The organism is Bacteroides sp. NGMCC 1.200775 (assembly GCF_040798045.1).
Taxonomy (GTDB): Bacteria; Bacteroidota; Bacteroidia; order Bacteroidales; family Bacteroidaceae; genus Bacteroides; species Bacteroides hominis.
Window position 1 is genome coordinate 519,041 of the sequence record NZ_JASCQK010000002.1, and the last position, 57,671, is coordinate 576,711.

At 43.2% G+C, this 57,671-nt stretch carries 59 protein-coding genes and 4 tRNA genes (2 of these 63 running past the window's edge); 35 read left to right on the forward strand and 28 right to left on the reverse strand.

What is annotated here, in order from left to right; all coding sequences use genetic code 11:
- Positions 1 to 616, forward strand: partial view of a malate dehydrogenase gene (locus QK890_RS08480; protein WP_005778865.1) — the 3' portion only. The gene continues 386 nt to the left of window position 1, outside the view; the window shows 616 of its 1,002 coding nt (coding positions 387–1,002); its start codon lies beyond the left edge, outside the window; the stop codon is at positions 614 to 616.
- A 16-nt stretch (positions 617 to 632) separates the two neighbouring features.
- Here QK890_RS08480 and QK890_RS08485 read toward each other — a convergent pair whose 3' ends face one another.
- Entirely contained in the window at positions 633 to 827 is a 195-nt protein-coding gene (locus tag QK890_RS08485) for a hypothetical protein (protein ID WP_122141463.1), read from the reverse strand.
- Between the two features lie 169 nt (positions 828 to 996).
- Positions 997 to 1,734: a potassium channel family protein gene (locus QK890_RS08490; RefSeq protein WP_122141462.1), complete on the reverse strand. Its 738-nt coding sequence runs from the start codon at positions 1,732 to 1,734 to the stop codon at positions 997 to 999.
- Between the two features lie 218 nt (positions 1,735 to 1,952).
- On the opposite strand from QK890_RS08490, the gene gadC reads away from it, so the two are divergent.
- The 13 genes from gadC to QK890_RS08555 all read left to right on the forward strand — a co-directional run bounded on the left by gadC (position 1,953) and on the right by QK890_RS08555 (position 13,656).
- Positions 1,953 to 3,539, forward strand: a complete 1,587-nt coding sequence (gene gadC, locus QK890_RS08495) for a putative glutamine/gamma-aminobutyrate antiporter GadC (protein WP_022011454.1) — start codon at positions 1,953 to 1,955, stop codon at positions 3,537 to 3,539.
- 393 nt (positions 3,540 to 3,932) lie between these two features.
- A tRNA-Phe gene (locus QK890_RS08500) sits at positions 3,933 to 4,005 on the forward strand.
- 12 nt (positions 4,006 to 4,017) lie between these two features.
- Positions 4,018 to 4,090: transfer RNA gene (locus QK890_RS08505), tRNA-Pro, on the forward strand.
- A 364-nt stretch (positions 4,091 to 4,454) separates the two neighbouring features.
- Complete coding sequence (locus tag QK890_RS08510) at positions 4,455 to 4,928, forward strand: arginine repressor (RefSeq protein ID WP_005778877.1); 474 nt, start codon at positions 4,455 to 4,457, stop codon at positions 4,926 to 4,928.
- A 33-nt stretch (positions 4,929 to 4,961) separates the two neighbouring features.
- Positions 4,962 to 5,540, forward strand: coding sequence for a GNAT family N-acetyltransferase (locus QK890_RS08515; protein WP_005778879.1), 579 nt, complete (start codon positions 4,962 to 4,964; stop codon positions 5,538 to 5,540).
- Positions 5,541 to 5,553: 13 nt separating this feature from the next.
- Positions 5,554 to 6,759 carry an argininosuccinate synthase gene (locus QK890_RS08520; protein ID WP_005778881.1) on the forward strand — a complete coding sequence of 402 codons (1,206 nt, stop codon included), beginning with the start codon at positions 5,554 to 5,556 and terminating at the stop codon, positions 6,757 to 6,759.
- Positions 6,756 to 7,724: an N-acetyl-gamma-glutamyl-phosphate reductase gene (argC, locus tag QK890_RS08525; protein ID WP_005778883.1), complete on the forward strand. Its 969-nt coding sequence runs from the start codon at positions 6,756 to 6,758 to the stop codon at positions 7,722 to 7,724. The genes QK890_RS08520 and argC overlap by 4 nt, the downstream gene beginning before the upstream one ends.
- A gap of 6 nt (positions 7,725 to 7,730) precedes the next feature.
- Entirely contained in the window at positions 7,731 to 8,855 is a 1,125-nt protein-coding gene (locus tag QK890_RS08530; protein ID WP_005778885.1) for an aspartate aminotransferase family protein, read from the forward strand.
- A gap of 112 nt (positions 8,856 to 8,967) precedes the next feature.
- Positions 8,968 to 9,741 carry a pyrroline-5-carboxylate reductase gene (gene proC, locus QK890_RS08535; protein ID WP_005810731.1) on the forward strand — a complete coding sequence of 258 codons (774 nt, stop codon included), beginning with the start codon at positions 8,968 to 8,970 and terminating at the stop codon, positions 9,739 to 9,741.
- A gap of 59 nt (positions 9,742 to 9,800) precedes the next feature.
- Positions 9,801 to 10,355, forward strand: a complete 555-nt coding sequence (locus tag QK890_RS08540) for a helix-turn-helix domain-containing protein (RefSeq protein ID WP_005778890.1) — start codon at positions 9,801 to 9,803, stop codon at positions 10,353 to 10,355.
- Positions 10,356 to 10,372: 17 nt separating this feature from the next.
- A complete protein-coding gene (locus QK890_RS08545; RefSeq protein WP_367627305.1) occupies positions 10,373 to 12,028 on the forward strand; it encodes an AMP-binding protein in 1,656 nt (551 codons plus the stop codon).
- A gap of 155 nt (positions 12,029 to 12,183) precedes the next feature.
- Positions 12,184 to 12,384 carry a DUF2007-related protein gene (locus tag QK890_RS08550; protein ID WP_005778894.1) on the forward strand — a complete coding sequence of 67 codons (201 nt, stop codon included), beginning with the start codon at positions 12,184 to 12,186 and terminating at the stop codon, positions 12,382 to 12,384.
- Positions 12,385 to 12,510: 126 nt separating this feature from the next.
- Positions 12,511 to 13,656: a glycerate kinase gene (locus QK890_RS08555; RefSeq protein WP_032540307.1), complete on the forward strand. Its 1,146-nt coding sequence runs from the start codon at positions 12,511 to 12,513 to the stop codon at positions 13,654 to 13,656.
- Positions 13,657 to 13,739: 83 nt separating this feature from the next.
- Here QK890_RS08555 and QK890_RS08560 read toward each other — a convergent pair.
- The 7 genes from QK890_RS08560 to prmC form a co-directional block, all read right to left on the reverse strand.
- Positions 13,740 to 13,823: transfer RNA gene (locus QK890_RS08560), tRNA-Leu, on the reverse strand.
- A gap of 14 nt (positions 13,824 to 13,837) precedes the next feature.
- Positions 13,838 to 13,910 (reverse strand) — tRNA-Gly (locus QK890_RS08565).
- Positions 13,911 to 14,054: 144 nt separating this feature from the next.
- On the reverse strand, positions 14,055 to 15,398 hold the full coding sequence (argH, locus tag QK890_RS08570) for an argininosuccinate lyase (protein ID WP_032540308.1): 1,344 nt from the start codon (positions 15,396 to 15,398) through the stop codon (positions 14,055 to 14,057).
- 5 nt (positions 15,399 to 15,403) lie between these two features.
- Entirely contained in the window at positions 15,404 to 15,814 is a 411-nt protein-coding gene (locus QK890_RS08575) for an SRPBCC family protein (protein WP_005778931.1), read from the reverse strand.
- A 100-nt stretch (positions 15,815 to 15,914) separates the two neighbouring features.
- Entirely contained in the window at positions 15,915 to 16,553 is a 639-nt protein-coding gene (pyrE, locus tag QK890_RS08580; protein WP_005810767.1) for an orotate phosphoribosyltransferase, read from the reverse strand.
- Positions 16,554 to 16,648: 95 nt separating this feature from the next.
- On the reverse strand, positions 16,649 to 17,113 hold the full coding sequence (locus tag QK890_RS08585) for a regulatory protein RecX (RefSeq protein ID WP_005778936.1): 465 nt from the start codon (positions 17,111 to 17,113) through the stop codon (positions 16,649 to 16,651).
- Entirely contained in the window at positions 17,110 to 17,946 is an 837-nt protein-coding gene (prmC, locus tag QK890_RS08590; RefSeq protein WP_022011450.1) for a peptide chain release factor N(5)-glutamine methyltransferase, read from the reverse strand. Before prmC ends, QK890_RS08585 begins: the two co-directional genes overlap by 4 nt.
- Before the next feature lie 53 nt (positions 17,947 to 17,999).
- On the opposite strand from prmC, the gene ribD reads away from it, so the two are divergent.
- The 13 genes from ribD to QK890_RS08655 all read left to right on the forward strand — a co-directional run bounded on the left by ribD (position 18,000) and on the right by QK890_RS08655 (position 32,119).
- Positions 18,000 to 19,040 carry a bifunctional diaminohydroxyphosphoribosylaminopyrimidine deaminase/5-amino-6-(5-phosphoribosylamino)uracil reductase RibD gene (gene ribD, locus QK890_RS08595; protein WP_032531762.1) on the forward strand — a complete coding sequence of 347 codons (1,041 nt, stop codon included), beginning with the start codon at positions 18,000 to 18,002 and terminating at the stop codon, positions 19,038 to 19,040.
- Positions 19,041 to 19,178: 138 nt separating this feature from the next.
- Positions 19,179 to 20,531: a DUF6242 domain-containing protein gene (locus QK890_RS08600; RefSeq protein WP_005810773.1), complete on the forward strand. Its 1,353-nt coding sequence runs from the start codon at positions 19,179 to 19,181 to the stop codon at positions 20,529 to 20,531.
- A gap of 8 nt (positions 20,532 to 20,539) precedes the next feature.
- Positions 20,540 to 21,274 (forward strand): isoprenyl transferase, encoded by a 735-nt coding sequence (locus QK890_RS08605; RefSeq protein WP_005778944.1) that lies wholly within the window; start codon positions 20,540 to 20,542, stop codon positions 21,272 to 21,274.
- A 23-nt stretch (positions 21,275 to 21,297) separates the two neighbouring features.
- Positions 21,298 to 23,934, forward strand: a complete 2,637-nt coding sequence (gene bamA, locus QK890_RS08610) for an outer membrane protein assembly factor BamA (RefSeq protein WP_005778946.1) — start codon at positions 21,298 to 21,300, stop codon at positions 23,932 to 23,934.
- 24 nt (positions 23,935 to 23,958) lie between these two features.
- The gene (locus QK890_RS08615) at positions 23,959 to 24,474 is read left to right on the forward strand and encodes an OmpH family outer membrane protein (protein WP_005778948.1); all 516 of its coding nucleotides are present in this window, start codon (positions 23,959 to 23,961) and stop codon (positions 24,472 to 24,474) included.
- Between the two features lie 57 nt (positions 24,475 to 24,531).
- Complete coding sequence (locus QK890_RS08620) at positions 24,532 to 25,041, forward strand: OmpH family outer membrane protein (RefSeq protein ID WP_005810775.1); 510 nt, start codon at positions 24,532 to 24,534, stop codon at positions 25,039 to 25,041.
- 104 nt (positions 25,042 to 25,145) lie between these two features.
- Positions 25,146 to 25,988, forward strand: a complete 843-nt coding sequence (murI, locus tag QK890_RS08625) for a glutamate racemase (protein WP_005778951.1) — start codon at positions 25,146 to 25,148, stop codon at positions 25,986 to 25,988.
- Between the two features lie 76 nt (positions 25,989 to 26,064).
- Positions 26,065 to 26,301, forward strand: a complete 237-nt coding sequence (locus QK890_RS08630; protein ID WP_005778954.1) for a DUF2007-related protein — start codon at positions 26,065 to 26,067, stop codon at positions 26,299 to 26,301.
- Between the two features lie 189 nt (positions 26,302 to 26,490).
- Complete coding sequence (gene proB, locus QK890_RS08635; RefSeq protein WP_005778957.1) at positions 26,491 to 27,573, forward strand: glutamate 5-kinase; 1,083 nt, start codon at positions 26,491 to 26,493, stop codon at positions 27,571 to 27,573.
- Between the two features lie 11 nt (positions 27,574 to 27,584).
- Positions 27,585 to 28,832, forward strand: a complete 1,248-nt coding sequence (locus tag QK890_RS08640; protein ID WP_044299764.1) for a glutamate-5-semialdehyde dehydrogenase — start codon at positions 27,585 to 27,587, stop codon at positions 28,830 to 28,832.
- Positions 28,833 to 29,322: 490 nt separating this feature from the next.
- On the forward strand, positions 29,323 to 30,345 hold the full coding sequence (locus QK890_RS08645) for a L,D-transpeptidase (protein ID WP_022011448.1): 1,023 nt from the start codon (positions 29,323 to 29,325) through the stop codon (positions 30,343 to 30,345).
- A gap of 39 nt (positions 30,346 to 30,384) precedes the next feature.
- Positions 30,385 to 31,113, forward strand: a complete 729-nt coding sequence (locus QK890_RS08650; RefSeq protein ID WP_032542932.1) for a murein L,D-transpeptidase catalytic domain family protein — start codon at positions 30,385 to 30,387, stop codon at positions 31,111 to 31,113.
- A gap of 52 nt (positions 31,114 to 31,165) precedes the next feature.
- Entirely contained in the window at positions 31,166 to 32,119 is a 954-nt protein-coding gene (locus tag QK890_RS08655; protein WP_032540311.1) for an acetylornithine carbamoyltransferase, read from the forward strand.
- 59 nt (positions 32,120 to 32,178) lie between these two features.
- Here the strand turns inward: QK890_RS08655 and QK890_RS08660 are convergent, their stop codons facing one another.
- On the reverse strand, positions 32,179 to 32,574 hold the full coding sequence (locus QK890_RS08660; RefSeq protein ID WP_032531766.1) for a rhodanese-like domain-containing protein: 396 nt from the start codon (positions 32,572 to 32,574) through the stop codon (positions 32,179 to 32,181).
- A 500-nt stretch (positions 32,575 to 33,074) separates the two neighbouring features.
- Here QK890_RS08660 and QK890_RS08665 point away from each other — a divergent pair, with 500 nt between their 5' ends.
- Positions 33,075 to 33,290, forward strand: coding sequence for a transposase (locus QK890_RS08665; RefSeq protein WP_080594398.1), 216 nt, complete (start codon positions 33,075 to 33,077; stop codon positions 33,288 to 33,290).
- 126 nt (positions 33,291 to 33,416) lie between these two features.
- On the opposite strand, the gene QK890_RS08670 is transcribed toward QK890_RS08665, so the two are convergent.
- From QK890_RS08670 to rpmH, 8 genes are all read right to left on the reverse strand, one after another.
- A complete protein-coding gene (locus QK890_RS08670) occupies positions 33,417 to 33,971 on the reverse strand; it encodes a hypothetical protein (protein ID WP_022011445.1) in 555 nt (184 codons plus the stop codon).
- The gene (locus QK890_RS08675) at positions 33,968 to 35,107 is read right to left on the reverse strand and encodes a 6-bladed beta-propeller (protein WP_005810790.1); all 1,140 of its coding nucleotides are present in this window, start codon (positions 35,105 to 35,107) and stop codon (positions 33,968 to 33,970) included. The genes QK890_RS08670 and QK890_RS08675 overlap by 4 nt, the downstream gene beginning before the upstream one ends.
- 751 nt (positions 35,108 to 35,858) lie before the next feature.
- Positions 35,859 to 36,539 carry a NigD-like protein gene (locus tag QK890_RS08680; protein WP_005810794.1) on the reverse strand — a complete coding sequence of 227 codons (681 nt, stop codon included), beginning with the start codon at positions 36,537 to 36,539 and terminating at the stop codon, positions 35,859 to 35,861.
- Positions 36,536 to 37,684, reverse strand: a complete 1,149-nt coding sequence (locus QK890_RS08685; RefSeq protein ID WP_005778973.1) for a 1-acyl-sn-glycerol-3-phosphate acyltransferase — start codon at positions 37,682 to 37,684, stop codon at positions 36,536 to 36,538. The genes QK890_RS08680 and QK890_RS08685 overlap by 4 nt, the downstream gene beginning before the upstream one ends.
- A 99-nt stretch (positions 37,685 to 37,783) precedes the next feature.
- The gene (locus QK890_RS08690) at positions 37,784 to 38,758 is read right to left on the reverse strand and encodes a D-alanine--D-alanine ligase (protein WP_005778975.1); all 975 of its coding nucleotides are present in this window, start codon (positions 38,756 to 38,758) and stop codon (positions 37,784 to 37,786) included.
- Complete coding sequence (locus QK890_RS08695) at positions 38,755 to 39,828, reverse strand: RluA family pseudouridine synthase (protein ID WP_005810796.1); 1,074 nt, start codon at positions 39,826 to 39,828, stop codon at positions 38,755 to 38,757. Before QK890_RS08695 ends, QK890_RS08690 begins: the two co-directional genes overlap by 4 nt.
- Positions 39,829 to 39,857: 29 nt before the next feature.
- Entirely contained in the window at positions 39,858 to 40,499 is a 642-nt protein-coding gene (locus QK890_RS08700) for a PASTA domain-containing protein (RefSeq protein ID WP_022011442.1), read from the reverse strand.
- Positions 40,500 to 40,648: 149 nt separating this feature from the next.
- On the reverse strand, positions 40,649 to 40,810 hold the full coding sequence (gene rpmH, locus QK890_RS08705) for a 50S ribosomal protein L34 (protein WP_004292199.1): 162 nt from the start codon (positions 40,808 to 40,810) through the stop codon (positions 40,649 to 40,651).
- A 192-nt stretch (positions 40,811 to 41,002) separates the two neighbouring features.
- On the opposite strand from rpmH, the gene efp reads away from it, so the two are divergent.
- From efp to radC, 3 genes are all read left to right on the forward strand, one after another.
- Positions 41,003 to 41,569, forward strand: a complete 567-nt coding sequence (efp, locus tag QK890_RS08710; protein ID WP_005778982.1) for an elongation factor P — start codon at positions 41,003 to 41,005, stop codon at positions 41,567 to 41,569.
- A 138-nt stretch (positions 41,570 to 41,707) separates the two neighbouring features.
- Positions 41,708 to 42,697, forward strand: coding sequence for a glycosyltransferase family 2 protein (locus tag QK890_RS08715; RefSeq protein WP_032542900.1), 990 nt, complete (start codon positions 41,708 to 41,710; stop codon positions 42,695 to 42,697).
- A 58-nt stretch (positions 42,698 to 42,755) separates the two neighbouring features.
- The gene (gene radC / locus QK890_RS08720) at positions 42,756 to 43,451 is read left to right on the forward strand and encodes a DNA repair protein RadC (RefSeq protein ID WP_122142908.1); all 696 of its coding nucleotides are present in this window, start codon (positions 42,756 to 42,758) and stop codon (positions 43,449 to 43,451) included.
- 28 nt (positions 43,452 to 43,479) lie between these two features.
- Here the strand turns inward: radC and QK890_RS08725 are convergent, their stop codons facing one another.
- The 8 genes from QK890_RS08725 to QK890_RS08760 all read right to left on the reverse strand — a co-directional run bounded on the left by QK890_RS08725 (position 43,480) and on the right by QK890_RS08760 (position 51,888).
- On the reverse strand, positions 43,480 to 44,244 hold the full coding sequence (locus tag QK890_RS08725) for a UDP-2,3-diacylglucosamine diphosphatase (RefSeq protein WP_032540312.1): 765 nt from the start codon (positions 44,242 to 44,244) through the stop codon (positions 43,480 to 43,482).
- Positions 44,245 to 44,289: 45 nt separating this feature from the next.
- Entirely contained in the window at positions 44,290 to 44,601 is a 312-nt protein-coding gene (locus tag QK890_RS08730; protein ID WP_005778989.1) for a metal-sulfur cluster assembly factor, read from the reverse strand.
- A 191-nt stretch (positions 44,602 to 44,792) separates the two neighbouring features.
- Complete coding sequence (locus QK890_RS08735; RefSeq protein WP_005778990.1) at positions 44,793 to 46,193, reverse strand: alkaline phosphatase; 1,401 nt, start codon at positions 46,191 to 46,193, stop codon at positions 44,793 to 44,795.
- A gap of 222 nt (positions 46,194 to 46,415) precedes the next feature.
- A complete protein-coding gene (locus QK890_RS08740; RefSeq protein ID WP_005810807.1) occupies positions 46,416 to 47,612 on the reverse strand; it encodes an acetate kinase in 1,197 nt (398 codons plus the stop codon).
- Positions 47,613 to 47,630: 18 nt separating this feature from the next.
- Positions 47,631 to 48,650 (reverse strand): phosphate acetyltransferase, encoded by a 1,020-nt coding sequence (pta, locus tag QK890_RS08745; RefSeq protein ID WP_005810809.1) that lies wholly within the window; start codon positions 48,648 to 48,650, stop codon positions 47,631 to 47,633.
- 133 nt (positions 48,651 to 48,783) lie between these two features.
- Positions 48,784 to 50,337, reverse strand: a complete 1,554-nt coding sequence (locus tag QK890_RS08750; protein WP_175413965.1) for a hypothetical protein — start codon at positions 50,335 to 50,337, stop codon at positions 48,784 to 48,786.
- Positions 50,338 to 50,381: 44 nt separating this feature from the next.
- Positions 50,382 to 51,179, reverse strand: a complete 798-nt coding sequence (locus tag QK890_RS08755; protein WP_032540314.1) for a DUF4384 domain-containing protein — start codon at positions 51,177 to 51,179, stop codon at positions 50,382 to 50,384.
- Between the two features lie 25 nt (positions 51,180 to 51,204).
- A complete protein-coding gene (locus tag QK890_RS08760; protein WP_005778995.1) occupies positions 51,205 to 51,888 on the reverse strand; it encodes a hypothetical protein in 684 nt (227 codons plus the stop codon).
- Between the two features lie 208 nt (positions 51,889 to 52,096).
- Here QK890_RS08760 and QK890_RS08765 point away from each other — a divergent pair, with 208 nt between their 5' ends.
- The 4 genes from QK890_RS08765 to QK890_RS08780 are packed head-to-tail and all read left to right on the forward strand — an operon-like array spanning position 52,097 to position 55,124.
- Positions 52,097 to 52,435, forward strand: coding sequence for a CidA/LrgA family protein (locus QK890_RS08765; protein ID WP_005784314.1), 339 nt, complete (start codon positions 52,097 to 52,099; stop codon positions 52,433 to 52,435).
- Entirely contained in the window at positions 52,432 to 53,127 is a 696-nt protein-coding gene (locus QK890_RS08770; protein ID WP_005778997.1) for an LrgB family protein, read from the forward strand. Before QK890_RS08765 ends, QK890_RS08770 begins: the two co-directional genes overlap by 4 nt.
- 55 nt (positions 53,128 to 53,182) lie before the next feature.
- A complete protein-coding gene (locus tag QK890_RS08775; protein ID WP_005778998.1) occupies positions 53,183 to 54,100 on the forward strand; it encodes a DUF2156 domain-containing protein in 918 nt (305 codons plus the stop codon).
- A 7-nt stretch (positions 54,101 to 54,107) separates the two neighbouring features.
- A complete protein-coding gene (locus QK890_RS08780) occupies positions 54,108 to 55,124 on the forward strand; it encodes an enhanced intracellular survival protein Eis (RefSeq protein ID WP_005778999.1) in 1,017 nt (338 codons plus the stop codon).
- Positions 55,125 to 55,211: 87 nt separating this feature from the next.
- Here the strand turns inward: QK890_RS08780 and QK890_RS08785 are convergent, their stop codons facing one another.
- Both QK890_RS08785 and QK890_RS08790 read right to left on the reverse strand, forming a co-directional pair.
- Complete coding sequence (locus QK890_RS08785; protein ID WP_032540315.1) at positions 55,212 to 56,408, reverse strand: BF3164 family lipoprotein; 1,197 nt, start codon at positions 56,406 to 56,408, stop codon at positions 55,212 to 55,214.
- Positions 56,377 to 57,671, reverse strand: partial view of a discoidin domain-containing protein gene (locus QK890_RS08790; protein WP_032540316.1) — the 3' portion only. 619 nt of this gene lie beyond the right edge of the window; 1,295 of the gene's 1,914 nt are visible here — the last part of the coding sequence; its start codon lies off the right edge, out of view — the gene reads right to left on this strand; its stop codon occupies positions 56,377 to 56,379. The genes QK890_RS08785 and QK890_RS08790 overlap by 32 nt, the downstream gene beginning before the upstream one ends.

Consider the following 57,671-nt stretch of genomic DNA (forward strand, 5'->3'; position numbering starts at 1 on the left):
CACCGGACTGATTGTATTGCTCTATGCCGGCTTGAAACCGTCACAGGTATCCACACTGGCCGCTCTGGACAGTACCCGCCTGCAAAACGAACTGGTGAAGTACCTCCATATCCCCGCATCCGAAATTGTAAACTGCCGTACATATGGCGGCCACGGAGAACAGATGGCCGTATTTGCTTCTACCACTAAAGTACAAGGTGAAGCGCTGACCAAGATCATCGATACTCCACGCATGCCTATGCAGGATTGGGAAGATCTGAAAGTACGCGTTATTCAAGGTGGAAAACACATCATTGATCTGCGCGGACGCTCTTCATTCCAAAGCCCGGCTTATCTGTCTATCGAAATGATCGCGGCAGCCATGGGCGGACAACCTTTCCGCTGGCCGGCAGGCACTTATGTATCTGACAAGAAGTTCGACCACATCCTGATGGCAATGGAAACTTCCATCACCAAAGAAGGCGTTAGCTATAAAGAAGTACAAGGTACTCCTGAAGAGCAGAAAGAAATGGAAGAGAGCTACGCTCACTTATGCAAACTGCGTGATGAAGTGATAGCTATGGGTATCCTTCCGGAAATCAATAAATGGCACGAGCTGAACAAGCATATAAATTGATGACATCATACAAAGTTTAATTAGTTGGAATACTGCCTGTCTGCCATATGCGGATGGGCAGTATTTTTAGTTTTATCCGGAAAACATCGACTTGGGCGACCGCCTCAGTAACACTGATAACCAGCAGATTATATTTACCTGAATTTCCACTCTCTATGTAAAACCATTTATCCCGGCATGTAAAAGCATTTACCTCGGTATGTAAAGCCATTTACCCCGGTACGTAAAAGCATTTACCCCGGTATGTAAACGGAACCGGCATTCGACGTGACAGATGCCCTCCCATAGGGTACGCACTCCAATGACGCATTCTTCGGATAGAGCTATTTCCCTTTCTCTATATCAACTCCCGTCCCTGCGGGACAGAGAGCTGAAAAGCCTTACTTTTGTTTACTGTCATCGGCCGTCTCCAACTGCTTGTAATATTCTTCTTTCTCTTTATTCTTCTTCTGAATCAGACTGGTGACATAAACAGTAAAGATCGGGAACATCATCATACCCAGTGCAGCCAGCAGCACCGAGAGTACACGTCCCGTCACGGTGACGGCAATGATGTTGGAACCAACCGTAGTCACATCCATAAATGCCCACCAGAGCGCATCTCCGTAACCGGTCACCAGCGGGTTGACTTTATGCTCAAGCACAAAGAAAGCCAGACTGGAAAAATAGACAGTGGCAAGCAGCATAGTCAAATAAGAGACAAACAGACCGGAAGCCTTATTATAAGTGAGCCAACCTACCACAATGGCCATCGCATACCCACCCCGTACTAAGGGAACGAAACGAATCATATAAGTCACTTCGGGAGAGAAAGTCCATCCCATATACGATATAATATTCTGGTAGGGTATCGCCACCAGCAGGAAAATGAAGTGTGTACTGAGATAGTGCCATTTGTTTTTCGAAAGAAACAATTCGAGAATAAAGTCGAACAGGAACAAGACACAAATCCACAACTGGACTTTCATATATACCGACTGAGTATAAAAAGGGATACCCTTGAATGTATCAATCGAAATACTGATGACCAGAAAAAGAGAAAGCAGCAGGATGATGACATGCAGAATGCCGTAGATCCCTTTCTTCCGTAAAGAAAAATCAGAAAGAGCCATTTTCATAAGCACTGATATTTTATGGGTTATTTTTAATTATGCAAAAGGAACAAGAGTCATACACGATTTGTTTGATATCGAATCAAGATCAGGAGAAAAACCGGTTTTCTCACTCTTGGCCGATGTTAATTAACCAAGTTTGACGTTAGTAAACTGAAACATCTTACGTTAAACGTTGTTATAGACACTGACTTAAAAATATTTTTCACTTAAAACCTTAACTTATGGCAAATATTAAACAAGCAGTGAAACTGGGGGTATTCACCCTGGCGATCATGAACGTAACGGCAGTAGTATCCCTACGTGGACTTCCTGCCGAGGCCGTATATGGAATGAGTTCGGCCTTCTATTATCTTTTCGCAGCTATCGTATTCCTTATTCCGACATCACTCGTTGCGGCGGAATTGGCTGCCATGTTCCAAGACAAACAAGGTGGTGTGTTCCGTTGGGTAGGCGAAGCATACGGAAAAAAATTAGGATTCCTTGCCATCTGGGTACAATGGATTGAAAGTACGATCTGGTATCCGACTGTATTGACATTCGGTGCCGTATCCATCGCTTTCATCGGAACAAATGACGCACATGACATGACACTGGCCAGCAATAAATACTACACACTGGCCGTTGTGCTTATCATCTACTGGCTGGCTACCTTCATCTCACTGAAAGGCATGGGATGGGTAGGTAAAGTAGCTAAAGTAGGTGGTATGGTCGGAACAATTATTCCGGCTGCCCTGCTGATTATTCTGGGTATTGCCTACCTGGCATCCGGAGGTCATTCCAACCTCGACTTCCACAGCAGTTTCTTCCCCGACCTGACCAACTTTGATAACGTGGTGTTAGCAGCCAGTATCTTCCTCTTTTATGCCGGTATGGAAATGGGCGGTATCCATGTAAAGGATATGGAAAACCCGTCAAAAAACTATCCGAAAGCTGTATTTATCGGTGCATTTATCACCGTAATCATTTTCGTATTGGGTACATTCTCACTGGGTATCATTATTCCGGCCAAGGACATCAGCTTGACACAGAGCTTACTTGTAGGTTTCGACAATTACTTCAGATATATCCATGCCTCCTGGTTATCACCAATCATCGCCATCGCCCTTGCATTCGGTGTGTTGGCAGGTGTATTGACATGGGTTGCCGGTCCGTCAAAAGGTATCTTTGCCGTAGGTAAGGCCGGTTATATGCCTCCGTTCTTCCAGAAGACCAACAAACTGGGTGTACAGAAAAACATTCTGTTCGTTCAGGGTGGTGCTGTTACCGTATTGAGCCTTTTGTTTGTGGTTATGCCTTCCGTACAGAGTTTCTATCAGATTTTGTCACAGTTGACAGTTATTCTTTATCTGGTGATGTACTTGCTTATGTTCTCCGGCGCCATCTATCTGCGCTATAACATGAAGAAGGCCAACCGCCCGTTCCGTATCGGTAAGAAGGGTAATGGTTTAATGTGGATTGTAGGCGGCCTGGGCTTCCTTGGCTCATTGCTGGCATTCATCCTCAGCTTCATTCCGCCCAGCCAGATCTCTACCGGCAGCAACACTGTATGGTTCTCAGTATTGATCATCGGCGCACTGGTTGTAGTCATTGCTCCGTTCATCATCTACGCAGCAAAGAAACCATCATGGGCCGACCCCAACAGTACTTTTGAACCCTTCCACTGGGAAGCACAAGCCAAACCACAAGCAGCTCCCGTTACTGCAACAGTATCCGGCCCGGCTGTAAGCGGTGCTAACACTTCCACCAGCACTACTTCTGCACCGTCAGCAGGTTCTGCTCCTTCTGATAAGGACACTCCGCAAAAGTAAAGTTAAAAGGAAATATCTATCTACCTGAATGAAAGAGGTTGTATCCGGAGATTTAATCTAAATTCTACCGGATACAACCTCTTATTTCTTTGGAGAAACCATTCAGGATGTCAAAGGAAGAGTAAACCTTTATTTTACTAAAAATGACTACATTTAAAAAAACCTTTCCTCCTAATAATACAGATGGCAAGTTATGTCCCCAATTAACGCCCTGTCCTATGTATAGAAACGTATCAATTAATGTCATTTTCATCAGAAATGTATATTATATCCATCTTAAAATCCGGAAGAGCAAGATGCTCTTCACCTCGTTTGAGCAAATATTTTATATTTTCTTTGCCAAACTATTGCAGTATTAAAAATTATACCTATCTTTGCACCCGCAATCACAAAGGTGCCATAGCTCAGTTGGTAGAGCAAAGGACTGAAAATCCTTGTGTCCCCGGTTCGATTCCTGGTGGCACCACTTTGCAGATAGCGGAATGTAGCGCAGTTGGTAGCGCACTACGTTCGGGACGTAGGGGTCGGGCGTTCGAGTCGCCTCATTCCGACATTCGCATAGACAAGCCGTTCAAATTGAGCGGCTTGTCTGTTTTTTTTAGAGGAATAATTGAATTATATTAAAAACAACAGTTTTCCTAATCTTCCTTTCCATACAACTATCCACCTCCCAATCAGTTCTGATTCCATAGAAATATATCTTCACCTTATTTATATATCACTTCTAATCAGAATTCAGCAATTCATAAAAACTACATAACCATTCAAGCATAGATATATTCATGCTACTATTTCTGCATATTTCCACAACATATGCTATGTTTATGTATAAAAAGAGTGAAAAAACAGCCTTTTATGCATACTATTTCCAAATTATTGCATACTTTTGCGCCATTCTTAGAATAATTATACAAGATGAAGAAGAAAGCAAACCGGTTAGATGCCATAAAAATGATTATCTCCAGTAAAGAAGTAGGTTCACAAGAAGAACTCTTGCAAGAATTAGGACAGGAAGGATTCGAACTGACACAAGCCACTCTTTCACGTGACCTGAAACAACTGAAAGTAGCCAAAGCTGCCAGCATGAATGGCAAATATGTATATGTATTGCCCAATGACATCATGTACAAACGGGTTGGCGACCAAAGTGCCAGTGAAATGTTAATGAATAACGGATTCATCTCCCTTCAGTTCTCCGGAAATATTGCAGTAATCAAAACCCGCCCCGGATACGCGAGCAGCATGGCTTATGACATTGATAACCGTGAGTCGGATACCATTCTGGGAACGATTGCCGGAGACGATACCATCATGCTGGTGCTGCGCGAAGGAGTGACTCCCACTGCCGTACGAAGTTTCTTGTCTCTCATTATTCCGAATATCAACTAACTAACAACAATTATACTCTACACTAAATCAAAAATGGACACTCAACAAATAGATGTTATGGTAGCCGACGCCTCGCATGAGGTTTACGTTGACACTATTTTGGAGACAATCAGAAACGCAGCAAAAGTACGCGGAACCGGAATAGCAGAACGTACACATGAGTACGTAGCCACCAAAATGAAAGAAGGAAAAGCAATCATAGCCCTCAGTGGAGATGTGTTTGCCGGATTTACTTATATTGAATCATGGGGAAACAAACAATACGTTGCTACATCGGGATTGATTGTACATCCCGACTTCCGGGGATTAGGATTGGCCAAACGTATCAAACAGGCCTCTTTTCAGTTGGCTCGTTTACGATGGCCGAGAGCTAAAATATTCAGTTTGACCAGTGGTGCGGCCGTGATGAAAATGAACACGGAACTGGGATATGTACCGGTCACATTTAATGAACTGACCGATGACGAAGCTTTCTGGAAAGGATGTGAAGGTTGCACTAACCATGAAATCCTGGTGGCAAAGAATCGTAAATTCTGTATTTGCACCGCCATGCTATATGATCCGGCAGATCCGCATAACATTAAAAAGGAACAAGAAAGAAATAACATTTAAAAAATACAGCACTATGGAACAGAAAAAGAAAGTAGTGGTTGCATTCAGCGGAGGTCTCGATACCTCGTTCACTGTAATGTACCTGGCTAAGGAAAAAGGATATGAAGTGTACGCTGCATGCGCCAATACAGGCGGTTTCAGCGAAGAACAACTGAAGCAGAACGAAGAGAATGCCTACAAACTGGGTGCTGTGAAATATGTCACCCTCGATGTCACTCAGGAATACTACGAAAAGAGTTTGAAATACATGATATTCGGCAACGTACTGCGTAATGGCACTTACCCGATTTCTGTTAGCTCCGAACGCATCTTCCAGGCACTGGCCATTGCACGTTATGCCAAGGAGATTGGTGCAGAAGCCATTGCACATGGTTCTACCGGAGCAGGAAACGACCAGATTCGCTTTGACATGACTTTCCTTGTCATGACTCCGGGTGTAGAAATCATTACGCTGACTCGTGATATGGCCCTAAGTCGTCAGGAGGAAATCGATTACCTGAACAAAAATGGTTTCGAAGCCGACTTTACGAAGCTGAAATACTCTTATAACGTCGGATTATGGGGTACTTCCATCTGCGGAGGAGAAATTCTGGACAGCGCACAGGGATTGCCCGAAACAGCTTATCTGAAACAAGTCACCAAAGAAGGTAGCGAACTACTGCGCCTTGAATTTAAAAACGGTGAGCTTCATGCTGTAAACGGTGAAGTCTTTGAAGACAAGATTGCAGCCATCCAGAAGGTGGAAGAAATAGGTGCAGCTTACGGTATTGGTCGTGATATGCACGTAGGAGATACCATCATCGGTATTAAGGGACGTGTTGGATTTGAAGCAGCTGCCCCGATGCTTATCATCGGCGCACACCGGTTCCTCGAAAAATATACGCTGAGCAAATGGCAACAATATTGGAAAGACCAAGTAGCCAACTGGTATGGCATGTTCCTTCACGAAAGCCAGTATCTGGAACCGGTAATGCGTGATATTGAAGCAATGCTACAGGAATCTCAGCGCAATGTAAACGGTACTGCAATCCTTGAACTCCGCCCCTTATCATTCTCCACCGTTGGTGTAGAGTCACAAGACGATCTGGTAAAAACCAAATTTGGTGAATATGGAGAAATGCAAAAGGGTTGGACAGCCGAAGACGCTAAAGGCTTCATCAAAGTAACTTCTACCCCGCTACGTGTTTACTATGCTAACCATAAAGACGAAGAAGTATGATAAAAGCAGGAATAATTGGCGGAGCAGGATACACGGCAGGCGAACTTATCCGCCTGCTTATCAACCATCCCGAAACCGAAATCATATTCGTTAACAGTACCAGTAATGCCGGAAACAAAATTACCGATGTGCACGAAGGACTTTACGGAGAGTGCGATCTGGTCTTTACCGACGAACTCCCGTTAGAAGACATCGATGTGCTTTTCTTCTGTACCGCCCATGGAGATACAAAGAAATTTATAGAAAGTCACAACATTCCGGAGGATCTGAAAATCATTGATTTATCAATGGACTACCGCATTGCTTCACCGGATCATGACTTTATTTATGGCCTGCCGGAATTAAATCGCCGTGCAACCTGCACAGCAAAACATGTAGCCAATCCGGGATGCTTTGCTACTTGTATCCAATTAGGATTACTTCCATTGGCAAAACATCTGATGCTAAACGGAGATGTAATGGTAAACGCTATTACAGGAAGCACAGGAGCAGGAGTAAAACCTGGAGCCACCAGTCATTTCAGTTGGCGAAACAATAATATGAGCGTGTACAAAGCTTTTGAACACCAACACGTTCCCGAAATCAGGCAATCACTGAAACAATTACAGAATAGTTTTGATTCAGAAATTGACTTCATCCCTTACCGGGGTGATTTTCCCCGCGGTATTTTTGCTACTTTAGTCGTAAAAACAAAGGTAGCATTAGAGGAAATTGTACGCATGTATGAGGAATATTATTCCAAAGACTCGTTTGTACACATCGTAGACAAAAACATAGACCTGAAACAGGTAGTAAATACCAATAAATGTCTGATTCACCTGGAAAAACACGGTGATAAACTATTGATCATTTCTTGTATTGACAATCTGTTGAAAGGTGCATCCGGGCAGGCAGTCCATAACATGAACCTGATGTTTAATCTGGAGGAGACGGTAGGCCTGCGCCTTAAACCCTCTGCATTCTAAAAAGCAATGAACCTATTTGACGTATATCCCCTTTTTGATATAAACATAGTAAAAGGAAAAGGTTGTCACGTTTGGGATGAAAACGGCACGGAATATCTGGATCTCTACGGAGGACATGCTGTCATCTCGATCGGACATGCCCACCCGCATTATGTTGACATGATTAGCAAGCAAGTGGCAACACTGGGCTTCTATTCAAATTCTGTAATCAACAAGTTACAGCAACAGGTAGCCGAACGTCTTGGAAAACTATCCGGATATGAAGATTACTCCCTATTCCTGATCAACAGTGGTGCCGAAGCAAATGAAAATGCACTGAAATTGGCCTCGTTCCATAACGGACGGACCAAAGTAATATCTTTCGGCAAAGCTTTTCACGGGCGTACTTCGCTGGCGGTAGAAGCTACAGATAATCCTAAAATTATAGCTCCGATCAATGCCAACGGGCATATAACCTACCTTCCGCTAAACGATACGGAGGCGATGAAAGCCGAACTGGCAAAAGGAGATGTTTGTGCTGTCATTATTGAAGGCATACAAGGAGTAGGCGGTATCAAAATACCAACAACCGAATTCCTGCAGGAACTTCGTAAAGCCTGCACTGACAACGGCACAATCCTGATCTTAGACGAGATACAAAGCGGTTACGGACGTAGTGGCAAATTCTTTGCCCACCAGTATGCCGGAATCAAACCTGACATAATCACTGTTGCCAAAGGTATTGGAAACGGATTTCCCATGGCAGGAGTACTGATCAGCCCGATATTCACACCGGTATATGGCATGCTCGGGACTACTTTTGGTGGCAATCATCTGGCTTGCTCCGCTGCACTGGCGGTGATGGATGTCATTGAACAGGAAAAGTTGGTAGAAAATGCAGCCGACATCGGTACCTATCTGTTAGAAGAATTGAAAAAATTCAGAGAAATCAAAGAAGTTCGCGGATGCGGACTTATGATCGGAATGGAGTTCGACCAACCGGTAAAGGAAATCCGCAACCGCCTGATTCACGAACAAAAAGTATTTACCGGTGCCAGTGGTACGAATGTAATCCGTTTGCTACCTCCTCTCTGCCTCAGCAAGGCAGAAGCCGATGAATTCCTTGTCCGGCTAAGAAAAGTACTCGGTTAATAATCAGCATCCTTATAAGGAAAGTGAAAAAGTGAAAATACCTGCCACGTTTGCTCGTATTTTCACTTTTTACTTATACCTTTGTCAGAAACAGACTAAATAATTATAAAATATGAAAGTAGCTATCATTGGTGCAGGAAATATGGGAGGCTCCATTGCCTGCGGACTGGCAAAAGGCAAGCTGATCTCGGCTTCCGATATTATAGTGTCCAACCCCAGTGCCGGAAAACTGGAAGCGTTGAAAAAAGAATTCCCTTCTATCACTACCACTCGCAATAATGCAGAAGCTGCTATCGGTGCTGATATTGTGATTTTGACCGTGAAACCCTGGCTAATCAGAAGTGTGCTCCGCGAAATGAAACTAAAAAGCAAACAGATTCTGGTTTCCGTTGCAGCCGGAATCAGCTTCGAACAATTGGCGCATGATGTCGTTGAACCAGAGATGCCCATGTTCCGTATTGTCCCCAATACAGCTATCAGCGAACTACAAAGTATGACACTGATAGCTTCACGAAATGCCGGACACGATCTGGAAACACTGATGGTCAACCTCTTCAGTGAGATGGGGATGGCTATGATTTTGCCTGAGGACAAGCTGGAAGCAGCTACTGCTCTAACCTCTTGTGGCATTGCTTATGTACTGAAATATATTCAGGCTGCTATGCAAGCAGGTATTGAAATGGGAATCCGCCCGTCGGATGCCATGGACATGATTGCGCAATCCGTAAAAGGGGCTGCCGAACTGATACTGAACAACGATACCCATCCGAGTGTAGAGATTGACAAAGTGACTACTCCCGGTGGAATTACAATCAAAGGTATCAATGAGTTAGAGCATAATGGATTTACCTCTGCCATTATTAAAGCAATGAAAGCATCAAGATAGTGATTATCTAATTTTAATCACAAAAAACAAAAACATTAATCACTAAACACTAAATTTATATGGACGACCAAATTAAACAAATAGCAGAACGTCTGCGTGGACTACGTGACGTACTTGAACTGACAGCTGAAGACATCGCCCGTGATTGTGAGATTTCAGCGGAAGAATATCGTCTTGCAGAAACCGGAGATTACGACATCTCAGTAAGTATGCTGCAAAAAATCGCACGTAAATACGGCATAGCTCTTGATGCTCTGATGTTCGGAGAAGAGCCTAAGATGAGCAGCTATTTCCTGACACGTGCAGGTAAAGGAACCAGTATAGAACGTACAAAGGCGTATAAATACCAATCATTAGCGGCGGGCTTTATGAACCGAAACGCCGACCCGTTTATCGTAACTGTCGAACCAAAACCGGACAACGAACCGATACACTATAATAGCCATGGCGGCCAGGAGTTCAACTTGGTACTTGAAGGTCGCATGATGATCAGCATAGATGGAAAAGACCTGATACTAAACGAAGGAGACAGCTTGTACTTCAACTCAAAACTGCCCCATGGAATGAAAGCACTGGATGGAAAAACAGTGCGCTTTCTGGCAGTAATCATGTAATTATTTAAATGAAGAAAATGATAGATAGATTTTTATCGCAAACTTCCTTCAGTTCACAGGAAGATTTTGTCAAGAACTTAAAGATAAATGTTCCGGAAAACTTCAACTTCGGATACGATATAGTAGATGCCTGGGCTGCTGAACAGCCAGACAAACCGGCTTTGTTATGGACCAATGATAAAGGTGAACAACGCCAGTTCTCTTTTGCGGATATAAAACAATATACAGATCAGACAGCATCCTACTTTCAAAGTCTGGGCATCGGACATGGTGATATGGTCATGCTGATATTGAAACGACGTTACGAATTTTGGTTCAGCATCATCGCTTTGCATAAGCTGGGAGCCGTTGTTATCCCTGCCACCCACCTGCTAACCAAGAAAGACATCGTATATCGCTGCAATGCAGCCGATATAAAGATGATCGTAGCAGCCGGAGAAGAGGTTATTACTAAACATATCATAGATGCCATGCCGGACTCTCCTACAGTGAAACATTTGGTAAGTGTTGGCCCTGAAATAGCAGAAGGATTCGAAGATTTTCATCAAGGCATTAAAGATGCAGCCCCTTTCGCTAAACCGGAACATCCAAACTCCAACGATGATATCTCTTTGATGTACTTCACCAGCGGAACGACCGGTGAGCCCAAAATGGTTGCACATGATTTCACCTATCCGTTGGGACATATTGTCACCGGTAGTTTCTGGCACAATCTGAAAGAGAACAGCCTTCATCTCACCATCGCCGATACAGGTTGGGGAAAAGCTGTATGGGGAAAGCTGTACGGACAATGGATAGCCGGAGCTAATGTTTTCGTCTACGACCACGAGAAGTTTACTCCAGCCGACATATTGGAGAAAATACAAAACTACCATGTTACTTCACTTTGTGCCCCTCCCACAATCTTCCGTTTTCTGATTCACGAAGATCTGACCAAATACGATCTTTCTTCCTTGGAATATTGCACGATTGCCGGTGAAGCATTAAATCCGGCAGTATTCGATACATTTAAGAAACTGACAGGCATCAAACTGATGGAAGGGTTCGGCCAAACGGAAACAACACTAACGGTTGCCACCTTCCCCTGGATGGAACCGAAACCGGGAAGCATGGGAGTCCCTAACCCCCAATATGATGTTGACCTGATAGACTATGAAGGCCGTTCGGTAGAGGCTGGCGAACAAGGACAGATTGTTATTCGGACTACTAACGGTAAACCGTTGGGACTGTTCAAAGAGTATTATCGCGACGCTGCGCGTACACACGAAGCATGGCATGACGGCATCTATTATACAGGTGATGTGGCCTGGAAAGATGAAGACGGCTATCTTTGGTTTGTAGGGCGTGCCGATGACGTAATAAAAAGCTCCGGTTACCGTATCGGACCGTTTGAAGTAGAAAGTGCGCTGATGACCCACCCTGCTGTAGTGGAGTGTGCCATCACTGGTGTACCCGATGAAATTCGAGGGCAAGTGGTAAAAGCAACTATTGTGCTGGCAAAAGATTATAAAGAACGTGCAGGTGAAGAGTTGATAAAAGAACTCCAGAACCATGTGAAAAAAGTAACGGCTCCTTATAAGTATCCACGTGTCATTGAATTTGTAGATGAATTACCCAAAACTATCAGTGGCAAAATCCGGCGGGTGGAAATCCGTAAGAATTATGAGAAATAGCCCAATTATACAAAATTCGTACATAAAATATTGATCAAACCAACAAATCAGCAAACGTTTGCAACATAAGTGCTATAATATGAACTAAAATTGCTCTTCTGAAAGAAAACAACCTGCTATATTTGCAACATATTCATTTAATAACTAAAAAGCAAATGGTAGTAAGTAGAAAGATTTCTCAGGTTGAAGTATTCGCTGGTAGCCCATGGGAAGTGGCAAGTGTGAGAACCCTTCTAAAGGCTGCATCTATCGAAGTGGTGATGAAGGACAAAGGAATAGATTGCATACTGCTTTCTGTCCCCTGTGAATATTACACTGCAGCAATGCGGGTTATCAGCAACAGAATAGCTTCATAGGTTTGTTAGATTAGGTTTGATTAGGGACAAAAGCCGGAATGATTCGTGTTACATTCCGGCTTTTTATTTTCAACGCTTCTTATGATTATTATCACATCTTCTAAATAAAAACAATTTTCTCCAAGCATGAAAAAGATAATCATTGCATCCGACTCGTTTAAGGGTTCCCTGTCATCCGCAGAGGTAGCTGTATCATGTGAAAAAGGTATTCGAAAAGTATTTCCGAAATGCGAAATCATAAAACTCCCTATAGCGGACGGCGGAGAAGGAACAATTGAAGCACTGGTCAGTGCAACAAATGGACGGATACATTCGTGTCACGTGCACGATCCATTAATGCGGTTAATAGAAGCCCGGTATGGCGTTTTGGGAGATGGAGAAACTGCTGTCATCGAAATGGCAGCCGCGAGTGGACTGACATTGATTGAACCCCATCTGAGAAATCCGATGAAAACAACCACTTATGGTACAGGCGAATTAATACAGGATGCCTTGGAACACGGTTGCAGGAAATTTCTGATAGGAATCGGAGGTAGTGCCACCAATGATGCAGGCACGGGAATGTTGCAGGCATTAGGCATGAAGTTCCGGGATATAGCCGGGAATTTATTAGGGTATGGAGGAGAAATACTTCAAAAGATAGAGATGATTGATAGCAACGATTTCCCGGAAGATAAACTGGCAAAGTGTACATTCACCATCGCATGCGATGTAAACAACCCATTTTCCGGACCACAAGGAGCCGCATTTATTTTTGCTTCCCAAAAAGGAGCCGATGCAAAACAAATACGCATATTAGACACAGGACTGAAGCATTTTGCACAGTTGATTGCCCAAACCCTATATAAGGATATTGATGCTATCCCCGGAGCAGGAGCAGCCGGAGGCATGGGTGGCGGTTTTATGGCCTTCTTCAACGCTCGGTTATCCCGGGGAATTGACACTGTATTGGATGCTCTCCATTTTAATGAGAAACTACAAGGAGCCGATCTTGTGATTACAGGCGAAGGGAAAATGGATGCCCAAACTATAATGGGAAAAGCCCCTATGGGAGTTCTCAAAGCAGCCCAACGAAAAAATATTCCTGTAATTGGTATTGCCGGATGTGTAGATGAAACCGAATTGCTGAATAATGCAGGTTTTCTGGCTGTATATCCTATTGTAGAAGGTCCGGTCTCTCAAGAGCAAGCTATGGAAAAATCAAGGACCTGCAGCAACATAGAGAGAACTGTCCATCAATGCATGCGAATGTTATCCTTATTGCATAACTAACGGCATATAGATAACATCTCCATGAATAAAGTAAAAGCTCCATAAGTAATGAACTTATGGAGCTTTTTAGGATGCAACTATAGTACTCGAAGCGGGACTTGAACCCGCACAGCCGCAATGGCCAAAGGATTTTAAGTCCTTCGTGTCTACCATTCCACCATTCGAGCATCCTTTCAAAGAGAGCGGAAAACGAGACTCGAACTCGCGACCCTAACCTTGGCAAGGTTATGCTCTACCAACTGAGCTATTTCCGCGTTTTTTCAACGGGTGCAAAGATAAGTAGTTTCCTGCTTTCTGCCAAACTTTTTCCAAAGAAAAAATTCTCAAAGAAACGGAAAACTATTTTTATCATAAAAGCTATGTAAAGATAGAAGTTATCTTCACATAGCAATAATCTATCAAACACGCCCTAACAAGGTCTTTTCAGCCTGTTCCATGCTGTAGAAATTAAAGCCTTCCACTACATTTTGCATCAAAGCGGATATCTCATCATTACAAAGATTACCAATACTTCCTTCATGAGTATGATGCACCTTCTTATTATGCAAGAAGTTACCAGCTTCAATATCCAAGCCTACTTTTTTATAAGCATCCCGAAAAGGCATACCTTCACGTGCAAGGCGATTCACTTCTTCTACACTAAAGATAAAAAGATATTTATCATCATCAAGAATATGTTCATTCACCTTAATTTCATTCATGATGTATGTAGTCATCTGCAAGCAATCTTTCAGTTCTTGAAAAGCCGGCAAGAAAACCTCCTTGATAATTTGCAGATCACGAAAATATCCGGAAGGCAGGTTATTGGCAATCATCATAATTTGCTGTGGGAGAGATTGCAACTTATTACATTTAGCTCGTGTTAATTCAAACACATCCGGATTCTTCTTATGCGGCATGATACTGGAACCGGTAGTACATTCATCCGGCAGTTTCACAAAACCAAAATTCTGGCTATTGAACATACAGGCATCGAAAGCCAATTTTGAAATGGTTCCTGCAATTGTTGCCAGTGCAAAAGCGACGTTACGCTCCATCTTGCCACGTCCCATTTGAGCATAAACTACATTATAGTTCAAAGAGTCAAAACCAAGCAACTGGGTAGTCATCGTACGATTCAAAGGAAATGAAGAACCATATCCCGCAGCCGATCCCAAAGGATTACGGTTACACATCCTAAATGCAGCTTGCAAAAAGAGCATATCGTCCACCAAACTTTCGGCATATGCCCCGAACCAAAGGCCAAATGACGAGGGCATCGCAATCTGCAAATGAGTATACCCGGGCATTAATACATCTTTATATTGTTCACTCTGACGAATTAAAACATGAAAGAGTTGCTCCACCGCCTCTGCCACTTCTTTTATCTGTGTGCGGGTAAAAAGCTTTAAGTCAAGTAATACCTGGTCATTACGTGAACGACCACTATGAATTTTCTTACCCACATCTCCCAACCGACGAGTCAACATCAACTCCACCTGAGAGTGAACGTCCTCAACTCCTTCTTCTATTACAAATTCTCCTTTCTCGGCAGAAACATAAATATCTTTCAATTCGGCTAACAATAAAGATAATTCATCTTTTGTCAATAAACCTATGCTCTCAAGCATAGTGATATGTGCCATTGAACCAAGTACATCATGTTTAGCAAGATAAAGATCCATCTCACGGTCACGACCAACGGTAAAGCGTTCTATATCCTTGTTTACCTCAACAGATTTCTCCCAAAGTTTCTGTGCCATATTCTTTAATATTGTATCATGGATAACATATCAGCCATCTTCTCCAGTCCTTCCTGTAAAGGCTTCTGTACCATTGCTTTCATAAATGGATTAATATCCAACCCAATGGTTATTTTAAGTTTACATTCTTCATCGGCTGAAGATACAATCTGAATCCACATATTAAAAGGCAGAGGAGAATTAATCGTCTCAAATTTAATACACTTACAGGGCTCACGTTCAATAATCTTAAGGGTTAGCTGTCCCACCGGATCTACATTGAAACTAAGTGTATCCGTATCAAAACTCATATCTTTCACTTTGTCTTGTGGTAAACGGTCCTTTATGGATTCCAGGTTACTAAGGTCCGCAAGTTTATCGTACACACGTTCCTGGCTATAAGGTATTACCTTGACACTACTCTCAAATTTAGTCATCTTATTCTATCTTACTTATAAAGAAAAAAGAAGAACAATCCGAACAAACTCTGTCCGAATGGCCCTTCTTTCTATATTTTAATCATCAAAAAAATCAGTCTTATTTTCCGGTTTCCCAATGAGCTGGATCCTTGCGCCATTCGTTTAACGTTGCAATATCTTCTTCTTCAATGTAACCGGTACGCAATGCAACATCCAACACTGCTTCATAATTAGTCAACGTTACCAAAGGTACTTTAGCATCTTTAAAAGCCTGTTCGGCAACCGGGAATCCGTAAGTATAGGCAGCTACCATACCAATTACTTCACAACCATCCCGACGGATAGCCTCTACGGCTTTCAAACTACTTCCACCGGTAGAAATTAAATCTTCTACTACAACGACTTTCATACCCGGACGAAGTTCGCCTTCGATAAGATTCTCCAAGCCATGGTCTTTAGGGGTAGAACGGACATACACGAACGGAAGATTCAATGCATCAGCTACCAAAGCACCTTGAGGAATAGCACCTGTTGCAACTCCGGCAATGGCATCTACCTGTCCGAAACGTTCCAGAATCAGACGTGTAATTTCGAACTTAACAAAACTACGAAGAGAAGGATAAGAAAGGGTTTTACGGTTGTCGCAGTAAAACGGTGATTTCCATCCGGAAGCCCATGTAAACGGATTTGCCGGTTGAAGCTTAATAGCTTTAATCTTCAACAACTTCTCGGCGAATAATCTCTCTAAATTTTTCATAACTAAACTAACTATGATAATTACAGGATGCAAAAATACGGAAATGGAACGAGACTAAAAAGAAGAAGCCGTATTATTTTTTTGTTATTTGTCACTTACTCTTCTTCCACTTGCACACAACGGCGGATATCATCCATTTCAAATCCTCTGCTCATAGCAAAACGGATCAACTTCCCATTCAACTCGAATTCATCTTTGGCGTGTATACTTTTACGTTTAGCAGCCATCAAATCTCCCAAAATAGCAAGATACTCTTCCTGATCAATGTCATTCAGGTATTTATAAGACACTTCACGAGATATCTTTTTCATGTAAAGTGCTTGAGCAATCTTCATTTTACCCCATTTGGCAAAACGAAACTTATCATTGACAAATGCCCTACAGTAACGTTCTTCATCTATAAACTTCTCAACCACAAGCCGATCAATAATCCGATTGACCGCTTCATAAGGCAAGCCCCACTTCTGTAGTTTTTCACTCACTTCAGCTTTACAATGCTCGGCTGCAGAGCAATAGCCAGCCATGCGGTTTAACGCATCTTCTTCTGTTATTATATTCATCGTTTAGCAGTTACAATTCGATCATTACCCGATATGTCTTTTATCAAACGAAGGTCTCTATATCCCTTTCCGCCAAGCATTTGCAAAACTTCTTCACCATACGCCCGATTTATCTCAAAATAGAGTTTACCATGCAGACTTAGCATCTCTCTCCCCAAAGAGGCAATACGCCGGTAAAATAATAAAGGATCATTATCCGGAACAAACAGAGCCAGACCGGGCTCCCAATCCAAGACGTTAGGTTCCATTTCATTTTTTTCGCTCTCTGTCACATAAGGAGGGTTACTTACAATAATATCATATCTTCTGTCTCCAGAAAACTCCGTAGAAAAGACATCCACTTTCTCAAAATTCACTTTAGTTTTCAGTTCCTGATTGTTTTGCCTGGCAATGGCAAGTGCATTTTCCGACACATCCCACGCCGTAACCTCCGCTCCAGGAATATGCTTAGACAAACTTATAGCAATACACCCACTTCCGGTTCCTATATCAAGCAGACGGACACCTGTAGCAGACTCTTTTACTATTAAATCCACCAGTTCTTCAGTTTCGGGACGAGGGATCAGGACTCCCGGAGCTACCCGGAACATGGATCCGTAGAAATTTGCCCTTCCCTGAATATACTGAATTGGCTCGTTTTTCTTCAACCGTTCAACAATGCTTTCTAAATCACGCTGTTCGTTTGCAGATAAAATTATATCTTTGCCCAAATAATAGTCAATAGCATCCTGCCCCAGCAGATCACAACAAATCATTTTTGTGAGGCTCCTGAGTTCTCCCGGTGGATAAATATGGTGTAAAGACTGGCGGATATAAGTGGTGACGCAGTTCATTCTCATTATTTTGGGGTGCAAAAATACAAATAATATAGCTATAAGCCTAAAAGATGGAAGAAGAAAAATACATGAGACGTTGCATCCAATTGGCAAGAAACGGTCTTTGCAACGTATCTCCCAACCCAATGGTGGGGGCCGTCATCGTATGTGATGAACAAATCATCGGCGAAGGTTATCATGTCCGTTGTGGAGAAGCCCATGCCGAAGTCAACGCTATCCGTTCTGTTAAAGACCCCTCTTTACTGAAACGCAGTACTATATACGTAAGCCTTGAGCCTTGTTCCCATCATGGAAAGACACCTCCCTGTGCTGACCTAATCATAGAAAAGCAAATTCCCAAAATCGTAATCGGTTGCCAGGACCCATTTTCCAAAGTTGCGGGTAAAGGCATCCAAAAATTACGGAATGCCGGACGTGAGGTCATAGTGGGAGTCCTGGAAAAGGAGTGCCGCGAACTTATACAGAAATTCATCACCTTCCACACCCTTCATCGCCCTTATATTGTTTTAAAATGGGCAGAATCGGATGATGGCTTCATCGACTTAGAGCGTACAGAAGGACATCCTGTGCTATTATCCACTCCCCTCACTTCCATGTTGGTACATAAAAAAAGAGCAGAATCGGATGCTATCATGGTAGGTACCCGAACAGCATTATTAGACGATCCGGCATTAACTGTACGTCACTGGTACGGGCATAACCCGGTACGCATAGCTCTGGACCGTAATCATTCGCTTCCTCAGACTTCACACCTTTTGGATGGTAGCGTGCCTACACTCATTTTTACGGAATGCCACCGCCCCGGTAAAAAGAATCTGGAATATATCCCCTTGGACTATCAAACAGATATTCTGCCACAAATACTGGCAACCCTCTATCAGCGTAATCTACAATCCTTGATGGTCGAAGGAGGCAAGATATTGCTGGAATCATTTATCTGCTCCGGAATATGGGATGAAATTATTATAGAAAGAAGCGACAAACGGCTTTATTCCGGTGTTAAAGCACCTGAAATAAGCGATAAAATTAGTTATTCAGAAGAAAAACATTTCGCTACAACCTTCAGGCATTACTTAAAGAGAAATACTTAAATTCGCAGCATTCAGGGAGTTTTATATCGACAAAATCGAGCAGATTATCTATAATTTTATATAAAACTTCCCTTCAATGTTCAATATAGAGAAAAATGTTCCTATTTTTGCAACTTGTAAATAAACACAATCTTTCAAATGAGAATAAAGTTTTTATCAGTAATTGTAAGTTTCTTCCTTGTATCGTTTGCCGTTACTTCGTGCCTTGACACTGAAGAAATTGAATACAGCCCGGATGCTACCATACATGCATTTGCACTTGATACCGTACATGGGGTAAACTATAAATTTACAATAGATCAATTTGGGCCTGACGGAGTTGGACTTATTTATAACCAGGATTCACTGCCTGTGGGCTCCGATACAATTATTGACCGTATTCTTATAAAACTAACCACAGCGTCTGGAATAGTCACGGCTAAAAACGCAGAGGGTCAGGACACCTTGTTTAATTACTCCGACTCTATAGACCTCAGGGGCACTATGGAAAAGCCCATGAGAATAAAGGTATGGGCCGCGGATATGCAATATACCAAAGAGTACACCATTTCAGTGCGCGTACACCGACAGGATCCGGACTCCATGAACTGGACTAAAATGACAGATAACTTTGCTAACTACAGTGGGTATCAGAAGTCCGTAATTCTGGGTGAAGACATTCTTGTGTATACATCAAACACTACTGCCTACAAATCATCAGGAGACGTAATCAACAAAGGAAGAAGTTGGACACAGGTATCTGTTACCGGTCTTCCGGAAAACATAAAACTCTCTTCCCTCATTGCTTTTGGTGAAAAATTGTATGCCACAAACGGTGAGAAAGTATATGTTTCTTCAGATGGGGCATCATGGAGTCTTGCAACCGATTTGAATAAAAACGGTAAAGTAGAGATGCTGATCGCCCCTTTCCCCAAGAATGAGGGCAATCTGCTGGATATCTCCGGAATTGCCGGTATTATTAATAATGGTAGTCAATCTACATTTGCGATAAGCAATTCTGAAGCAACCACATGGAATATCAGTCCAGAAGAAGTCGGATCTGACTTCCCGCTGGATAATTTGTCAGCAACTTCTTATCTCAATGCTACAGGAATACAGACGATAGCCGTAATGGGCAATAATCGCAATGCAAGCGATACAACTTCGGTGGCCTGGAGTTCACAGGACGGTTTACTTTGGATTCCTTTAAAAACGTCATCGACCACTGCCTATTGTCCGAAGCTCGACAAACCGTCTTTCTTCTATTATGGCAACGCTTTCTGGGCATTCGGAGGAAAGTTCGAAACGATCTACACATCGGAAGCAGGACTTGCCTGGTATAAAGCCGATAAGAAAATCTTCTTACCGACTGAATTCAAAGACAGAGGGAACAACTACTCTACTGTAGTGGACAAAGATAACTTTATCTGGGTAATATGGAGTAACGGCGATGCCAACGAAGTATGGCGTGGACGACTTAATAAATTTGGTTTTGCCAGACAGAACAAATAATTAAAGAAATGTCCTATAAAGAACAAATAGATTTAAACCGGATACCTAAGCATGTAGCCATTATCATGGACGGTAACGGACGATGGGCCAAACAACGCGGACGCGAACGTAGTTTTGGACATCAGGCCGGAGCCGAAACTGTGCATATCATCACTGAAGAGGCAGCCAGGTTAGGAGTCAAATTCCTTACCTTATATACCTTTTCAACCGAAAACTGGAACCGGCCATCGGACGAAGTCGCTGCATTGATGAGCCTCCTATTCGACTCTATCGAAGAGGAAACATTTATGAAAAACAATATAAGTTTCCGTATCATCGGAGACATCAACAAACTACCCGAAAATGTACGGAAGCGCTTGAATGCCTGTGTCGAACGTACTTCCAAAAACACAGGAATGTGTCTGGTACTTGCTCTCAGTTATTCTGCCAGATGGGAAATAACCGAGGCCGCACGGCAGATTGCCACATTGGTTCAGAAAGGAGAAATGACTCCTGAAGAAATTACTTCGGAAAGCATCCAGACGCATCTGACAACCAATTTCATGCCCGATCCGGACCTCTTAATCCGTACAGGCGGAGAGATTCGTTTAAGCAACTATCTACTTTGGCAATGTGCTTATTCGGAGCTTTATTTTTGTGAAACCTTCTGGCCAGACTTTAAGGAAGAAGAATTGCACAAAGCTATCTGTGACTACCAGAGACGCGAACGCAGATTCGGAAAGACCAGCGAACAAATCAGTTAACTCAAAACTTAATTATAACATAAATGCATTATCGTATTTCCTTCATATTCGTAACGTTTATCAGCCTGTTTTGCTTTGCATTGCCGGGCGTAGCACAAGATGCTAACACTGACGAATCAAAACCCGTTATCATGTATTCCGGGACACCGAAAAAATATGAAATAGCCGACATCAAGGTCGAAGGTGTCAAGAACTACGAAGATTATGTTCTTATCGGACTGTCCGGACTTTCTGTAGGACAAACTATTACCGTACCGGGTGATGAGATCACGGGGGCAATCAAACGCTACTGGCGTCACGGTCTGTTCTCCAACGTGTCAATCACAGCCGAAAAGATAGAAGGCAATAAAATCTGGCTGAAGATCAGTCTGACTCAACGTCCGCGCATTTCAGACATACGCTATCACGGTGTGAAAAAGTCGGAGCGTGAAGACCTACAGACCAAACTGGGTATGATAAAAGGCAGTCAGATCACTCCTAATCTGGTGGACCGTGCAAAGGTTTTAAGTAAACGCTATTTCGACGATAAAGGATTTAAGAATGCAGAAATAACCATCACTCAAAGAGATGATCCTGCAAATGAAAATCAAGTATTGGTCGACATAGATATCGATAAGAAAGAAAAGGTAAAAGTCCATGCCATTACTTTTGCCGGTAACCATGCTATCAAAACATCGAAGCTGAAACGTGTGATGAAGAAAACAAACGAAAAGGGAAAACTGCTGAACTTGTTCCGCACCAAGAAGTTTGTTAATGAGAAGTATGAAGAGGACAAGCAACTGATTATTGATAAGTACAACGAACTGGGTTATCGCGATGCACGTATCGTGAAAGACAGCGTATCCAAATTTGACGATAAAACGGTAGATGTATACATTGAATTGGAGGAAGGCGATAAATACTACCTTCGCAACGTAACATGGGTGGGTAACACTCTTTATCCCTCAGAACAACTGAACTTTATGCTCCGCATGAAGAAAGGAGATGTATACAACCAGAAATTGCTGAATGAACGTTTGTCAACCGATGAAGACGCTATCGGTAACCTCTATTACAACAATGGTTATCTGTTCTACACGTTAGATCCGGTAGAAGTGAATATCGACAACGACTCTATCGACTTGGAGATGAGAATCTACGAAGGCCGGCAAGCCAGCATCAATAAGATCAAGATCAATGGTAATGACCGTTTGTACGAAAACGTTGTTCGCCGTGAACTCCGTACCCGCCCGGGCGAGTTGTTCAGCCGTGAGGACCTGATGCGTTCTATGCGTGAGATCCAACAAATGGGACACTTTGACCCGGAAAACATCAAACCGGATATTCAGCCGGACCAAGTGAACGGAACGGTAGATATTGCCTATGATCTGGTATCCAAAGCAAATGACCAGGTAGAGTTCTCTGCCGGTTGGGGACAGACGGGTGTTATCGGTAAATTAAGTTTGAAATTTACGAACTTCTCTTTGGCAAACCTATTGCACCCGGGAGAAAACTATCGTGGTATCCTGCCTCAGGGTGACGGACAGACACTGACCATCAGCGGACAGACCAATGCACAATACTATCAGCAGTATAGCATTTCGTTCTTTGATCCCTGGTTCGGAGGTAAACGTCCGAATTCATTCTCCCTGTCGGCATTCTTCTCAGTTCAGACTGATATCAGCAGCCGTTACTATAACTCAAGCTACTATAACAATTACTACAACAGTTATTACAGCGGCTTAGGCGGTTACGGTATGTACAATTATGGTAACTATAACAACTACGAAAACTATTATGACCCTGACAAGTCAATCAAAATGTGGGGTCTGTCAGCAGGTTGGGGAAAACGCTTGAACTGGCCGGATGACTACTTCCAGCTTTCAGCCGAGCTTTCTTATCAAAGATATATCTTGAAAGACTGGCAGTACTTCCCGGTAACTAACGGTAAATGTAACGACTTAAGCATCGGCTTGACATTGGCACGTGCTTCTTATGATAACCCGATTTATCCGCGTAGTGGTTCAGACTTCTCTCTGTCTGTACAGTTCACACCGCCTTACTCACTGTTCGACGGAGTAGACTACAGTAAATATAACGAGTACAACCAGAACGATATGAACAAAATGCACAAATGGGTAGAATACCATAAGTGGAAGTTCAAAGCAAAAACATATATTCCGTTGCTGAACCCGACAACCGTGAAAAAGACTCCGGTGCTGATGACACGTGTGGAATTCGGTATATTGGGCCACTACAACAAATATAAGAAATCTCCGTTCGGTACATTTGACGTCGGTGGTGACGGTATGACCGGATATTCAAGCTATGCAACCGAGAGTGTCGCCCTTCGTGGTTACGAAAACAGTTCGTTAACTCCGTACCGTGGACAGGAAGGATATGCCTACACTCGTATCGGATTTGAATTAAGATATCCGCTGATGCTGGAAACAAGTACCAATATTTATGCGTTAACATTCCTGGAAGCCGGTAATGCATGGCATGATGTGAAGAACTTCAATCCGTTCGACCTGAAACGTTCGGCCGGTGTAGGTGTCCGCATCTTCCTCCCGATGATCGGTATGATGGGTATCGACTGGGCATACGGTTTCGACAAAGTACTTGGCGACAAGAGCGCAGGCGGAAGCAGATTCCACTTCGTATTGGGTCAGGAATTCTAATTGTTTCATTAAAAACTAAGCGTTATGAAAAAGTCTGTTCTATTTATCATCTTGCTGTTTGCCGTAGGTATGACAGCTCAAGCACAAAAGTTTGCTCTGATCGATATGGAGTATATCCTGAAGAACATTCCGGCTTACGAACGTGCCAACGAACAATTGAACCAAGCCACCAAACAATGGCAGGGTGAAGTCGAAGTATTGGCAAAGGAAGCACAAACCATGTTTAAAGAATATCAAGCTGCATCTGCAAAGCTGACGGCTGCGCAGAAAACTCAAAAAGAAGATGCCATCGTAGAAAAAGAAAAGGCTGCCTCAGAGTTGAAACGGAAGTACTTTGGTCCCGAAGGCGAGCTTTTTAAGAAGAGAGAAGAACTGATGAAGCCCATTCAGGATGAAATATACAATGCAGTAAAAGTAGTAGCCGAAGAAAACGGCTACGCTGTAGTAGTGGACAGAGCCTCAGCTTCGAGCATTATTTTTGCCACTCCGCGCATTGATGTGAGCAATGAAGTGCTGGCGAAATTAGGATATTCAAATTAATTTCATACATTTGCAGCCGATAACTAAAAAGTAATCATTCAAATAAATAATAGAACTATGCTTAAAAAAATTGCACTTTTAATGATGCTGGTACTCCCGATGGGCGTATTCGCACAAAATCTTAAATTCGGTCACATCAATGCAATGGAAATTGTTTCGGCTATGCCGGAATACACCAAAGCACAATCTGAATTGCAGGCATTGAACAAACAACTCGGACAGGACCTTCAGAGAACTCAAGAAGAATTCAACAAAAAATATCAGGAGTTCATGCAGCAGAAAGACTCTCTTCCTACTGTGATTGCAGAAAGAAGACAAAAAGAGCTGGAAGACATGATGCAGAGACAAGAACAATTCCAGGCTAAGGCGCAACAGGATATGGAGAAAGCCAATAACGACCTGATGGCTCCGGTATACAAGAAGCTGGACGATGCTATCAAAGCAGTAGGCGCAGCAGAAGGTGTTATCTACATTTTCGACATGGCACGTACTCCGATACCTTACGTTAACGAAAATCAGAGCATCAACCTGACTCCGAAAGTAAAGACCCAATTGGGCATTAAATAAGAGTCGGAAGCTATAAAGTTACGAGCTACAAGCTACAAGTACTATGCGGAAAATACGCTACGACTTGTCACTTGTAGCTCGTAACATTTTAACCCATCTCCGTTATGAAACAATCCCTTTCCCAGAAACCCGGTCCTATCGGAGTATTCGACTCCGGATATGGCGGACTGACCATCCTGAGTAAAATCCGGGAGGCTCTTCCGGATTATGACTATATCTACCTGGGCGACAACGCCCGTACCCCTTACGGTACCCGTTCTTTTGAAATCGTATATGAATTTACCCTGCAGGCGGTTAACAAACTGTTTGAGATGGGTTGCCACTTAGTGATACTTGCCTGCAATACAGCTTCGGCCAAGGCATTAAGAACCATACAAATGAACAATCTTCCGGATATCGATCCCAGCCGAAGAGTCCTGGGAGTCATTCGTCCAACGGTAGAGTGCATCGGCAGCATAACCCAAACCCGCCATGTCGGAGTACTGGCCACAGCCGGCACCATCAAATCGGAATCGTATCCGCTCGAAATACATAAACTCTTTCCGGACATAAAAGTAAGTGGAGAAGCTTGCCCAATGTGGGTACCTCTGGTCGAAAACAACGAAGCCAATGGTGAGGGAACCGACTTTTTCATCCGTAAATACATCCACAACCTGCTTGCCAAAGACGGACAGATAGACACTATCATTTTGGGATGTACCCACTACCCGCTGCTGCTGCCCAAGATACAACAGTTCGTGCCCCAAAGTATGAAAGTGGTTGCACAGGGAGAATATGTAGCCGCCAGCCTGAAAGATTACCTCTACAGGCACCCCGAAATGGACCGGAAATGCACTCGGGGAGGCAGTTGCAGCTTTTGTACCACAGAAGCCGAAGATAAATTTATTGAATCGGCCTCAACATTCCTCAACCAAGACATTACGGTACAACGGATATCTTTGGAATAATCTATATGTAAAACAACATTATCCAGGTTCTTTTTGTTATATTTGTAGGAGATAACCACATAATATCCCTACCATTATGAAAGAAGATAAAGACACCCGCTTAGTAGAAGTCTTCACCGGTTCGCCTTGGGAAGCAGAGTTTACCAAAGGATTACTTGAAAGCAATGGAATAGAATCCATTCTGAAAGACGGAGGCGGCCTTGCGGCTCTGGCACCTTACTACATCGGACAGGAAATAGCCGTCCTCGTCAATGAAGACGATTACGAGCAGGCTATGGAAATAGTGAGAAACCGGGAAAAGGCGAACGAATAAATCACCCAACATTTTTTCTCCTCCCACGCAGACATGTCCGTCAGGCATACCCACGTGGGAGAGGTATGTACTACCGGCACCTAATCCCTCTCTTTAGGCAGCCGGATGATAAGACCTTTCATTTAATGTACCCCTTAGGTTACATTTCGACAAAAATCCATATATTTGTGCTTTCAAATCGTTAGCATAATGAAAAAGGAGTTTACACGAATAGCTGTAAAGGTGGGAAGTAACGTACTTACCCGGCAAGACGGAACGCTGGACGTCACTCGGATGTCTGCCCTAACCGACCAGATAGCTGCCCTGCATAAAGCCGGAATGGAAATCATTCTTATCTCTTCGGGGGCTGTCGCCTCAGGACGAAGTGAAATACGCACCCTCAGGAAACTCGACAGCGTTGACCAACGCCAGTTATTTTCTGCTGTAGGACAAGCCAAACTCATCAACCGATATTACGAATTGTTCCGTGATCACGGCATCGCCGTAGGCCAGGTACTCACCACCAAAGAGAATTTCGGTACCCGCCGGCATTACCTCAACCAGAAAAATTGCATGACGGTAATGCTCGAGAACGGAGTCATCCCCATTGTCAACGAAAACGATACCATCTCCGTCACCGAACTGATGTTCACGGACAACGACGAATTATCGGGACTCATCGCCTCAATGATGGATGCGCAGGCTCTTATCATCCTAAGCAATATTGACGGCATATACAACGGTTCTCCTGCCGATCCGGCTTCATCCGTGATACGGGAAATTGGGCAAGGGAAAGACCTGACAAACTATATCCAGACCAGCAAATCGAGTTTTGGGAGGGGTGGTATGCTGACTAAAACCAACATTGCCCGCAAAGTGGCAGACGAAGGTATTACCGTAATCATTGCCAACGGCAAACGTGACAATATACTCATCAACCTGACGGAACATCCGGAAGAAACCATTTGCACCCGTTTCATCCCCGCCCCACAGCCGGTGTCGAGTATCAAGAAATGGATAGCCCACAGCGAAGGCTTCGCCAAAGGAGAGATACACATCAATGAACAAGCCTCCGAAGTTTTGAACTCGGACAAGGCAGTCAGCATCCTTCCCATCGGAATCACCCGCATCGAAGGGGAGTTTGAGAAAGATGACATCGTGCGGATCATCGATAACCGGGGCGTTCCCATAGGTGTGGGCAAAGCCAACTGTGACTCGACACAAGCACGGGACGCCATCGGAAAACATGGAAAAAAAGCAGTAGTCCATTATGACTACCTTTATATCGAATAAACGAATTGCGTATGAACCTGAATGATACATTTGCTGCCGTACAAGCAGCCAGCCGTCGTTTAGCATTATTGCCCGACGAACAAATAAACCGGATATTGAACGCCGTAGCGGATGCTGCTTTGGCACAAACGCCGTATATCCTTTCCGAAAACCGGAAAGACCTGGATCGGATGTCACCCGACAATCCGAAATACGACCGGCTGAAACTGACCGAAGAACGGTTGAAAGGAATTTCCTCCGACATACGGAACGTAGCGACACTCCCCTCACCGCTGGGCAGGGTCCTGAAAGAAAGCATCCGGCCCAACGGAATGAAGCTGACAAAAGTAAGTGTGCCCTTCGGAGTTATCGGTATCATCTACGAAGCACGTCCTAACGTCAGTTTCGATGTCTTTTCGCTTTGCCTGAAAAGTGGTAACGCCTGTATTTTAAAAGGCGGTAGCGATGCCGACTTTTCGAATCGCGCCATCGTAGAAGTGATACATAATGTGCTCCGGCTGTTTGATGCAGACACCCACACCGTCGAGTTGCTGCCGGCTGACCGCGAAGCGACCAACGAACTTTTGCATGCCGCCGGATATGTAGATCTGCTTATTCCCCGCGGTAGCAGTAGCCTGATCAACTTCGTGCGACAGAATGCCACCATACCGGTGATAGAAACAGGTGCAGGCATCTGCCATACATATTTTGACGAATACGGAGACACTACTAAGGGAGCAGCCATCATTCACAACGCCAAAACACGCCGTGTCAGCGTCTGCAACGCACTCGATTGTGTGATCATTCATAAGAGCAGATTGTCCGACCTGCCTGCGCTATGCGAGAAGCTCAAAGCAAGCAATGTGACCATCTACGCTGATCCGTTGGCTTATCAGGCACTTGAAGGACATTATCCTGCCAAAGGATTGAAACCGGCTACACCCGAAAGTTTCGGAACAGAGTTCCTGGACTATAAAATGGCGATCAAGACAGTCTGTAGTTTTGAAGACGCACTCGGACATATTCAAGAGTACAGTTCCCGCCACAGCGAGAGCATCGTCACTGAAAATCGGGAACGCGCCGCCCTTTTTACCCGGATGGTAGATGCAGCATGTGTATATACCAATGTATCTACGGCGTTTACCGACGGAGCACAATTTGGGTTGGGAGCAGAGATCGGCATCAGTACACAGAAGTTGCACGCCCGTGGCCCGATGGGACTGGAAGAGATCACTTCCTACAAATGGATCATCGAAGGTGACGGACAAACGCGCCGATGATCTTTATTCAGGCGAAATCCGCAAAATAACCGGTTCAAAACTTGACTTTGCCCCCGGATTATGCTATCTTTGTAAATACAATCATACATTACATTCTATTTAGAATGCGATAAAAGGGAGAGGCCGCTGCCTCCCCCTTTCTTTTTTTCAAAGGCTGCATTTCCGAAAGACAGAGCCGGTGTTTCCCCTCAACAGAGCCGGTATTCCGTGCCGGAAGAGCCGGTGTTCCGGCCCAAAGACGGTTGCTTCCGGAGACGGAGACGGCATCTTCACCTTATTATCGCGGTTACATCCGGCATAACTCCTCCGCGCAAAATCCGAAAAGTATAAATAGTTTAATCCGGCAAGACCTCACGTTAAAGAAGTGTAAACTTGCTCTTGACAAAACAAAGGGCAAATATGCAAATTATTAATAATACGAAAACAAAACGCTTTGCTATTCCTTATAAAAAATATTATATTTGTAAATAAACCCTTAACCCATCCCATTATGAAGCAAACAGCCCATATATACTTGTTCTCCCTCCTCTTCCTTTTCTGCGCATGCAACAGAGAAAACAAAACAAATCCGCTACAGCCCGAAACGGTTACTGTAGCAGATTCACTGGAACAAACACCTCCCGAAGAGAAGCCCAAGGCTATCTCGGCAGAGCAGATAGAGATTGTGAAAGACCTGCTCTACGACAAATATACCCTTGAAGATACTTACCCGTACAAAGATACCACCCGCAGTTTCCAGTGGGATAAGATCAAAGAACGTCTGGCTCTGCTCGAAAATATCCAGCAAGAGCCCTCTCGATGGGGTATCCTGCAAAACTATAAGAATCGGAACGGTGAAGCCCCATTGGTGCGCCACTACAAACGGAATGCTTACAAACGCATTGCCGACACCCTGGGCATAGAGCGTTACCAGTCCGTTCCGCTCTATCTGCTCACCGATACACTGGTACCCGAACGTTATGGAGAAGACGGTTCGCTGGTACGTTTTCTGGCAGACGGAGAAAAGTTCGTCAAGGTATCTCCCATCTACATAGGCGAAGAGTGGTATGTACCCAAGAAATACGTCAAAGTACTCCCGGATACGACCCGTTTCACCAAAGCAATCATGATAGACCGGAGAGACCAGAACATAGCAACACTGGAACAAACCGGTGAGGCCCGATGGGCTGTACGCAGCATGAACCCCGCCACCACCGGACGACACCGCCCGCCGTATGCACAGGAAACCCCGTTAGGCATCTTCGTATTGCAGGAGAAAAAGGCACGTATGATATTCCTCAAAGACGGTTCTACCGCTACCGGAGGCTTTGCACCTTACGCAAGCCGGTTCTCGGACGGAGGATACATTCACGGAGTCCCGGTAAACGAGCCACGCAAAGCACTCATCGAGTACAGTCCGTCACTGGGCACCACCCCCCGTTCGCACATGTGTGTACGGAATGCCACCTCACATTCGAAGTTTATTTTCGACTGGGCACCTGTAAATGAGACAATTATTTTTGTTTTGGAATAGAAATCCGTATCTTTGCGCCGTTATTTTTCTCTGTTTCCTATGCAAAAAGTATTTCTATTTCTCCTGTTGTTTCTTCTTCCTTTGGCAGAAACACCCAGCCGTGTACCGGTCAGTGAACCTGTATCCGTTGCCTCCACTCCCGAAACGGACGAAGTGGATCAACTGTTCGACGATATGCACCTGGATGGTATCGTAAGCTATACAGCCTTCCGTCAGGCAGTCACCGGCTACCGGAAAATTGAGCAGAAAAGCAAGTCTATCATGACGCTGATAGACTTTTCTAAACCATCTACCGAGAAGCGCCTCTATGTGCTCGATATGAAAAACAAGAAATTGCTTTATACCTCTGTCGTATCACATGGCAGAAACAGCGGAGAGAACTATGCAACTTCTTTCTCCAATAAAAACGGTTCATACAAAAGTTCACTTGGCTTTTACCTGACAGAAAATACATATCAGGGGCGCAACGGCTACTCTCTGGTACTGAACGGACTGGAAAAAGGAATTAATGACCAAGCCAAACAACGTGCCATCGTGATGCACGGCGCCGCTTATGCCAACCCTAACATAGCCGCTTCTGCCGGCCGCCTGGGACGAAGCCTGGGTTGTCCTGCCCTGCCGCAGACACTTGCCAAACCGATAATCGACACGATTAAAAAGGGCAGTGTGCTCTTTATCTATGCTAACAATAAGGATTATCTGGCCAACAGCACTTTCCTGTCCCCACGGCAAACGGAGTATCTTTCATGGGCACAGTCTGCCAATTGAAAATTTTATCATACCTTTGCGGAAAGGTATATTCATTCTAACAAAGACAATTATGAAGAAATTTACTTGCGTACAAGACATCGGCGACCTGAAATCAGCCCTGGCCGAATCATTCGAGATCAAGAAAGACCGGTTTAAATATGTAGAACTGGGACGTAATAAAACCCTGTTGATGATCTTCTTTAACTCCAGCCTCCGCACCCGCCTCAGCACTCAGAAAGCTGCGCTTAACCTGGGTATGAACGTAATTGTGCTGGACATCAACCAGGGAGCCTGGAAGCTGGAAACGGAACGTGGCGTCATCATGGACGGCGACAAACCAGAGCATCTGTTGGAAGCCATTCCGGTCATGGGATGTTATTGCGACATTATCGGTGTACGTTCGTTTGCCCGCTTCGAGAACCGCGAGTACGACTATAACGAAGTAATCATCAATCAGTTTATACAACATTCCGGACGCCCGGTATTCTCCATGGAAGCGGCCACCCGCCATCCGTTGCAGAGCTTTGCCGATCTTATCACCATCGAAGAATATAAAAAGACTGCCCGTCCGAAAGTAGTAATGACCTGGGCACCGCATCCGCGTCCATTGCCACAGGCGGTCCCCAACTCGTTTGCCGAATGGATGAATGCCACTGACTATGAATTTGTCATCACCCACCCTGAAGGTTATGAACTCGACCCGGAGTTTGTAGGAAACGCACGGGTAGAATATGACCAGATGAAAGCATTCGAAGGAGCCGACTTTATATATGCCAAGAACTGGGCAGCCTACACAGGTGACAACTACGGACAGATTTTGAGTACAGACCGCAACTGGACCGTAGGCGAACGCCAAATGGCCGTAACCAACAACGCCTACTTCATGCATTGCCTTCCGGTAAGACGGAACATGATTGTGACGGACGATGTTATCGAGAGCCCGCAATCCATTGTGATCCCAGAAGCTGCAAACCGCGAAATATCAGCAACAGTAGTATTGAAAAGACTGTTGGAAAATCTATAATAACAATGAACGATCAACGATGAACAGGGTTGCACATGATTGCTGTTCATCGTTGATCGTTATTTCTCTACTTTCTCTCCCGCTTCCTGCCAGGCATTAAATCCCTTATCCAGTTCGTAAACTTTATAACCTTTCTCACTGAGGATGACAGCCGCTTTCTTGCTGCGCTTACCACTACGGCAATACAAAGCTACCGGCTTATCTTTCTGAAGCGTAGAGTCTGCCATAGCGGCAAACGAATCATCAAGCACATTGATATTGATAGTCCCCGGGATATGGCCTTCAGAGTACTCGGCCATTGTACGGACATCCAACCGCTGTACGCTCTCGTCCTGAATCAGTGAAGCAAACTCCTTTACCGGCACTGTCTTGAAATCCCCTTTCGACTGCTGGCAAGAAAAGAGAGATGACAATAAAAACCATATTCCCATAAGCATTGAATTCATTTTCGACATATAATTTAGTAATTGTTTGATTCTATAACGACGTGAGTTCAACAGGATTTAATCGTTTGATTATTTGATAAATAACAATAATACCCGCAAAGTTATAATGCTTAATTATAACATTTTCAAGTCTCTTATCGCTATGTTTGCTGAAAACAAAGTTATTGAAATATTCTGTTTAACAAATGATTTCTGTTAGTTTTTTGATACCCTGTTGAAAAATATAACATAAATTCTGAAACACTTCTCAAAAGCAGAAATATCACCAAAATCCAAGAATGCCGTAGGTGATTCAATTCTCATTATGTTTCATACCTTAGATTACAGACGTTTGGAACATTATTATCAGCAATATGTATACACACATTTGACTCACCTGTTTCTCCATCTGATTTCCTATGATCATTATCGAAAACAAAGGACATATAATCAAAAACTCCTCAAAAAGTTGTTTATTAACTGAATACAATTGATTACCCTACTCAACAGCAACACACCGGAGAACACCTATGAGCATTCACGACAGAATATTGCTCAAGAAAAAATCTATCACCGAAACTATCAATGATGAACTAAAGAACATCGTCCAAATAGGGCATTCCAAACATAAGCTTTTCAAATCTTGTTGTAAATCTACTGAGCAGCATTGCTGCATATTGTTTCTTTCCCCAAAGTTGATTGTCAACATCGAAAGAGATGTCAATAATTCGATTACCATATTTTAACAATACCCATTGTGTTTACATCAAGTTATCCCATAATAATCAAGAAGTTAGGAAACAATATTTAATTAAAGCCCAATATATTATATTACAATTTTACAACTCAGAAATTATTCCTCAAACAAGTTCCTAGAAATATCGTTTTTTCATTGTTTTCAGATAAATATCTGTATAATTAGGGAATTTTTTTTCAGGTATAAAAAGATGTTGGACCTTTCCATTTATCAGCAAAAAATAACATACATACATGGAGCCTTCTATTTTTAATCCACTTTTTTTCTTACCAAGATTTATTGTCCCTTCCTCACTAAATTTCATTTTAGGATTAAAATCAGAAGTTAAAAACCATACACATTGCCCCATATCAGTAGGCTCAAAGGACTCTTTTATCTTATTTAAAGCATACTCAACACAAATGCCACATGATTGAGCAGAATAATAGCAGACAAATACTGTATCTAAATGAATCCAAGGCAAATCTAACTCTAAACCATTATTCATACTGGCCTCATAAATATTATCCTCAATATACATTCTCTCTATTCCAAAGTCAGGATTATCTTCTTCTTTTGGTTTCTGAGTAATATTTGCGCACATAAATAATATTATAACTGTTATTATTAAAATCGAAAAAGCCATCAAAAGGCCAGAAAACAAAATCACTTTTATTCTCATTTCTGTCATTTAAATGTATATTTAATTATTATTGGATTATCGTCAAAAGTTACAGTTTCAAATTTCAATCGGTCTCTACTATTAAGTACATCTGGATTCAATGCAAAATTTAGTTCCCGAGGGCTTACATAAAAGTAGAGATAATTATTATCCATTAAAAACGGGAAACAGTCACACCCCTCCTTCAAAGAATTAAATGTGAGACAGGTCCCTTCTTTTTTATTTAATATCAAATGGTAATATCTCTTCTTCAGTCTAAAACGAGTTATATAATAATCAGAATTCTCACCATAAGCTAAAAAACATGTTGCATAATGGCTACTTACGTTACGACTATGATTAACATAAAATTCGATCGACTCCTCTTTAAGAGTCGAAATATCAAAATTATATTCCATAAAATTCCATTGAAATCTAGGTTTCAGAGTTCCATCTTCACAAATGGTAAATACATCGCCATTATAAGCTTGCACAAAGCAAACAGTATCATTATGCATATAAAATGGACTATAAGAATGATGATAAGGGGTATTAGTAAAAATAAAACTTGGTACATCATAATTCTCAGAAGTTATTTTTTTCTCTTTTATATCATAAAGCATAATCTTATTACCTTCTTTTGTGTTACTAAAGAAAACATATTTGTCGGGAGATAAATTTGCAAAATAGTTAATAGAATGTACTGTTTTGGGTAAATTTACACGCTGCTTAAAAAATTCCCCAGAATGATCATAAATATTAATATATCCCATAGCAGACATTAATTCCAAATTTTGGTTATAAGGATTAAAACTGAAATCATATAATAAAGTATACTCTTCTGGAGCAGAGCCTAATTTATTAATCTTATCTAAATATTTGCCACAAGAGTCAAATTTAAAGATTGTATTTTGAGTGTAATCTAAAACATAATAATTTCCATCATTCACTAAAATTTTTCTTAGAGGATAGCCTAATGCAGACTCCTCAGTCATCTCTAAAGGAATTATTTCCACCTTAGAAAAAATATCATAGATAGAAACTACATTATTTTTATCTATATTTACTGTCTTTATGCCCTTTACATCTCTTGGAGTGATTGTAGACGAACGCCTACATGCTGCAAGTCCCATTGCTATAATAATAAAAACAAGTATATTTTTCATAATTTAAGCCTCAGAGAAATAAATATTAAAACAATTTGAGTAAAAAGCTATAATACATTAGCACATTGTATATTAACACTTTTTACTCAAATTCATAGTTTCTGCTCTCAAAAGTTATACATAACCCTCAAAATCATTTTATATCGATACGTTTAGATCCCCCCTATTATTGTACAAAAATTCACTAAGTTAACATACCAAGAACTACAATAGTCGCTTTGATATCCAGTAAAAGTACAAAAGAAGTAACAAGTACCATATAATCCCTCTTGATATCCCATTTTGAAACAAGTACCAGAACTACCTCCACTACAAGTTACTTCAACAGGGCCAATAACCTCAGCATAAGATAGCTGTTCCACGCCAACCAAAGAAAACAAATCGGAATTCACATTCTGAGTTCTTGATATAGAGACTCCCAATGTGATAACCATAATAAATAACAAAACACTCCCCAATTAAATGTTCTTTTTCATAAGCTTCTTTTTTAAGATTAATCAAATATCGTTTAATGGTCACAATATACACATAAATAAACTAATAAAATATTATTTTATATAATATTTTATTAGTTTTAATAAATTCTCAAGACATGGTGAAATGAGAACACAAAATAAGAATAATATCTAAAGTCGTTTAATAACAAAAACGCTTTCCAATATCACTTAAATATACTCCACCCAATACAATCATACACATCTCTACAGAATTAAATAATAAATTCAAAACACAACTTTTTAGTAATTAATGATTAGTGACTGGGTACGTACTCAAACTGATAGGTCTTCACCTTCCCGTCATACGTATGCAAGCTGAAATAAATCATTGCCGGTTCGGCAGCACTTGCCGCATACCGGCCCAACGGTACCGAGACATAAGCCCGCTTGGTATAGGCTTCCATATCTCCTCCATTATCATGATAGAGCATCAAACGGACAGTTAACCGCCCTGTTACGGCATCCCTCACAACGGACTCTTCAATGAAATGGAACCTGTGTTTCTCACTTTGTGCTTTGATGGAGAGGGTCATATTCAGAAAATCACGCCCCATCCAGATACTCAGCACATCAACCGGGTCCAGTTTCAAACCATTTCCGAACTCCGCAGCGGGTACCGGGGCAGGAGATACAGTATTGGCCAATGCATAAATCCGCACCTCCTTCTGCCCACCGGCGGACGAGATTACTTCATAATTACTCACCACGCGGCTACTTCCATTCGGGAATAATTCCGTCCGGGTGCGGTCTTCTGCCACCACCAGACGCTCTCCCTTATCCGTTACCAATGTTTGCAAAGTACCGTCTGCTCCCGCCTCAGCGGTCAGAAACTCCAGTTTCACAGGAGGGTAAGAGGCTCCCTCTTCTTCATTACAGGAGATCAGGAAAGCAGAGAGCAATACAAGTCGGGCGATATGCAGCACCCATATTCTCATTGACGTGCAGCTAAGTAATTCACAAGCGGATTAGCATACATCAGCAACAACTTTTCACGCAAGAATGGAATATCCTTATCGGGTATCTCAATCTTTCCAAGCTGTTTCTCCATATAGGCTTCGAAACGTTGTTTGTCGGCCAATGTATAATGGGACTCAAAATCATTTTTGCCGGTCAGCAAGTCATGAGCCACATAATTGCCCGGGTAGAGTCGATAATTGCCATGAATGCGTTCGTCGATCCATGTAGAGATGCGTGTAAACAACTCAGGCTTAGGCAAAGAACGATCCACTGTCGAAAGCAAATCATTGAGGCAGGCCCCGGTCTGGAAGTGTACCTTACCTTTATAACCAAACAGACCGGTCTGCATATTTTTCAGATCGTCTTCCATGGTCTTCTTATACCCCTCTATATCACGTTTCAACTGGAACTCCTGTGCTTTCAGGTAATCGCAAGGATCATATTCGTAAGAAATAGCAAGAGGAGCAATATTCATCTCCATCAGACGATCCACTACATCACCCTCTCCACCCATCGCAAGCATCTTGAGCACACTGTCCTGAGTGCGGTCATTGGAGTCCTTGGCACGTCCTTCACGCTGTGCAATCCAGATGGACTGGTTCTTTTGACCAATCGTATAGTGCATATAACGGGACATACGTGCCGATGATTCAAGCATTTGCCGCATAGTCAGTGCGCGCTGTACGATAAATGATTTATTGACCCGGACAAACTTTTTGATCCACGGATAAATCAGCAGGTTATCACCAATGGCAATTTCCACCGTATCCATCCCCTGGTCGACTAACAGTACCGACAAGAAGCCGGAATCGAGGATTATATCCCGGTGATTCGAAATGTATGTGTATGCCTTACTCTTGTCCGGAATAGCCGTATGATCTAATGAGATACCATCAGTACACTCCCCCGCCAGTTTCCACAGCAGACCGTAACAGAAGGTCTTCTGAAATTCCAGTTTCGTTTTGCAGGCACGCATCTTTTGTGCCAACATCTCAAAGGGAACATCCGGTATCACCCCGGCAACCACTTTCTGAAAAGCCGGATCGGCAATCAGTTCTTCGAAAACTCCGGGGAGCTCTTCGTCGTTGTAAGGACGGATTTCATCAAACTCGGTTGTATTCATAGCTTTCATTCTTTGTATAAGCTACGAGAGCCACGCTATCTTATACCACACCAAACTTGCGGTTTGTGCAGCCTGTAGCCCATTGCTCACAGCTTACAGTTAAAATTTATTCTCAATAATATCAGTCATTACATCTTTTATATCCATTCCGGCAGCACGCACCTGTTGGGGAATGAAGCTGGTAGCGGTCATACCCGGTGTGGTATTCACCTCCAAAAGATTAATCTTTTCACCTTCCGTAATGATATAGTCTACGCGGATAATGCCCGAACATCCCAATATATCATAGATAGCCGAAGTCAATGCCTGTACCCGTTTGGTCAGTTCTTCCGATACACGTGCCGGAGTGATTTCGTCTACTTGTCCGTTGTACTTCGCATCGTAATCGAAAAACTCATTATGCGTCACTACCTCAGTCAACGGGAAAACGACCGATTTTTCTTTCGTCTTATAACAACCGCAAGTCAATTCTGTTCCGGCCATAAAAGCTTCTATCATTACCTCTTCCGCTTCGCCGAAAGCTTTAGCGATGGCCGGCTGAATTTGTTCGCGCGTTTTTACCTTTGTCACTCCAAAACTGGACCCTCCTAAATTGGGTTTGATGAAGCAAGGCAGACCGATCTTCTCTATCACATCCTCATCGGAAACAGTCTGTCCCTGACGCAACAACAATGATTCGGAGATACGTACGCCAAATGCCTTGAGATACTGGTTGCAGACAAACTTATCGTAAGTGATGGCAGCAGCCAATACACCACAACACGAATACGGAATGCGCATCATGTCGAAATACCCCTGCAAACGTCCGTCTTCACCCGGCGTCCCATGAATGGTGATATAGGCAAAGTCGAATACAACCTTCTCCGCCCCATTCATAAAACTAAAGTCGTTTCTGTCTACCGGCGTTTTACTTCCGTCCGGCAACTGCACTTCCCAGCGACGGCCTTCCATTTCTACGATGTACAAATTATACTTCTCCTTATCAATGAAGGAGTAAATGCCCTGTGCACTACGCAGGGAAACTACGATTTCGGAGGTATCGCCTCCTGCCACGATGGCAATGTTGCGTTTCATTCTAAATCTCTGTTGCTAATATAGCCTCGCCACTTCTCTATCAACCGGGTCATATCATCCGGCAACTCCGAAGTGAAATGCATCTCTTCACCAGTGACGGGATGCACAAACCCCAGCGTCATGGCGTGCAAGGCCTGCCGCGGACAAGTGTCGAAGCAATTGTTTACAAATTGTTTGTATTTACTAAAGTGAGTTCCCTTCAGGATTTCGTGACCTCCATACCGTTCGTCATTAAAGAGTACGTGACCGATATGCTTCATGTGTACGCGTATCTGGTGCGTACGCCCTGTTTCAAGAATACATTCCACCAGAGTGACATATCCCAGACGCTCAAGTACCCGGTAATGGGTGACAGCATGTTTTCCTTGAGCCGGGTCGGGCATAACGGCCATTTGCATCCGGTCTTTCGGATTACGGGCGATACTCCCCACGATGGTACCTTCGTCCTGATCGACAATTCCCCATACGAGTGCACGGTATCTGCGTTTGGTAGTCTTGTTGAAAAACTGAATGCCCAAATTGGTTTTGGCATCCGGAGTTTTAGCAATGACCAGTAACCCCGAAGTATCTTTATCGATGCGATGTACCAATCCCACATGAGGGTCGTTAGCATCATAGTCCGGATTATCTTTCAGATGCCAGGCGATGGCATTGACCAATGTACCATGATAGTTTCCGTGTCCGGGGTGCACAACCAGCCCGGCAGGCTTGTTCACCACCATCAGGTATTTGTCTTCGTAGACAATATTCAAGGGAATGTCTTCAGGAATAATCTCATTATCGTAGCGGGGACGATCCATCATCACCGTAATCACATCCAGCGGTTTCACCTTATAGCTACTCTTCACGGGCTTGCCGTTAGCCATGACAAAACCGTCTTCAGCAGCCTTCTGTATGCGATTGCGCGAAGCATTGACGATGCGTTCAAACAAATATTTATCTACCCGGACCATCGCCTGCCCTTTGTCCACTACCACACGGAAATGCTCGTAGAGCTGGTTCTCATCACCTACAGGTTCTATATCATCCAATTCGTCCTGTTCAAGTTCGTCAGGCAATTCTTCTATCATGCGTTTTTTCTACGTATACGTTTCTTACATTAAAACCAGGAATCGTCTTCAGTACCAGAATCATCAGCAGAAATGGCAGCATCTTCTACCATATCGACCGAATCGGCTCCGGCAGATTGCACCCCGTCACCCACCATCAGAGTCAAAGTAGCACCAATAGGAGCTTTATCTCCAATCTGCAACTGGTGTCCCTGATAAATGACACCATATACCCAGTCCTTCTCTCCGCTCACCATCCGGTTCTCGGTCAGCTTAAAACCAGCAGCCATTAACTTTGCCTGTGCCTGACGCACGGAGCTGTTATCGGCCACATCGGGCACTACGCACAAAGGAGTACTGAGTGTATTTATTGTGAGGTAGATCGTTCGTCCTTCTTTCACTTTCTGCCCGACCGACGGATTAAGATCAAGAATGATGCCGGACGGTTTGTTCTTTACATAATTGGAATCGGACACAACATAAGTCAGTCCCTGATCCCGGAACATCTTTTCAGCCTCGCTTACAGACATCCCTTTTACGTCGGGCACCACTACAGCTTGGCCATGGCGTGTGTATATATCCAATCCTTTAAGTGCGCCGAACACAATGAGCACAGCCACCACAACCATGGCTATGATGTTTACCCAGAAGAATCTATTGGCTTTGAAAGAAAAAAATTCTTTTATCGTCATAATTATAAGCTGTTAATCCGGACAAAGATACTATTTTCGCTACACAGTATCACAGAGTTTCACTGAGTTTTTGATAAAAGCTTATTAAAACAAAAAGAAGCAAAGGAATCTTCCTTCACTTCTTCTTATTCGTTTGCTATGGCTAATACTTATGCCTTCACTCCGTTGTATTCGTCAGAAACAGTCAGTTTCTTACGACCTTTAGCGCGACGCGCAGCCAATACTCTACGACCGTTAGCTGTAGCCATTCTCTCACGGAAACCGTGTTTGTTTTTTCTCTTTCTGTTAGAGGGTTGAAATGTTCTTTTCATTACTGTATCTTGTTTTATGTTATTATTTCTACGGATTCGGGCTGCAAAAATAGGCACTTTTTTTAAATAAACCAAGAGTTAAGTCATTTTTAGTCAAAACATTTTGTGTTTTTTGCCGATTTAGATTACTTTTGCACCCGAAAAGGTTCGAAGATAACTCAATAACAATCTATAAAATAAAGAATATCAAGTATGATTAATGCTCAAGACATCAAGAACGGAACTTGTATCCGCATGGATGGCAAACTGTATTTCTGTATCGAATTCCTCCACGTTAAACCTGGAAAAGGTAACACTTTCATGCGTACTAAACTGAAAGATGTGGTAAGCGGATACGTTCTCGAACGTCGCTTCAACATCGGTGAAAAGTTGGAAGATGTACGTGTAGAACGTCGTCCCTACCAGTTCTTATATAAAGAAGGTGAAGACTATATCTTTATGAATCAGGAAACTTTCGACCAACACCCGATTGCCCACGACTTGATCAACGGTGTAGACTTCCTGTTGGAAGGTGCCGTTCTGGAAGTAGTATCTGATGCTTCTACTGAAACCGTACTTTACGCTGATATGCCTATCAAAGTTCAGATGAAGGTTACTTATACAGAACCGGGCATGAAAGGGGATACAGCTACTAACACATTGAAACCGGCTACTGTAGAATCAGGTGCAACCGTTCGTGTTCCGCTATTTATCAACGAAGGCGAAACAATCGAAATCGATACTCGTGACGGCTCTTATGTAGGTCGTGTAAAAGCATAAACAGGTTAACTGCCGAAAAAAAATGTGGTCTCTATCCCTTACGGGAATAGGGGCCGCATTTTTTTATTACCATCCATGACGGTTATCGAAAAATAATGGCATATATTTGCAAGTCAACAACCGATTATCATTAAACCTATGCGATACTCCGTTATTATCCCCGTTTACAATCGTCCCGATGAAGTGGACGAATTATTGCAAAGCCTCACTACCCAACATTTCAAGGATTTCGAAGTCATAGTGGTAGAAGACGGATCATCTGTCCCTTGCGAAGCGATAGTAAATAAATATCAAGGGAAACTGGACATACATTATTACGCCAAACCAAACTCCGGCCCGGGACAGACCCGTAATTACGGGGCCGAACGCAGCGGAGGGGACTACCTTATCATATTAGATTCGGACTGTATCCTTCCCGAAGGATACTTCGATGCAGTGGAACAGGAACTTTCTGCCACCCCGGCCGATGCCTTTGGCGGACCGGACCGGGCACATAGTTCTTTCACTGATATACAGAAAGCGATCAATTATTCGATGACTTCTTTCTTCACTACCGGAGGCATACGCGGGGGTAAAAAGAAAATGGATAAGTTCTATCCGCGAAGTTTCAATATGGGTGTCCGCCGTGAAGTCTATCAGGCATTGGGAGGTTTCTCTAATATGCGCTTCGGCGAAGACATCGATTTCAGCATTCGCATTTTCAAAGGAGGATACCGATGCCGTCTCTTTCCCGGTGCCTGGGTATACCACAAACGGCGCACAGATTTTAAGAAGTTCTTCAAGCAAGTACACAACTCCGGCATTGCGCGTATCAACCTCTATAAAAAATATCCCGAATCGCTGAAAGTCGTCCACCTGCTACCGGCTGCATTCACATTAGGAGTTACACTTCTGCTATTATGTACTCCCTTCTGCCTGTTCAGTCTTGTCCCGATTCTGCTTTATACATTGCTGGTCTGTCTGGATTCTGCGCTGCAAAACAAAAGTTTACGCATCGGCATCTATTCCATCGCTGCCTCTTTCATCCAACTTATCGGATACGGAACGGGATTCTGGCGTGCGTGGTGGGAACGCTGTGTATTGGGAAGAAACGAGTTTGAGGCTTTCCGCAAGAACTTCTATAAATAAAAAAGGCTGTCTTTCAGTTGTTGATATAAAAAGAATACAAACACTCTCTATCCGACTTATGAAAAACAAACAAAAACTAAACATCAACCAGTGGTCCAAAGCCGATAGGCCACGCGAAAAAATGATGGCAAAAGGTGCCGAAGCATTGAGCGACGCCGAGCTATTGGGCATCTTGATAGGTTCGGGCAATACGGAAGAGAGTGCCGTTGAACTGACGAGAAGGGTACTTGCCTCTTGCGACAATAACCTGAATGAACTGGGAAAATGGGAAGTACGGGACTTTTCCTCGTTCAAGGGCATGGGACCCGCCAAAAGTCTTACTATCATGGCAGCTCTTGAACTGGGGAAAAGGCGCAAACTACAGGAAAGCAAAGAGCGTGAACAAGTCAGATGCTCAGAGGACATTTACAGGCTGTTCCACCCATTAATGTGCGACCTGCCACAAGAGGAGTTCTGGATCCTACTTTTGAATCAGGCATGCAAAGTAATCAGCAAATTACGTATCAGTACTGGGGGGATTGACGGAACATACGCCGATGTACGTACCATCTTGCGGGAAGCCCTGATAGGACGTGCCACACAGATAGCTTTGATTCACAATCATCCGTCGGGCAATGCAAAACCAAGCCAGGAAGACAAACGCCTGACGGCAGCTATACAAAAAGCATCGCAAACAATGAACATTACCCTGACGGATCATATCATTGTCTGCGACGGTTGTTTTTATAGTTTTGCTGATGAAGGGCTTATCTGATTCGTCTCCGGCAACTGACTCCGGAAAATTAAAGCTGTGTTTCTCCCTCGATGTAATTCTCAAGAAACAGGTTCTCACCATCAAACACCGCATAGGAGAAATAATTGATCCAGTCGCCCAGAATAAGTATACGTGCGGTAGCACTTAACATCAAGTCAAGTTCAATGTGACGGTGACCGTAGATGAAGAAGTTTATATTGGGATGATTTTTCAGATACTCCTTTGTGTAAAGCACCAAGAACTCCTTGTCTTCACCCATATAATCAGGCTCTTTCCCCCCTTCACGTTTCAATCGGCTATGTTTGGCCCAATTCAGTCCTAAATCCATACTCCAACGGGGATGAATGGCGGAAAATAAAGTCTGCAACGTACGACTATGGAACATCGTGCGCAATAACTTAAATTTTTTGTCCGGATCGCCCAGTCCGTCACCATGCGCCAAATAGAACTCTTTCCCATAGATTTCCGTAGTCACCGGCTCACGGTGAATCGTCACCCCACACTCCCTGGTCAGGTAATCGCCACACCAAAGATCATGGTTGCCCGTAAAGAAATGCACCTCTACTCCCATATCAGTCAGTTCAGAGAGTTTTCCTAAAAAACGGGTATAACCTTTGGGCACCACCAAACGGAACTCATACCAAAAGTCGAACATGTCACCCAGCAGATATACCGCGGCAGCTTTATGTTTTATGCTGTCGAGAAAATTGACCAGGCGCCGCTCCTGTGTACGTCCGTGCTCTATGGCACGTGAACCCAAGTGGGCATCAGAAAGGAAATATACGTTCTTCATACTGTAAGAATGGATCGTTTAAGAATAGAGGTAAAACAGTAACGATTATAAAAAGCCCAGTTCCAGTTTAGCCTCTTCACTCATCATATCTTTGTCCCACTCCGGCTCAAAAACCAGATTGATAGTGGCAGAATTCACTCCTTCAATTGACTCTACTTTCTGCCGTACATCTTCCATAATGAAATCTGCCGCAGGACAATTAGGAGCAGTCAGGGTCATATCGATAGAAACCTCTCCCTCTTCGGCGACGTCTATCTTGTAGATCAGTCCCAGATCGTATACGTTTACCGGTATCTCGGGATCGAATACGGTTTTGAGCATATCTACTATCTTTTCTTCTATTTCAAACTTAGTCATTTCTATATTTCTTTGAAAGTTTACAAGACAAAGCTAAAGAAATTCTTTGAAAGATAGAGAATATTGAGGATAAATTAACGTCAACGAGGCAAGTTCATTACAAAACACACAGAGTACACAGAGTTTATTAATACGTATATCAACAAATCCTCTGTATACTCTGCGGGCTCTATGGTGAACTTACCTGCCGGTTACTTATATCCGCCCGCTTTTGCAATGCGTCTCGGAATCTCTGTATTATCCATTTTACCGATGAACAGATCAGAACCGGCACCGATAGCAAACACCGGCACATATCCTGCAGAATGCCCACCGCTGGTCCAGCCTACCATAGCGATCTGATCCATCACCTCTTTGGCTTTGGCTGCCATCGGTTCGGTCTTGGCATACATACTCTCGGCAAATTCTACTTTATTTTTCACGAATGACTTTTCATATTCGTCACGCAGTTTCTTTTCCTGCTCCCACGAGATAGGAAGTACAGACCAGAAGCCCATCTGTTCGGACAACAGATTTTTAACGTCTTCCCAAGCCACATGGTTGTTCTTAGCTTTGCGCAAATCACTGATCTTCTTAGACAATTCTTCAGCAGATGCCTTCTGGTTTTCAAGTGCTTTAAGATTCAGAGCGTATCTTCCGGTTCCCAATGCCATACCACCTGTCTCATGATCGGCAGTTACTACAATCAGGGTTTCTTTCGGATGTTTTTTGTAAAATTCATAAGCAACTTTGATCGCATTATCCATATCGGCTACTTCGTGGAACACTGTAGCAGCATCATTTCCATGGCATGCCCAGTCTATCTTACCACCTTCTACCATCAGGAAGAAACCTTTATTTTTTCCTTTGGTCAGAAAATCAATCGCGCTTTCCGTTATCTGTGTGAGGGTTAAGTCACCTTCTTTACTGTCGATAGCATAAGGCAAAGAACCCGCATCAGCACCTTCCTCCTGAATCAAAATCATCTTACCGGCTGTGGCAGCTTTAGCCTTATAATCGTTATATCCACGGGCAATGGTGTAACCGGCTTCTTCAAACATCGGGAAAACGCTCGGAGCTTCTTTTTTGTCGTAAGTAGTAGTCGGTTTCAGGAAACCGGCACCGGCATAAAAGTCAAAACCGGCTTTAGGAAGATCGGTAGCTATTTCATAATACATATTACGATCCGGCTGGTGTGCATAGAAAGCAGCAGGAGTAGCATGATCGACGCTTACACTGGTAGTAACCCCAACCTTCTTGCCGGCTTTCTTAGCTTTCTCGGCAACAGTCTGTAAGGGATTCTTCTGATCATCCATGCCAATAGCACCATTATAGGTCTTTTCACCGGTTGAAAGGGCTGTCCCGGCAGCAGAAGAATCTGTCACAGAGTTGGTAGCAGAAAAAGTAGTAGCCATCGTTCCGACGGGAAACCGGGTGAAAAGCAAAGGCTCCACACCAATGCGCCCTTTCTGGATTTCGGCACGGTACATCTCCGTACCATTTACTTGGTTCACACCCATTCCATCACCAATGAAATAGAAAACATATTTTGCCTGAGCATTCGCAATAACTGCCACACAGACAAAAAGAAAGAAATAAAAAAGTCGTTTCATTCTTGTATCATTTAAGTTTATTTGAGTTAGTGATAGCAAAGATAAAACTTTTAAAATGAAGAAAAGGAGAAAGGGGTATGAATATTCTGTTAAATAGCTCGTCCCCGGCTGCTTAGCGCTCAAAAACGGATTGCCTCCCTCCACACCCAAACTATATAAAAAGCCGGAGTACAGAGAATAAATCTCCGCCTCCGGCCTTTCCTCTATATTACTTATCAACCTTTATTTATCCAGGATAGCCATTGTATCAGACGCAATCAGCAATTCTTCGTCTGTAGGGATCACCACTACCTTCACTCTTGAGTCATCAGCTGAGATAATGGCCTCTTCACCACGAACCTTATTCTTTTCAGCGTCGAGTTTCACGCCCAGAAATTCCAGTCCTTCACAAACACCGGCACGGCAAGTTGCCTGATTTTCACCGACACCACCTGTGAACAGGATAACGTCTACGCCTCCTAAAGCAGCAGCATATGCACCAATATATTTCTTAATGCGGTAGAAATACATCTGTTCTGTCAAGATAGCCTGAGGATCACCTTTTGCAACGGCAGCCTCCAAGTCACGCATATCACTTGAACCGTTCATCATACCAGCCACACCGCTTTTCTTATTCAACAGGTTGGAAATGCCTGTAGTTGTCAAACCTTCCTTATCCATAATGAATGTTACAGCTCCGGCATCGATATCACCAGAACGGGTACCCATCATCAAACCTTCCAACGGTGTCAATCCCATAGAGGTATCGATACATTTGCCATCTTTGATAGCGGCGATCGAACCACCATTTCCGATATGGCAAGTAATCAGTTTCAGTCCTTCCGGTTTAATCCCCAGATATTCGCACACGCGCTGTGAAACGTAACGATGGGAAGTTCCGTGGAAACCATAACGACGTACACCGTACTTTTTGTACAATTCATAAGGAATAGCATACAGGTATGCATATTCCGGCATGGTTTGGTGGAATGCAGTGTCGAATACACCGATTTGCGGAACATTCGGCAGAATAGCCGTAATGGCATCAACTCCTTTCAGGTTAGCAGGATTGTGGAGGGGAGCCAGATCGTTGCAGGCAGCGAAAGCTTCAAGCACTTCTTTAGTCAGTAATACTGATTTACTGAAGCGTTCACCCCCGTGTACCATACGATGACCTACGGCATTGATCTCTTCAAGTGATTTGATAGCGCCATATTCCGGGCTTACCAAGGTATTCAGGATGAACTCTACCCCTACAGTATGTTCCGGAATATCCTTCTCAAGGATTTTCTTCTCACCGTTGGGCAAAGTCAGTTTCAGGAATGAATCTTTCAAACCGATTTTTTCGATTCCTCCCTGGGCAATCACTTCTTTGCTGTCCATATCGAACAGCTTGTATTTGATAGATGAACTACCACAGTTCAACACTAAAACTTTCATATCTGATTTTCGATTTAATTATTTACCATTCTTTGCAGCAATCGCCTGATTGGCTGTGATTGCAATCATTCTGTATACGTCTTCAATAGAACATCCGCGTGAAAGATCGTTTACCGGGCGGGCAATACCCTGAAGAATCGGGCCTACAGCATCGGCATGTCCCAAACGCTGCACCAGTTTATAAGAAATATTACCAACTTCCAGACTCGGCACAATCAGCACATTTGCCTCACCGGCAACCGGAGAACCGGGAGCCTTGCTCGCACCTACCGAAGGAACCAGAGCAGCATCCGCCTGCATTTCACCATCGATATTCAAATCGGGTGCCATCTCTTTAGCTAATTTCAATGCCTCTACCACCTTGTCCACATTTTCATGCTTTGCCGAACCTTTAGTAGAGAAACTAAGCATTGCCACTTTCGGATCAGCTATTCCTGCTACCGCCTGAGCAGTACGCGCTGTACAAACGGCAATCTGTGCCAGTTGTGAAGCGTCCGGAACCGGAGTTACAGCAACATCCCCCATCACCAGCAGACCATTCTGACCGCATTCCGGTGCATGTGTCAACAGCAGCATAGCACCCGACACACATGTAATCCCCGGAGATGTCTTTATAATCTGGAGAGCCGGACGAAGCACATCTCCCGTAGTATTACGGGCACCCGCCAATTGTCCGTCAGCGTCACCACTTTTAATGATCAGACAGCCCAGATACAACGGATCGAGTACCAATTTACGGGCTTCTTCGATAGTCATACCTTTTTTCTTACGGAGTTCGCACAACAATTGCGCATATTCTTCTTTCTTCGGATGATTCTCAGGATCAATAATAGTGGCCCTGTTGATATTTCCGAGTCCCCATTTGGCAGCGGCAGCATTAATTTCTTCCGGATTACCCAAAAGAATCAAATCTGCAACTTCATCTGTCAAAATCTGATTGGCAGCTTTCAAGGTACGTTCCTCTGTACCTTCGGGAAGGACAATGCGCTGGCGATTAGCTTGCGCACGCGCAACGATAGAGTTAATTAAATTAAGCATAGATATTTAATATTGTATATAAATTCAGTAGGGTGTGTTATTTCACGCCGCAAAAGTACACAATATTGCAATATCAACATTGCAATTCGGGGTATTTTTTACCCCGAACCTGCAATTATTATAATATTTAACACTAACGGATTATTTCCGGAGCTACACTCTTGAAACGATCCATACACATTCCTATCGGTGCACCGATATAAGTAGGATCACATATAAGATATTTTTTACCATCCAGCAAGATGTAGTCACCCGAGATTTCTTCGTTGAACCGGACAGCCGAAGCGATATGGTTCGGATAGTCGAGCAGCACAGCGTCCAATCCCATCAAGTCTTTCACCAGATTGGAGAACAAGATGGCACGGTCCTCACAGTCACAAGCCGGATAATAAAAGTTCTCGTCCATGAAGAAAGGCTTTTCATAGCCAAATTGTTCACCATCTGTCTGATATTGAAATGAATTCTGTACAAAATCAATCAGAATGTTCGCAGCATCCTTCTCTGATTTTCCCTTTATAGCTGTCTGTAAAGACGGGTAAAGGGCACTCTTCAACTCTTTGCTCATGGGTGTTTTATAGTAGACAGCAACCTCACATTGCGGATAATCTTTATAAAAGTCCATCAGGTTCTTATTGACAACCGCATTGATTTGAAGAAGAGATTTTTCCGAAGGAGACACTGTTTTACCCAACTCTTGCATACCGAACTGTGGCACAGCGTTCAAATCCATACACACCAGATTCTTGGCATTGGCAAAATCCTGACTGTAGGTATAAACAGCCATCGAACCGCCCTTATCTGCTTCAAACACATAGTACTTGACACCCTTGAAAGTAATATACGGAACACCGAATATAGTTCCTGCCGGAGCCACCAACAACTTCAGCTTATCGTTTATTTTAGACAGACGCACCTTATATCCACATTTATTGAGAATAAACATCTGTAAAAAAGCAACATCATCTTTCCGGACAGCACCACACATTTGTACCCCTAACTGTTTAATGAACAGCAAGAATGCCCAGTCGTTCATCCGGTGCTCATTCTTCAAACGGACGCAATCGTTAATCAATTGCTCGTGATCGGCTTTACACAACCGGCTCCAAGCAGCCGCAACTTTACTCTCGCTTGTCCCCCCCAGTACAAAGTCTTCAATAATATCCGTAGCCACCTCAAACTGAGTACCATAGAACTCAACCACATTGCGCCGCACCGAACTTCCGGGCAGCGGAACCGGGATATCAACTTTCACAGGAATATAAGGTTTACCCGGTACATAGACACCGGGTGCCGGCTTATCTGCTACCGCAGGCAGATCCGGCTTTTTAACTTCCACATTTACTTTATCCCCTACTCCCGGTCTATCGGACACAGGTATTTTGGGAGCCGCCGGCTTAATCTCTACCGGAGCAGGGACAGGTTTCTTTTTATCGAAAAGTGTCGGTTTCACCGGTTCCGGTCGTGTCGGCATTGAATCCCCCACAGAGGCATTATACTTTTGCCACGCTTCCTTCAGAAATGTGGCAAACTCTTCGTCTGCTTTATTTTTAAAGTCTTTATATTCTTTCTGCTGTTTCTTTTGGAAATTATCAAACTCCTTCTGATAGTTCACATCCTGTGCCATAGCAACGGATGGAACCAGAAAGAGTGACGCAAAAACGAAAGAAAAGTAATATTTCGTTTTCATCATAATAAGTGATTAATGATTAACGGTCAGTAGTTCGGGAACCACTATTTTATAAGTACCATATCATAAAAAGCACAACGCTGAACTGCCGGAATAGAGTACACCCACTCTAATACATTCTGATAAGTGACCTCTTTAGTAAACGGAATATCCTCTTTAGTTGCCACCATCATCATATTTATCTTCTCGCTCTCCTTGTTATGCTGTTTCTCCATACGATAGTCCACAGCATTACTGAAAGGAATCGAATATTCTTTGCCGGCTTTCAACAACGTATTGGGTTCGTAACTATTAGGATAAAGCAAAGCTCCCCCATTACTGTCGAACCAGAAAAACTTCAAGTATGAATCCGTACCATGTACAGTCAATTTACAGTGAAACACATCCCCCTCACGATAGAGTGTCTCCACCCCTTTCACTTCGAGAGCATACGAACTGTCCGGTTTATCCTCTTTCTGCACTTCGGCATCGATGGTTACTACCTTATACAAACTGCGTGTATCTGTGTCCCAAACCTCTTCTACCTTTTTATTAGTAATATTCACCATTCCTCCGATAGCAAGCACATTCATTTGCGAATAAGCTTCGTGGAGCTCCTGTCCGTCTTCCTGGGTAATCTGCCCAAAAACAGACCACACATTCTCCATCACGCCCGCCTTTTGCAAAGCAGCTTTCTTTGCTTCCATAAAAGCACGCTCTTCCGCCTGCTTCAATGTGATGTCATCGCTGACCTGCCAACGCCCTTGTACACCTTTCACTTTTACGGGTTTCTGGGCATAAAGAGCGCTGGCAGCGGTCAATAAAAGTACAGCTAAAATTCCTAATAGCCTGTTTATGTTCATTCAGTTTGCCTTTTTATATTAAAACTCACTGAGCAAGTTTATCCAGTTCTTTAGCCAGTTCCGGTGATTTTTTAGCCAATTCTTCGCTAAGCGCTTTGACAGCAACTTTGTTTGCCGCCTCCAGACTGTAACCAATGGTAACCATTACCTCAACATTTTTATTTGGCAATGTCCTGTACACTTCCACCAAAGGAATAGTGCGCCCCAACGTTCCGCTGATAATACTTTTTCCGGCAGCTACAGCACTCGACAGGCTGGCCGCTTCTTCCTGTCCCATATCGTCATTGGCAACCTTCGATTCAATCAGTTGAGTCACCTTTGTCTGAACCTGTCCGGCAATGTCAATCTTAGCAGTATTGGTTGCCTGCATAGCCGCAGCCGACTGATTTCCACCAATCACTCTTGCAGTTGCTATATACCAATATGGATTGCCATTCATATCGATTTCCATCTGTTTTTCCCATGAATTTTCCAGCTGTTTGTCCAACGGCAATTTTCCAACCGGAGTCTTGAAGCCTTCTTTTGCCAGTGCTTTCGCCTCTTTGCGGGCTTCTTTAATCGCTTTTTTCTGCAAATCTTTGTTGATTACTTTTTCGTCCTTTTGAATTGCTTTATAAGCCTTACCTGTCGCTTTTTCTTGTGCAAATGCATTTAAAGAAATCATCATTGCCAGTGTTGCAAAAACACTGATTAACAAACTCTTTTTCATGTCAATTCTGTTTTTAGTAGTTAATATTCGTTATGTATATTCGTTTTTCATTTTGCAAAAATAGATAAAGTAATCCATTTCGTTTACTTTTTCTTGATTTTTTTGTAGTTGCCCACTGTTAAAAAAGAATCTTCGTACCATATTAGTTGATACCCTAACTCTATTTTTCATAACTTTGCAACGTTTTCAAAATTCAATAGGTAATAGTATGATACGTCAGTGTGCCATTTTATTTGGCTGTTTGGCTTTGGGTGAATTGATTGTTTATCTCACGGGAATTAAGCTCCCGTCCAGCATCATCGGGATGTTGCTGCTCACCCTTTTTTTAAAATTAGGTTGGATCAAATTGCATTGGGTGCAAGGAATGTCCGACTTTCTGGTTGCTAATCTTGGTTTCTTCTTCATCCCCCCGGGAGTGGCCCTGATGTTGTATTTCGACATCATTGCGGCGCAATTCTGGCCGATTGTGATAGCTACCTTAGTCAGTACCCTGCTGGTGCTTGTCATCACCGGATGGGTTCATCAATTAACACGTAAACTCAAATGAACTATTTAGAAAATGAATTTTTCCTGTTGGCAATCACTTTTGGGATTTACTTCTTTGCCAAGCTTTTACAGAAAAAGACAGGAATTCTGTTGCTAAATCCGATCCTGTTGACTATTGCAGTCATTATTATCTTCCTCAAAATAACAAACATCTCTTTTGAGACTTACAATCAGGGTGGACATCTGATTGAATTTTGGCTGAAGCCGGCAGTCGTAGCACTTGGAGTTCCTTTATATCTGCAACTTGAAACCATTAAAAAGCAGCTGCTTCCCATCATTCTGTCCCAATTGGCCGGCTGTATCGTCGGTGTGATATCAGTAGTATTGATAGCCAAGTTAATGGGAGCCTCGCAGGAAGTAATTCTGTCACTTGCTCCTAAATCGGTAACCACTCCGATTGCTATGGAAGTCACTAAAACATTGGGGGGAATTCCGTCACTGACAGCAGCTGTAGTAGTATGTGTAGGTCTGCTGGGTGCTGTATTAGGTTTCAAGACCATGAAAATCATGCACGTAGGTAGTCCTATAGCTCAAGGGCTCTCCATGGGTACGGCCGCACATGCCGTCGGCACCTCAACGGCTATGGACATCAGTAGCAAATACGGAGCCTATGCAAGTCTTGGCTTAACACTCAACGGTATATTTACCGCATTGTTGACTCCAACTATTTTACGAATGTTAGGCATTCTCTAACAAAATCGTTTTATCTTTGTTATATATAAACAGTTAATTAGGAAACAAAAACTTTATGATCGCATTCAAAGATATAACGATCCAGGATAAGGATACCATCACAGCTTACACGATGAATAGTTGTCGCCGCAACTGCGACCTATCTTTTTCAAACTTATGCAGCTGGCGGTTCTTGTATCACACCAAGTTTGCCATAGTCGACAATTTTCTGGTTTTCAAATTTTGGGCCGGTGATGAACTGGCTTATATGATGCCTGTCGGTGAAGGAAACCTCGAAAAGGTATTGAACGAACTGGTTGAGGATGCCCGGCAGGAGGGCGAACCTTTTTGTATGCTGGGTGTCTGTTCGTGTATGCGCGAAGACCTTGAGGCTATCATGCCCGGTCAGTTTGGATTCACGGTTGACCGTGATTATGCCGACTACATTTATTTGCGCAGCGATCTCGCAACACTGAAGGGAAAAAAATTCCAGTCAAAGCGGAATCACATCAACAAATTTCGCAACACATACCCTGATTACGAATACACTCCGATCACCAAAGACAGAATTCAGGAATGTCTGGAACTGGAAGCAAAATGGTGCAAAGCCAATGACTGTGACCAGCAGGAGGGAACCGGAAACGAGCGCCGTGCTTTGCTCTATGCCCTCAACCATTTCGAAGAGTTAGGATTAACGGGAGGTATCCTGCATGTCAATGGTCAGATTGTAGCTTTTACTTTCGGCATGCCGATCAATAAAGAAACCTTCGGTGTACATGTGGAAAAAGCAGATACGAATATTGATGGAGCTTATGCCATGATCAATTACGAATTTGCCAACCACATCCCCGAACAATATATTTACATCAACCGTGAAGAAGATTTGGGAATAGAAGGGTTGCGTAAAGCTAAGCTCTCATATCACCCGGAAACGATTCTGGAGAAATATATGGCTTGTTTGAAAGAACAACCTGTAGAAATGATAAAATGGTAGCATACTGATGATAAGAGAACAGGTAAAATCATTATGGAAATTGTGTTTCGATGATAGCGAAGCATTCATCGAACTCTACTTCCGGCTTCGTTATAACAACGAAGTCAACTTAGCCATCCAAAGTGGCGAAGAAGTGATTGCTGCGCTCCAAATGCTCCCTTATCCCATGACGTTTTGTGGTCAAACCGTGCCTACTTCATACATATCCGGCGCATGCACTCATCCCGACTATCGAAGCAAAGGAGTGATGCGCGAACTACTGTCACAAAGTTTTGCACGTATGCTCCGCAACGGTGTCCTGTTTAGTACGCTTATTCCCGCTGAACCCTGGTTGTTCGGTTATTATGCAAAAGCAGGTTATGCCCCGGTTTTCCGCATCTCTCACCAATCCTTCTCTCTTTCAGAATTACCTGCCGATTCGGAAACGGGCAGCATTGAGGAAGTTACAGAATACCAAGAAGATGTTTATCAATATTTGAACGGCAAATTATCAGAACGTACCTGTTGTTTACAACATACGTCTACTGATTTCAAAGTAGTTCTTGCCGATCTTGCCTTGACACAAAATACCGCTCTCGTAGCCCGAAAGGACAATCGAATAACGGGTATAGCTGTTGTCTATAAACACGATAACACCTCGTATATCAACGAGTTATTTGCTGACAATGAAGCTGTCCGGGCACAATTGCTCTGCCGGGCCGGGCTAAGGAATGGCACCGACCGGATCATTCTTCAACTTCCTCCTGTAGCCTCCCTGCCCAACGAAACATTAGGAATGGCACGTGTCATTGATGCCCGGACAGTTCTTCAGCTCTACGCAGCCAGTCATCCGGAAATAGAAATGAACATTGAACTGACCGATGAACAATTGTCAGCCAATAACGGATATTATTATCTTTGCAATGGAAAGTGCATGACCAGTGAGGTCCGCTTACCGGGAGCACACACCCGAATGACCATCGGTGAACTATCAGAAAAAATACTGTGCGAGATGCAACCGTATATGAGTCTGATGATGAACTAAACCTTTCAGTCCTCAGGAAAAAAGAGGTTCACAACAGAATTAACAATATTAATTCATCCAGTTAGTAATAAGCACACATCTTTATTATTACATATTTATAGTCACCAAAAAGAAGCCATCTTCTTCTGTGTAACCAACGGCATAAATACAATGTCTGCGTTCATCAATTGTCAAACAACGCAAGTTTAAATCTAACTGATATATCTTCTGAAGGTTGCCTTGCCAGTCAAATACTAAATTTTTTTTCCCTAACAAAGGATTCTCTTCTGCTGTTTCTCCATTGTAAATAGCATAAACGGCACTATCAGTCACAGAAACATCCTCAAAGCCATAAACCCACCCCTCATGTTCTTTTGAGATTTGCGACTTTTTGATAGGTACCTCCAGTTGCCTGGAGTACACATGATGTATTGAATCGGGCAGCCCCTTTAAATCATAGAACTGAATTAACGCACCCCTATAAGTTGCAAAAACGGCTTTTCCCCAGTCGGGAGATATCTTAAACAAAGCAGGATCAAATAGCATCTTTTGCAAATCATTCTCCGGATCCACCAGCAAATCTGACAATGCGGGGTAGTTTCCCAATTGGTTCATAATCTGGCAAGCACTATCCAATACGGCAAAACGCCTCTGTTGAAATATGCCACGCTCCCCTAAGGCGATATAATGCTTACCACAAGGAATCATTTCTTTAAAATGTGTATCTTTGCTTCCTTCCATTCCCCTTAAAGAGTGACTATCACTATATTTAAAAAAGTCTCCATATTTACGATAAGTTACCAGAGCCCTTTTATTGGCACTAAAATAAGATAAAGTTCCTTTTGTCCGGTCCCATACAGTATTCAAAGTTGCATCCGAATATTCCCCCGGTCCATCTCCCCAAAGACAAAACTCTTCTTTCAATAACCCATCCGTCAAGTTTATCAGATGGAAAAGTTTGGTAACAGCCCGTTTATCTTGAACAATCAAGCAATCACCATCTATCCACATACACTCCGGATAAGAGAATAAATAATCAGTCCGTACCACCTGATAAGGAACAGAAGTAGCAGAAGTTAAATCTAACGGTAAAACAGGAATAAACACCTCCTCCGGTTGTCTTTGGCATGAAACAACCAAGAATAATATTCCTAAAACGGCTGTAAGTTTAAGTCGCATGTCTTTTAATAGCAATATCTCCATAGTACACCAATTAAGATTAGACCCACAAATATATAACATATCCACCTGTATGCCATCGCACACCCGACTTTTATAAATCAAACGTAAAAGTTTGCCTTCCATTTTTATAGATAAAAACCTGTTCTTCCCGTCCTTTGGTACAGTTTCTCAACCACAATAAGGCATTCTGCGGAACTAAAAATTCAATTTTTCTTTCCGTCGCCACTTTCCTGCCTAATGACTTCCATCCATTGATTCCGTCTTGATAGAATAACTCATAATTATCCCCGGGCCAAATGTAATTATCATCGTTACGCGGAGAGAAAACAATTCTTTCAATCGGCATACTTTCTCCCAGATCATAGGCCAGATAAGAAGATGTATCACGTGCCTGAAAATAAGTCAATATATTGCCATCTGTAACATACTCTAATTTTGCAATCGGTTCTATACTGTTTATCCTCCTCAACCGAATCTTCTCCTGACACAGTGAATCCTTAAATAGTGCCAGTTCCGCCAACTCCATTCTTTTCCCTGCCGGAGCAACATACCGCACATACCTATGCTTCTTTCTTGAAGGCGGAGTTAATATGCAATAATTAGTGGTAAGCGTATCCTCAAATTGCCATAACAGATCTGCATGTATAAATGACAAATCACTGGCAGCTTCAATCTTTGCCCCTATAACTGCTCGATAAGCCCATTCCGCAATTGTCTTTTGCTGAGGCATTTTCCGCCTTAATATAGCTTCCTTCATCAAATCGATATTGGGTTTCAGCAAAACAAACTCACCTCCCCTTTTAGATATGAACGGATATCCCGCCGGATAAAGTTTTCCTCCATCTCCCTGATAAAGAGTCTGATAAATCACATCGGGTTCTATATCCCGGAAAGTAACCTTACCCGCATTACCAAGTGCCATATCTACAGGAATCCATCCGCCGGGACTGAATATCCCTAAGTAGATGTATTGCTCTCCAGGTATTTGTATCGGTATTGTCGTATCATTGCTTCCAAAATATTCAGATGTCACATCTTTCACAAATCTATTTCTAAACACAGGATACAACCGTTTATTGCCCGAAATCCCGGAGATTTTCTCAGGTTGTACGCCAAAACAATAGCGATACACCTTCCCCTTTTTCCTTCCGTCATGCCGTAAGGTATCACGTGACGCTTCAAACTCATTAAATCCGAATTGAAGAAAAGTTCCCGTTGTGTCACGCAACATCGTCCAACAATGATAATGTTGATAATCGGGTGAATAAGCAAAATAGTCGGTCGCAACAGGAATTCCACAAGCACGCATAGCATATATTGTCAGGTCGCATGCTTCACGACAATAACCAATCCGATTATGATAAAGAAAAACAGCATCCAAGTGAG

Excerpts from the sequence above, each read along its gene's own strand:
- QK890_RS08485 (WP_122141463.1), bottom strand. The coding sequence starts at position 827 with ATGGCTTTACATACCGAGGTAAATGCTTTTACATGCCGGGATAAATGG.
- QK890_RS08490 (WP_122141462.1), bottom strand. The coding sequence starts at position 1,734 with ATGAAAATGGCTCTTTCTGATTTTTCTTTACGGAAGAAAGGGATCTAC.
- gadC (WP_022011454.1), top strand. The coding sequence starts at position 1,953 with ATGGCAAATATTAAACAAGCAGTGAAACTGGGGGTATTCACCCTGGCG.
- QK890_RS08510 (WP_005778877.1), top strand. The coding sequence starts at position 4,455 with ATGAAGAAGAAAGCAAACCGGTTAGATGCCATAAAAATGATTATCTCC.
- QK890_RS08515 (WP_005778879.1), top strand. The coding sequence starts at position 4,962 with ATGGACACTCAACAAATAGATGTTATGGTAGCCGACGCCTCGCATGAG.
- QK890_RS08520 (WP_005778881.1), top strand. The coding sequence starts at position 5,554 with ATGGAACAGAAAAAGAAAGTAGTGGTTGCATTCAGCGGAGGTCTCGAT.
- argC (WP_005778883.1), top strand. The coding sequence starts at position 6,756 with ATGATAAAAGCAGGAATAATTGGCGGAGCAGGATACACGGCAGGCGAA.
- QK890_RS08530 (WP_005778885.1), top strand. The coding sequence starts at position 7,731 with ATGAACCTATTTGACGTATATCCCCTTTTTGATATAAACATAGTAAAA.
- proC (WP_005810731.1), top strand. The coding sequence starts at position 8,968 with ATGAAAGTAGCTATCATTGGTGCAGGAAATATGGGAGGCTCCATTGCC.
- QK890_RS08540 (WP_005778890.1), top strand. The coding sequence starts at position 9,801 with ATGGACGACCAAATTAAACAAATAGCAGAACGTCTGCGTGGACTACGT.
- QK890_RS08545 (WP_367627305.1), top strand. The coding sequence starts at position 10,373 with ATGATAGATAGATTTTTATCGCAAACTTCCTTCAGTTCACAGGAAGAT.
- QK890_RS08550 (WP_005778894.1), top strand. The coding sequence starts at position 12,184 with ATGGTAGTAAGTAGAAAGATTTCTCAGGTTGAAGTATTCGCTGGTAGC.
- QK890_RS08555 (WP_032540307.1), top strand. The coding sequence starts at position 12,511 with ATGAAAAAGATAATCATTGCATCCGACTCGTTTAAGGGTTCCCTGTCA.
- argH (WP_032540308.1), bottom strand. The coding sequence starts at position 15,398 with ATGGCACAGAAACTTTGGGAGAAATCTGTTGAGGTAAACAAGGATATA.
- QK890_RS08575 (WP_005778931.1), bottom strand. The coding sequence starts at position 15,814 with ATGACTAAATTTGAGAGTAGTGTCAAGGTAATACCTTATAGCCAGGAA.
- pyrE (WP_005810767.1), bottom strand. The coding sequence starts at position 16,553 with ATGAAAAATTTAGAGAGATTATTCGCCGAGAAGTTGTTGAAGATTAAA.
- QK890_RS08585 (WP_005778936.1), bottom strand. The coding sequence starts at position 17,113 with ATGAATATAATAACAGAAGAAGATGCGTTAAACCGCATGGCTGGCTAT.
- prmC (WP_022011450.1), bottom strand. The coding sequence starts at position 17,946 with ATGAACTGCGTCACCACTTATATCCGCCAGTCTTTACACCATATTTAT.
- ribD (WP_032531762.1), top strand. The coding sequence starts at position 18,000 with ATGGAAGAAGAAAAATACATGAGACGTTGCATCCAATTGGCAAGAAAC.
- QK890_RS08600 (WP_005810773.1), top strand. The coding sequence starts at position 19,179 with ATGAGAATAAAGTTTTTATCAGTAATTGTAAGTTTCTTCCTTGTATCG.
- QK890_RS08605 (WP_005778944.1), top strand. The coding sequence starts at position 20,540 with ATGTCCTATAAAGAACAAATAGATTTAAACCGGATACCTAAGCATGTA.
- bamA (WP_005778946.1), top strand. The coding sequence starts at position 21,298 with ATGCATTATCGTATTTCCTTCATATTCGTAACGTTTATCAGCCTGTTT.
- QK890_RS08615 (WP_005778948.1), top strand. The coding sequence starts at position 23,959 with ATGAAAAAGTCTGTTCTATTTATCATCTTGCTGTTTGCCGTAGGTATG.
- QK890_RS08620 (WP_005810775.1), top strand. The coding sequence starts at position 24,532 with ATGCTTAAAAAAATTGCACTTTTAATGATGCTGGTACTCCCGATGGGC.
- murI (WP_005778951.1), top strand. The coding sequence starts at position 25,146 with ATGAAACAATCCCTTTCCCAGAAACCCGGTCCTATCGGAGTATTCGAC.
- QK890_RS08630 (WP_005778954.1), top strand. The coding sequence starts at position 26,065 with ATGAAAGAAGATAAAGACACCCGCTTAGTAGAAGTCTTCACCGGTTCG.
- proB (WP_005778957.1), top strand. The coding sequence starts at position 26,491 with ATGAAAAAGGAGTTTACACGAATAGCTGTAAAGGTGGGAAGTAACGTA.
- QK890_RS08640 (WP_044299764.1), top strand. The coding sequence starts at position 27,585 with ATGAACCTGAATGATACATTTGCTGCCGTACAAGCAGCCAGCCGTCGT.
- QK890_RS08645 (WP_022011448.1), top strand. The coding sequence starts at position 29,323 with ATGAAGCAAACAGCCCATATATACTTGTTCTCCCTCCTCTTCCTTTTC.
- QK890_RS08650 (WP_032542932.1), top strand. The coding sequence starts at position 30,385 with ATGCAAAAAGTATTTCTATTTCTCCTGTTGTTTCTTCTTCCTTTGGCA.
- QK890_RS08655 (WP_032540311.1), top strand. The coding sequence starts at position 31,166 with ATGAAGAAATTTACTTGCGTACAAGACATCGGCGACCTGAAATCAGCC.
- QK890_RS08660 (WP_032531766.1), bottom strand. The coding sequence starts at position 32,574 with ATGTCGAAAATGAATTCAATGCTTATGGGAATATGGTTTTTATTGTCA.
- QK890_RS08665 (WP_080594398.1), top strand. The coding sequence starts at position 33,075 with ATGAGCATTCACGACAGAATATTGCTCAAGAAAAAATCTATCACCGAA.
- QK890_RS08670 (WP_022011445.1), bottom strand. The coding sequence starts at position 33,971 with ATGACAGAAATGAGAATAAAAGTGATTTTGTTTTCTGGCCTTTTGATG.
- QK890_RS08675 (WP_005810790.1), bottom strand. The coding sequence starts at position 35,107 with ATGAAAAATATACTTGTTTTTATTATTATAGCAATGGGACTTGCAGCA.
- QK890_RS08680 (WP_005810794.1), bottom strand. The coding sequence starts at position 36,539 with ATGAGAATATGGGTGCTGCATATCGCCCGACTTGTATTGCTCTCTGCT.
- QK890_RS08685 (WP_005778973.1), bottom strand. The coding sequence starts at position 37,684 with ATGAATACAACCGAGTTTGATGAAATCCGTCCTTACAACGACGAAGAG.
- QK890_RS08690 (WP_005778975.1), bottom strand. The coding sequence starts at position 38,758 with ATGAAACGCAACATTGCCATCGTGGCAGGAGGCGATACCTCCGAAATC.
- QK890_RS08695 (WP_005810796.1), bottom strand. The coding sequence starts at position 39,828 with ATGATAGAAGAATTGCCTGACGAACTTGAACAGGACGAATTGGATGAT.
- QK890_RS08700 (WP_022011442.1), bottom strand. The coding sequence starts at position 40,499 with ATGACGATAAAAGAATTTTTTTCTTTCAAAGCCAATAGATTCTTCTGG.
- rpmH (WP_004292199.1), bottom strand. The coding sequence starts at position 40,810 with ATGAAAAGAACATTTCAACCCTCTAACAGAAAGAGAAAAAACAAACAC.
- efp (WP_005778982.1), top strand. The coding sequence starts at position 41,003 with ATGATTAATGCTCAAGACATCAAGAACGGAACTTGTATCCGCATGGAT.
- QK890_RS08715 (WP_032542900.1), top strand. The coding sequence starts at position 41,708 with ATGCGATACTCCGTTATTATCCCCGTTTACAATCGTCCCGATGAAGTG.
- radC (WP_122142908.1), top strand. The coding sequence starts at position 42,756 with ATGAAAAACAAACAAAAACTAAACATCAACCAGTGGTCCAAAGCCGAT.
- QK890_RS08725 (WP_032540312.1), bottom strand. The coding sequence starts at position 44,244 with ATGAAGAACGTATATTTCCTTTCTGATGCCCACTTGGGTTCACGTGCC.
- QK890_RS08730 (WP_005778989.1), bottom strand. The coding sequence starts at position 44,601 with ATGACTAAGTTTGAAATAGAAGAAAAGATAGTAGATATGCTCAAAACC.
- QK890_RS08735 (WP_005778990.1), bottom strand. The coding sequence starts at position 46,193 with ATGAAACGACTTTTTTATTTCTTTCTTTTTGTCTGTGTGGCAGTTATT.
- QK890_RS08740 (WP_005810807.1), bottom strand. The coding sequence starts at position 47,612 with ATGAAAGTTTTAGTGTTGAACTGTGGTAGTTCATCTATCAAATACAAG.
- pta (WP_005810809.1), bottom strand. The coding sequence starts at position 48,650 with ATGCTTAATTTAATTAACTCTATCGTTGCGCGTGCGCAAGCTAATCGC.
- QK890_RS08750 (WP_175413965.1), bottom strand. The coding sequence starts at position 50,337 with ATGAAAACGAAATATTACTTTTCTTTCGTTTTTGCGTCACTCTTTCTG.
- QK890_RS08755 (WP_032540314.1), bottom strand. The coding sequence starts at position 51,179 with ATGAACATAAACAGGCTATTAGGAATTTTAGCTGTACTTTTATTGACC.
- QK890_RS08760 (WP_005778995.1), bottom strand. The coding sequence starts at position 51,888 with ATGAAAAAGAGTTTGTTAATCAGTGTTTTTGCAACACTGGCAATGATG.
- QK890_RS08765 (WP_005784314.1), top strand. The coding sequence starts at position 52,097 with ATGATACGTCAGTGTGCCATTTTATTTGGCTGTTTGGCTTTGGGTGAA.
- QK890_RS08770 (WP_005778997.1), top strand. The coding sequence starts at position 52,432 with ATGAACTATTTAGAAAATGAATTTTTCCTGTTGGCAATCACTTTTGGG.
- QK890_RS08775 (WP_005778998.1), top strand. The coding sequence starts at position 53,183 with ATGATCGCATTCAAAGATATAACGATCCAGGATAAGGATACCATCACA.
- QK890_RS08780 (WP_005778999.1), top strand. The coding sequence starts at position 54,108 with ATGATAAGAGAACAGGTAAAATCATTATGGAAATTGTGTTTCGATGAT.
- QK890_RS08785 (WP_032540315.1), bottom strand. The coding sequence starts at position 56,408 with ATGGAAGGCAAACTTTTACGTTTGATTTATAAAAGTCGGGTGTGCGAT.